The organism is Burkholderia sp. WP42, from assembly GCF_000745665.1.
Lineage (GTDB): Bacteria > Pseudomonadota > Gammaproteobacteria > Burkholderiales > Burkholderiaceae > Burkholderia > Burkholderia vietnamiensis.
This window is the reverse complement of sequence record NZ_KN050726.1, coordinates 1-57,227: the sequence shown is the minus strand read 5'-3', so window position 1 is coordinate 57,227 and position 57,227 is coordinate 1. Positions and strand designations below refer to the sequence as shown.

The window sequence follows — 57,227 nt, the reverse complement described above, 5'->3', positions numbered from 1 at the left end:
TGGATCGTGCGTCACTTCGACAAGCGTTCGACCGTCGAGCGGATCGTCGCGACGTTGAAGCAGGAGTTCGCGCGCGACGAGCTCGCACGCGAGCATCGGCAGTGGCTGCAGACGACGCTCGACGCGCTCGCCGGCCATTCGCCGACGATGCTGTGCGTGACGCGCGAAGCGCTGTTGCGCGGCCGGCAGATGACGCTGGCCGAGTCGTTCCGGATGGAGCTCGGCATCGTCGCGCGTGCGATCGAGGAGGGCGACTTCCGCGAAGGCGTGCGCGCGCACCTGATCGACAAGGACCGCAAGCCGCGCTGGGCGCCGGCGTCGCTGGTCGAACTGCGCGCCGAGCGCGTGCGGCATTTCCTGACGTCGCCGTGGAAACTGTTCGCGCATCCGCTCGTCGATCTCGGCGGGGTGTGAACAAGGTGGTGTGATTGGCGCGGCGTGCCGGGCGCGGTTGCGCTCGCGTGCGCGTGCGCCGTGTTCAACCGGCTTTTTCGGGGTTCCGGGCGTCCGATCATCGGCGGCACCGCCTGAACGAGCGCGTCGATGATGGTGCGATCGCGCATTCAGAATGGACGCGCGCGTCCGGTCGCGGCGTCCCCCCATGACGAATCCACGGCCGCCGCTCCGTTTCGTCATCCGTTCATATTCGTGCAACGTGGCTGCGGCAACAATCGCGGGCAGACATTCGACAACCTTGCGGCGCCGCGCGCGACCGCAAGCCTTTTCCGAGGACATGCCATGTTGAACACACTCGCCCGCACCGTGGCGGCGCTCGCCGTCGCATCCGCGTCGCTGCATGCCGTCGCGCAGACCAGCTACGACTACCTGTTGCTCGCCGCATCGTGGGAGCCCGGCTTCTGCGCGTCGCACGACACGCCGGAGTGTACGAACCTGGCCGGCACGTACGCGGCGACGAGCCTGTCGCTGCATGGCCTGTGGCCGAACAACTACGACGGCAACCAGCCGTTCTACTGCGGCGTGCCGCAGAGCGACGTCGACCTCGACAACGCGCACCAGTGGTGCAGCATGGATGCGTATCCGATCAGCACCACGACGCGCAACACGCTGTCGACGTACATGCCGGGCGTCGCGTCGTGCCTCGACAAGCACGAATGGTTCAAGCACGGCACCTGCTCGAATTCGGCATCGGCGGACGCCTACTGGAATCAGGCGACCGGCATGGTGAGCCGGCTCGGCAACACGTCGTTCAACGCGTTCCTGCAGGCGAACGCGGGCAAGACCGTGACGCGCAACCAGCTGCTGTCCGCGTTCGAAGGCGCGTTCGGCAGCAACACGCGCAGCGCGGTGTCGTTGAAGTGCACGAAGACCAACGGCGTCAGCTATTTCACCGAAGCATGGATCGCGGTGAAGACGAGCGCGACCACGCAGTTCCCGAGCGCGGCGTCGCTCGTGACCGACGGCAATACGCAGGGGACCTGTCCGACCTCGGGCGTGTATATCGCGAAGTGAGGCGCGACGTCGCGCGTGCCGCGCCGGCCGCCCACGGTGTGGTCGGCGCGGCCGGCGCGCTGCGCATTCACGTGAGCAGGCGCAGCGCCTGTTCGAGCGACAACACCGTCGTGCGCGTCTCGAACGCGGTCGCGAACAGATGCTCGTGCACGATCGGGTCCGGGTCGTAACAGCAGTCCTTCACCGTGTACAGACGGAAATCCGCATCGCTTGCGTGCGCAACCGACGACAGCACGACGCCGGTCGACGCGATCCCGACCAGGATCAGCGTGTCGATGCTTCGCGCGGCGAGCCGTGCCTGCAGATCGGTGCCGAAGAACACGCTCGCGCGATGTGCGGCGATCAGCGGCTCGCCGTCGAGCCGGCCGAGTTCGGGGCATGGGCCGTCGTCGACGAACCGGCCGAGCTGCTTGATCCCTTGGCCGTTCTTGTTGCGCGGGCTGACTTCGGGGTAGCCTTGACTGAAGTGGAGATTCGCGAAGCAGACGTGCACGCCGCCCGCGCGCGCCGCGTCGCAGAGCCGGCGTGTGTTCGCGAGCAGCGTGGGCGCCGCCGACGGAAACAGCCCGAGAATGTCGGTCTGGTAGTGCATGACGATCAGTGCGGTTTGCGCGGGCACGAGCGGCGGAAGCGGCGCGTGTGCGCGTGCATCCGGGCCTGTCGGGTCGTTCGTGGCGTGATCTGAAGCGTGTTCCGGTTGCATGGCTGATGCTCTCCCGTGGGTCACTTCGATGGTCACTTCGGTGGGTTCAAACAATCGGCTGGGGCGGATACGGCGGCAACGGTTCGGGCGCGCGCGTGTTTCAGGTCGGGCAATGTAAGCCGGTGGGGTGGTACACGTGCCGACCATGCGGGCGTGCGCCGCGTTGCCTTCTGCCAGCGGCTGCGGCCATTATCGGCTATTCGCGAGCGGCGTTCGTGTCGGCGCTCAGGTTCGTGGAGTGCGGCAAAATATGCGTTTTGTCGCGCAGGCGGCCGCGATGGGCGGCATACCGGAGCGCGCGCGTCCCCAGGCGTGCGCCCCGTGCGATGATGCGCGACGATCAACACGAGAGATGGCATGACGACTACCTTCGACGAGGCGACAACGGCGGCGATCGCCGCGTTTGCCGAACTGGATTTCTATACGGCTGTGCAGGCGATGCGCGCCGAGGCCGATTACGACCGCGAGCTGGATCAGTGGATCTCGCGCTATATCGACGACCACGGCGGCGGCGTCGACGATGCCGAATACGACGCGTTGCATGCGCGGGCGCAGGCGACGCCCGAATACGCGCAGTTCGTCGATGCGGTACGCCGGGAGATTTGCGAATACTTCGACGTGACCGACGAGCAGCTCGACTGGATCGTCGTATTGCGCAACGACGACAGCGACGAGCTTTGGGCCGAAGTCAACCGGCGGCGCAGCGCGCTGGGAACGGGGGAGGTGCGGGGAGATTTGTGAGCGCGGTTCGGTGGTTGGTTTTGAGGTCTGACGCCGGAGGTGTACGTTGCACGGGAATGCTTCGATCGCCGCAATGGTACGAAGGTCCCGCACGATCGCACCGCCGGCGGTTCCGGTTGCGCGACCAACCGCTTTCCGCAGCCCGTTTTCCGCGTCGGCATCCGTATGGTGGGCTGGATGCATCGCGATCGCGTTCGGCAAGGGCTTGCGGCCCTTGCCTGAGCCATGTCGAAGCGGCGGCGGCAGTCCTACGACGATCGGGCAAAGTCCAAGATGTCCTGATTGAGGCGATCCTTGTGCGTGTAGTACAGCGCATGATAGGCGCCCTCATAGACAATCAGTCTTGCACCGGGAATCAGCTCGGCAGACACCTTGCCCGAAAGGTCGATTGGCACAACGGGGTCGGCGCCGCCGTGGATGACCAGCGTGGGGATATCGAATTTTTTCAGGTCGGGACGCAAATCGGTTTCGGAAAACGATGCAATGCAGTCATGGGTTGCCTTGATGCTCGCCGTGATTGCCATATCGAATGTCCAGTCGAGCATCGCCTGCGTGACCACCGACGCGTCATGATCGGCTCCTGTAAAGGCGCGACCGAAATTGACCAGAAAATCGGCGCGATCATGGAGTACGCCGGCACGCAATCCGTCGAAAATGTCGCGGGGAACGCCCGCCGGGTTATCGGCCCCTGCCATGAGTAACGGGGTCGTCGCGCTGAGAAGAACGACCTTGGCGATACGCTTCGATCCGCGCGTACCGATGTATCGTGCAACTTCTCCGCCGCCCATCGAGTAGCCGACCAAAATGGCGTCGGTGAGGTCCAGCTGCTGAATCAACTCGTCCAGGTCGCTCGTGAGGCTGTCGTAGTCGTAGCCCGACCACGGCTGGCTCGACCGTCCAAAGCCCCGGCGATCATACGCTATGACGCGGAAGCCGTTGCTGGCGAGGAAGTGCGCCTGGTATTCCCACATGTCGGCGCTGACCAGCCACCCGCCAACCAGCACGATCGGCTGCCCGGTTCCCCAGTCGTTGTAATAGATTTCAGTACCGTCAGGCGTCGTAATCCGGCTCATTTTGCTCGCTCCTTCAGATGGGAATTGCCTTTCGCTTCATGGGCCGGCTTTCCGCGCATCGATATGAAGAGCGTCGCGCGACGCTTCCGGCTGCTGTGCAGCAATGATAGGTTGGGCAGCAGAGCAGCAATCTGAAATGTTCTGAACGACGCTAGCGCAAGCGCTGAAAAAACAGCACGGGGCCACCGGCCGGGCGCCCGATCCAGTTATAGCCTCGAAGCCGCAATCAAGACCCCGCCAGTGCCTGCCGCCCGGCCTGCAGATATGCGTTCATCTCAGCTTGCGGCACCATACCGCCGCCCGTTGCCCAGATCACATGCGTCGCGTCCCGCATGACGGAGTCGTCCAGCTGCATGCGGGCACGGTAACCTTGCCGCTCCGTCGACACGCGCGCGAAACCCGGTGCGCCGGCCAGCGCCGACGGCTCCAGCCGGATGTCGCTCGTCTGCGCCATCAGCGCGAGCATTGCATATAGCTCGCGATCCTCGACGGTGAAATAGCCATCGATCATCCGTTGCATCGCACGACCGACGAATCCGGAAGGGCGTCCGACCGCGAGGCCGTCGGCGGCCGTCACGTTGTCGATACCGAAATCCTGCACCGCAAGCTGCTCGTGCAAGCCGGTCAGCACGCCCATCAACATGCACGGCGAATGGGTCGGCTCCGCGAAAACACAGTGCACCGCATCGCCGAAGGCGAGCTTCAAGCCGAACGCGACACCGCCCGGGCCGCCGCCTACGCCGCAAGGCAGATACACGAAGAGCGGATGCGTCGCATCGACACGCACGTTCGACGCTTCGAGCTGACGCTTCAGGCGCTCACCTGCGACCGCATAGCCGAGGAACAGCGTCGTCGAATTTTCGTCGTCGACGAAGTGGCACATCGGATCGTTAGCCGCAAGACGCCGGCCGTTCTCGATCGCTTCGCCGTAATCGCCCGCATACTCCACGACCGTCACGCCATGCGCGCGCAGGCGGTCCTTCTTCCATTGGCGCGCATCGGTGGACATATGCACGGTCGCCGCAAAGCCGAGCGTCGCGCTCGCGATGCCGATCGACATGCCGAGATTGCCGGTCGACCCGACCGCGATGCGGTGCTCGCGAAACAGCGCGCGACATGCGTCGCCGGCGAGGACGCGGTAATCGTCGCCGTCGTTGAGCAAGCCGTGGCGCAGCGCAAGCTGCTCGGCGTAGAAGAGCACTTCATAGATGCCGCCACGCGCCTTGATCGAGCCGGAGATCGGCAGATGGCTGTCCTGCTTGAGCAGCAGGCGCCGCGGCGTTTCCACGCCGTAACGTTCGCTCAATGCCTGCGCGAACGCAGGCACGTCGGTGAGCGGCGATTCGATAATGCCGCCCGTGTCGCGCACATCGGCGAACAGGTCGGCCAGCAGCGGCGCGAAGCGTTGCAGGCGCGCGCTCGCATCGGCGATATGCGAGGCGTCCAGCGCAATGTCATCGAGCGCTTCGGTCAGCGGCGCGACGGCGGGGTTGAACCACTCGACCGGCTCGAGCGCCATCAATGGGCGCAGAAGCGGGTAGTCGCGAAGCCAGGATTCGAGTGGCTTGCCGTAGATGGAATCGGTCATGGGCAAAATCAGACTGCCGAAGCGCAAGCGTGGGAGGACGACGCTGCGTCCAGCACCGGCGGATGCGTGACGATGGAACGGAGATCGACATCCGATGCGCGCAATTTCACGACATCGGGAATCGGGCGGCGCATTTCGTCCGACGACTCGAAGAGCGTTTCGAATGCGCGTGCCGCGTCGAGCAGCGCAAGATCGCCGCGAAATGCACCGATCATCTGCAAGCCGAACGGCATGCCGCGATGATCGACGCCGCACGGCAGCGACACGGCCGGATTCGTCGTCAGCGTGACGACATAGGTCAGCGACAGCCAGCGATAGTAGTTTTCCAGTGCGATGCCGTTCACCGATTTCAGATACGGCTGCGTCCAACGGAACGGCGAAACAGGCGTCGTGGGCGACAGGATCACGTCGTAGCGATCGAACAGCGTCTGGAAGCGGCGGAACAGCCGCGTCTGGTCGGCATGCGCGCGCACGCAATCGGCAAGACCGAGGTTGATGCCCATTTCGTAGTTGGCGCGCGGATTCGGCCCGAGCAGATCGGGATTCGTCTCGTAGGCTTTTTGCAGACCCGCGACGAAGGCTTCCGCGCGCAGCACGTCGAAGCATTGATGCGCGCCCGAGAAATCGACGTCGATCGGCTCGCAGACGGCCACTTCGCCGCGCAGCAACGCGATCCTGCGGCGAAACACGGCGCGGATATCGTCATCGACCGCGCAGACACCGAAATCTTCCGTGTAGCCCACACGCAGCGTCGCGAGATCCGTGTGCGCGCGGCGTTCCATCGTCGCGTCGAGCGCGCACGGATAACCGAGCGGATCGCTGCCGGATTGCCCGACCGTCGCGGCGAGTTGGAGCCACGTGTCCTCGACGGTGCGACCCATCGGCCCCACCACGGCAATTGGCGTCCAGCCGAGCGGCTTGCGATCGCTGGGCACGAGCCCCGGCGAGGTGCGCAAACCGACCACGCCGCATTTGGCCGCTGGAATCCGTAGCGAGCCGCCCGTGTCCGAACCGGACGCGAGTGGCACCATATCGAGCGCAAGCGCCGCTGCCGAGCCGCCCGACGAACCGCCCGCATTCAGACGCGGATCGAATGGATTGCCCGTCGCGCCCCACACCGGATTGAAGCTGTTCGCACCCGCGCCCATTTCGGGCACGTTGGTCTTGCCGACCACGATCGCGCCTGCCGCGCGCAACCGGCGCACCAGCGTGTTGTCCTGTGCGGGAATGTTTGCGCGGTACAACGGCGAACCGTAGGTGGTCAGAAGGCCTTCGGTTTCTTCGAGATCCTTGATGCCGACAGGCAAGCCGTGCAGTACACCGACGGCATTGCCGCGTGCGAGCGCGGCGTCGGCGGCGCGCGCTTCGCGGCGTGCGCGTTCGAAACTCGTCGCCGTGATCGCGTTGACATACGGATTGAGCGTTTCGATGCGCGCGATGCAGGCATCGAGCAGTTCAACAGCGGAGATTTCCCGCGCCAGCAACAGCGCGCGCAACGCGACGGCGCTATGGCGGGTGAGTTCGTGGCGGTCGCTCATCGGGCGGTCCTTTAAACGGTCATGCAACAGAGCGCCAATGTAGACGACGAGAAAGGCAGCGACCAGTGATGAATATCGAAACGTGGATTCACTTTTGCTCAACGCGTGCGGCAGGTGCGAGCTCGCGGCTCAAGTGCTCGATAAACGCGTCCAGAAGCGGCGGCAACGCACGCCGCGCGAGCGTCTGGATTTCGATGGCGCGTTCGCTCGTCGTGAGTTCCGGCACGTGCAACGCGACCAACTCGCCCGATGCCAGACGCGGCCGCACAAACAGTTCTCCGCTGAACGTGACGGCGTCGCTGGCGATGGTGAAGCCGAGCAGCGTTTCGAGCGTTGCGCTGCTCAGCACGCTCTTGCATGCGACGCCTTCGCGGCTGCAATAGATATCGATCAGCTTGTGCAGCGTCGAATGCACGCCCGGCAACGCGAGCGGATAAGCGAGCAGTTGACGGAACGAAACCTGCGGCACCTGCGCGAGCGGATGCGACGCCGCGACGATCGCGAAAATCGGCGAAGGCATGGAGAACGCGGTGTGGATGTCTTTTTCCGGTCCGAAACTGAACGTCAGACCGACATCGCATTCGGCTTCGCGCACGCGCTGAGTGACGCCTGCGGCCGTGTCGACCACGACCTCGAACGACGCCGGGGCGACGGTTCGGCGGAACACCGCCATCGCGCGCGGCACGAACGTGGCCGCGAATCCTTCCGTGCAGGCGATGCGGATCGTGCGTTCGGCTTCACCGCGCAGTGCGTCGATTTCCAGAGAAACCTGCTCCGCGTCGAGCTGCGAACGGCGCGCATACGCGGCGAGCATTTCGCCTGCCTTGCTCGGCACCATGCCGCGCGATCGCCGCACGAACAGCGGCGTGCCGAGCTCGCTTTCGAGCCGCGCGATTTGCCTGCTCACGGCGGAAGGCACGACGTTCAAACGACTGGCGGCGTCGGCAACGGAGCCGGTGTTGACCACTTCGAGGAAGTAGCGGACGGCGGCTTCCTGAAGAATGCGGGCGCTCATGATGGATCGATGTGATGAAACGTGATGCTTCATCATAGCGCCTGTCGCCGCCGTCGAGCGATCAGGCTTCTTTCGTCGCGCCCACATGCGGAGTGGCTTCGGGCACCAGACGAATCGACAGATTCGTGACGAGCGCAAACGCCGTTGCCACAATCAGGAAGCCGAACACGGCGTCGTAGTTGCCCGTCGCCGACACCAGCAGGCCGATGATTGCAGGCGCAACGAACCCCGCCACCTGCCCGCCGAAGTTGACCATTCCCGCGCCTGTGCCGATGAGATTGGTCGGCAGGAATTTGGCCGGCAACGCGAACACGCCTGCGAACACGAACGATTTGAAGAAGTAGACGATCGACTGGTACGCGATCACGCCCGTCACCGTTTGCGCCGTGTACATCTGGTAGAGGAAGAACCCCGAGATCGCGCAGCACGCGGCCATCAGCCACTTCTCGCGACCATCGAACCAGCGCGTGAGAATCCAGCCGCCGAGTGCGGTCGAGATGCTCGCCGCGACGAACGGCAACGGTGTCAGCATGCCGACGGCCTTCAGATCGAGGTGGCGCTCGGTCAGCAGATACGCGGGCATCCATGCGTCGAGCCCCTTGTTGACGATGCCCATGCCGAACCACGTCAACAGGATCTTCCACATCAGCGGCATCTTGAGCAGCGCGCGCGTCGCGTCGCCGTCGATGCGCGCGGCGCGGCCATTTGAATCGCGCTTCTGATGCGTATCCTTCACGGCGAACAGATAAAACAGCGCGAACACGAGGCCGGCGCAGCCCGCAACGAAAAATGCATGGCGCCAGCCGAGCAGCAGAATCAGCGGTGCGATCGCGAGCGGCGCGATGAAACTGCCGACGTAGTTCGACGACATCAGCAGCGCGGACATCTTCGGACGATCCGCTCGCGCCACCGATTCGGTGACGCCCTTGACGGCCGCGCCGGGATAACCGCCTTCGCCCAGACCGAAGATGAAACGGATCGCGATCAACGAGGCGAGCGACCACGCGAGGCCGGTCATCAGCGTGAACAGCGACCAGAATGCCACCGAGACGACGATGACCTTCTTGCTGCCCCAGCGGTCGGCGATCCAGCCGCCGGGAATCTGCATGGCGGCATAGCTGATATAGAACGTGCTCATGACGACGCCGAGCGCGGCCGAGCCGACATGAAACTCCTTGCCGATGGCAACGAGCGAGAGCGCGATCGCCGAGCGGTCGATGTATGAAATGCAATAGCCTAGATAGAGCAGCGCGAATACCGCGAAGCTGGCGCGTCTGCTCTTGTTCGGATCGATCATGCCGGGCACCTGTCGATAGAGAAGAGACCGGGCTCGCGTCGGCCATGCCGAGCGCGCCCGCCTTGACTAGTCGAATCGATCGTAAGCAGCCGCAAATGTGCCGACAAGTGACATATTCCGATGTCTCCGTTCGCGAAAACTCATCCGAGAAGCGCGGCGACGGGGCGGAGTGAATTACTGCCCGCCGTGACCGGTCCCTAGATACGCGCGTGCTTCGCCGTGCTTGCGGTGCGACAGTCTGTATATTGGGCTGCGTTTCGTCACCTTTTCGCCAAGCTCGCGCATCGGCGCGATCCGGCGCCGTCTGTCATGGCACGATGCACGCTGCGCAACGAGGGACCGCTGGGGGCCGGAGCGATGCCCCCAACCCGTCGATTCCCCTTGCACCTGACGCTACGTCAGCTTTTAACGTTGACCCTCGACGATCGAGAAAGCAATGCGACTGAAAATCGGCGAACTCGCGAACAAGGCGGGATTGACTGTCCGTACGCTTCACCACTACGACGCGATCGGGCTGCTGTCGCCGTCGCAGCGTACCGAAGGCGGCGCGCGCCTGTATGGGCAGGATGACCTGATCCGGCTGCATCGCATCGAGGCGCTGAAACGTTTCGGGTATTCGCTGCCGGACATCAAGGCGAGCCTCGAGGGCGACCCGGCTCGCGTTCCGCTGGAACTGCTGCAACGACAGATCGCCGAGCTGAATGCGCAGGCGCTGCGCGCGCAGCGCCTTGGCCGTCGCTTGCAATACATCGTCGACATGGTTTGCGCCGGCAGCGAGATCGCCGCCGCCGATTGGATGAACGCTCTGGAGCTGATGAACATGTACCAAAAGCATCTCGATGACGAAGAACTCGATGCGTTGCTGGCATCCGGGCCCGAGACGGCGGCGCCGTCGGATCCGGCATGGGCCGCGCTGATAGAGGAGGTCCGCGTTGCCATGCAGAACGCGTTGCCCACCGCGAGCGATGCGGCGCAGGCTTTGGCGTGGCGCTGGATCCGGCTCGTGGTCCGGATGACGCGCAATGACCCGGACCTCGCGACCAAGCTGATGCTGATGCAGCTGCGCGAGCCGCGTGCGCGGCAAATCGTGGGCATTACCGTCGAGATGCTGGAATGGATCGACGAAGCCTTCATGCACGCGCGCTGCGCGCTGCTCGCGAAGTATCTCAGTCCGGCGCAGGCCGACGAGGTGCGCCGTCGTCAGTTCGCGAGCGCGAAGCATCGCGCATGGCCGGCGCTGGTGGTCGAGCTGAGGGCGAACATGGCAGCCGGTGTCGACCCCGGCGCCGCGCCGGTGCAGGCGATCGTCGGGCGCTGGCAGCAACTGTTCCGCGACAGCTTTTGCGGAGACGACGCGGTGCTGGAGGCACGTGTGCGCGATGCGTTGATGCGCGAGCCCGATCTGCAACTGGGCGTGGGCCTCGACGATTCGCTGCTCGCGTATCTGAACGCCGCGCATCTCGCCGGCCGCGACATGTCGCCAGTCGACGGCGGCCCGAAGCCGAGCGCGTTGATGGTCGCGACGCAGCGCGCCGCACATCAACTGCTCGATCGGCCGCTGGTGCTCGACGATCCCGTTGCGCTGCCGATCCTCGGCGCCGCCGAAGCACAGGCGCTGCGTGACAATCTCGACCGATTCCGCGAGCCGCCGTCGGTCGGCATGCGCAGCTCGGTCATCGTGCGCAGCCGGCTGGCCGAAGACGTGTGGCGCGAGGCCGTCGAACGCGGCATTCGTCAGTACGTGATTCTCGGGGCGGGGCTCGATACCAGCGCGTTTCGGCATCCCGATATGCCCGGGCGAATCTTCGAGGTCGATTTGCCGGCAACGCAGGCGTGGAAGCAGGCTCGCTTGCGTGAGGCAGGCATCGCGGTGCCGTCGTCGCTGCATTTCGTGCCGGTCGACTTCGAAAGCGTCGGGCTGGCGGAGGGATTGGCGCGGGCGGGTTTCGACGCCGATGCGCCGGCCGTTTTCAGCTGGCTCGGCGTGACGATGTATCTCGACGAGGAGGCGGTCATCGACACGTTGCGCTTCATCGCCGGTTGCGCGAAAGGCAGCGCCGTGCTGTTCGAGTACGTGACGCCGCTTTCGGGCTTGCCGACGATCATGCGTATCGCGATGGAGCAGTTTACGGCGGGGCTCGCCGAGCGCGGCGAGCCGTGGAAAACCTTTTTCGAGCCGGCCGTCATTGCCGAGAAGTTGAGTGCGTTGGGATTCGGCCAGATCAATGCGTGGACGCCGGAGGAATTGAACCAGCGCTATCTGGCGAACCGCGATGACGGATTGCTCATCGGGGTGACGCCTACGCGGTTGGTTCTTGCGACGGTTTGAGAACGGTTCGTGCGTGGGGAGTTCGATACCGATAAGCGTCAAGACGAAGCATGCATTTGAATGCGACGGCTATTGAGCCGGTTTAGCCCATTTTGGCCGTGCTAGAGTGAGTCCGCCCGTCATGGTCTTCTCAAAGGCTATAGCGCTTATATGACCTACGTTGCTCAACTTGTCGCCGTCGGCGGCGTAATGCTTCTGGCCTGCGTCAGCCCCGGTCCCGACCTCATCGCCGTCACGTCGCATGCACTTGCCAAACGACGGGCCGGTCTTTATGCCACTGCCGGCATTTCGACTTCACATGCGTTATGGGCGGCGCTCGCAATCTTCGGCCTTGGGCTCATCCTCGCAAAGCTCGCGTGGCTGTATGAAGTCATTCGGATCGCCGGCGCGGTTTATCTCCTCTATCTCGGCGGAAAGACGCTCGCCGGGTTGAGAAAACCGATGCAGCAAACCGAGGTAGATGCGCAGTCCGCCAAGAGCGACGGGCAGGCATATCGACGAGGTCTGTTGGTCGGACTTACCAACCCGAAAGCGGCGGCGTTTTTCGGCAGCCTTTTCATCACGGTCCTGCCGGCGCATGCCCCGCTGTGGGTGCACGGCGCGACCCTGGCCATCGTTACGGCAGTCTCGCTGACGTGGTTCGGCGCGATGGCGATTCTGTTTTCCACCGAGCGCGTGCAAGTGGGTTACGCGCGCATACGCAAGCCGATCGATGCCGTGATGGGGACTGTCTTGCTCGGTCTGGGTGCGAAGCTCGCGCTGGATCGATAGCCCGGTTATCGGGCATTGCGAATGCCGGCAACTGCATAATTCGTCGCCGACGAGCCTCTCGCAAATTGCGTGAGAGACCGTTTTTACGTGATTGCCAGCCTGATCGAAGACAAATGCTTCGGGTAGTGGTGACGGTATTGCGGGCGATGGTCGGGCTCGCCGCTCAAAAATCGACCGCCCCGAGTACATAGTCAGCCATTCGAGCGCGAGCGTGCCGGCACTCCGGCAATATGAACCGACCATGTCATCCGGGCGCCGATCAACCGGGTGAGTGCCGCGCGGCCTTCGACGACCGGATTCGGCGGCGGAAACGGACGTCTGTGCGTATCACAGGCGGTTGCCGGGCATGAAGCGACGCTCGCTCGATTGTGACATATGGCTGAAGCTCGACACGTTTCAGCCATTTACCCCATTTGGTATCGTCTATCGGCCGTCGCCGTCAGGCTGAATCACTCTGGCTAGCCACGTAAGGTCTGTTGCACCGAGCCCAAGCCCCGGTCGATGCCGGTGCTCGGGGAAAATGCTCACAACTTTCTAAAGATTTTTGATCTGCAGGCCGTTAATCACGTCGGGGCCATTTGAGTAGTAAAGGCACTCGTGGATCAATAACGCAAGGAGAAAAAATTGAGCATTCCGCAAGTCGATTACAGCGATGATATGGATATGAAGAAGACGGCAAAGCAGGTTGCCGGAGTGGCAGCGGGGGCGGCCGCAGTTGCTCTCCTGCCAGTCGAGGCACCTGTTGTAGCCGTAGCGGCAGTCACTGTCGGCGCCGGTATTGTTGCGGCTAAAGCAGTTGGCGCTCTGTGGAGTTGGATTGCCGACTAACAAAGAGCTTGCGTAATCCTTCGATGACGCACGCTCGGAAACGATCCGCTGCTTGACGAGGGGGTCGTTTCTTTTCTATTGGGGGGAGGGTTTCGGCGACGACCGCGCCACGGTGTGCAGCATCAACGGAAAGGCTCCGAACTATATAGCGGCAGGATCTGAACCTACGAGCTTTGGGCTACGCGCCCAACGAACTGCCAGACCACGCCATCCATCTATTCGGATCTTACTAATGTCGGTGGCTGCAGCGCAGCAAGTGAATCTTTCGTAATGGCCAAGCTGGGGAACGGCGCCGATGCTGACTGAGCGACTCAAACGGTTCAATCGCTGCCAATGGTCGAATCCACCATTAAGCGCACCGGTGCGCGCCGATATTCACCTGCCGCCGTCGCGCCCGCTGAGGCGAGCTTGTCCCCGCCACCTCAAAAAATCGACCGCCCCGAATACGTGGTCAGCCATTCGAGAGCCAGCGTCCCCGCCAACGAATTTCCATTCGCATCGAGCCCCGGCGCCCACACGCAAACGGCCATTTCCCCCGGCAGCACCGCGACGATCCCGCCGCCCACGCCGCTCTTCGCCGGCAGCCCGACCCGATAGACGAAATCCCCCGCCGCGTCATAGGTGCCGCAGGTCAGCATCAGCGCCGACAGCCGCTTGGCCGAGCTCGCATCGACGATCCGCTCGCCGGTGACGGGCGCGACGCCGCCGTTCGCGAGAAACAGCGCGGCCTGCGCGAGTTCGATGCAGTTCATCTCGATCGCGCACTGGCGACAGTACGCGTCGATCACCGTGTCCGGCGGCATCTGCATGTTGCCGAAGCTCGCCATGAAATGCGCCATCGCACGGTTGCGCTCCGCGTGCTGAAGCTCGGAAAGCGCGACGCGCGAATCGTAATCCACGTCGGTCGCGCCGATCAGCCGCCGCACGAATTCGACGAGCGCCGTCTCGGCCTTCACGAAACGGCGGCACAGCACGTCGGTGACGACCAGCGCGCCGGCGTTGATGAACGGATTGCGCGGCTTGCCGCGCTCGCTTTCGAGCTGCACCAGCGAGTTGAACGCGGTGCCCGACGGCTCGCGGCCCACCCGCTCCCACAGCGCGTCGCCGAGCAGCTGGAACGCCAGCGTGCACGCGAACAGCTTCGAGATGCTCTGGATCGAGAAGCGCTCCCGCGCGTCGCCGACCGTGTAAACGTTGCCGTCGAGCGTCACGACGGCCATCCCGAACTTGTCGGCCGGCACTTTCGCCAGCTCGGGAATGTAGTCGGCCACGCGGCCCTGGCCGATCCAGGGGGCGAGTTCGGTGTGGATGCGTTCGAGAATCGGCTGGTAGTTCATCACGTGGAGCAGGGCGGGCGCACGGCCCGAATTCCGGGGAGCCCGTATGGAACAGTTTTGCCGCCGATTCGTCAAGCGCGACCGCCATGGCGCCCTTATTTTCAAGATGCCTCAACGTGCGACCGGCGGGCGCAGTATCATGCGGTACGTTTCGGCCGCCGGCCGGTATCCGCGCAAGCCGGTGCCGGTACGGTCCTCCCGTATGTTCCGACCGTTGACCATGTCCTTTCGCATCCTGCTCGTCGAAGACGACACCTGCCTGTCCACGCTGATCGCCGGCTACCTGCGCAAGAACGACTATGAAGTCGACACGGTGCTGCACGGCGACGCCGCCGTGCCGGCGATCCTGTCGACGCGCCCCGATCTCGTCATCCTCGACGTGAACCTGCCGGGCAAGGACGGTTTCGAGATTTGCCGCGAAGCGCGCAAGCAGTACGACGGCGTGATCATCATGGTGACGGCGCGCGACGAGCCGTTCGACGAACTGCTCGGCCTCGAATTCGGCGCCGACGACTACGTGCACAAGCCGGTCGAGCCGCGCATCCTGCTCGCCCGCATCAAGGCGCAGCTGCGCCGTGTCCCGGCGCGCTCGATCGAAGGCGCGGCGGCGCAGCCGGAGCGCTACACGTTCGGGCAGTTCTCGATCGATCGCACCGACCGCTCGGTCGTGCTGCCGGGCGGCGGCTCGCCCGACCTGACGTCGGCCGAGTTCGACCTGCTGTGGGTGCTGGTGTGCCGGGCCGGGGAAGTCGTCAGCCGCGACGACCTGATGCTGCAGCTGCGCGGCGTCGAATTCGACGGCCTCGATCGCACGATCGACGGCCGCATCTCGAAGCTGCGCCGCAAGCTGCACGACGACGCGGGCAACCCGCAGCGGATCAAGACGATCCGCAGCAAGGGTTACCAGTTCAGCAAGCATGCGTGGGACTGATGCCGCGCCGCCGCCGCTGCGCCGCCGCCGCTGCGCCGTCGGCCGCCGCATCCGCGCAGCGCACGATAGCCGGAAGCCGCGATGATCCGACGCAACCCCTCGCATCCCGACGCAGCGCCGCTGTCGCCGCTGCGCTACGCCAAATGGCGCTGGCTGCATTTCCGCCGCGCATGGACGGACACGCGCGCCGACCGCATTCCGAGCTGGTCGCGGCTCTACGTGCGCACCTACCTGCATCTGCTCGGCCTCGTGCTGCTGACCGCGCTCGTGCCGGGGCTCGCGCTGTGCGTCGTGCTGTCGCCGCAGGTCGTATGGCATGCGTTCGACGCGTTGCCGGGCGACATCTGGATCGTGCTCGCGTTCATGCTCGCCGCGCCCGCGCTTGCCGCCTACCGCTGGATGCGGCCGGTCTGGTCGGATCTCGTGATGGTGCGCGAGCGCGCGATCGACTTCACCGGCGGACGCTTCAACACGCGCGCGCGCGAATCGCACAGCGTGATCATCGGCCCGCTCGCGCGCACGCTGAATGCGCTGGCGATGCGCATGGAGCGGCTGATCGCCGCGCAGCGCGACCTGACGAACGGCATCTCCCACGAGTTGCGCACGCCGCTCGCGCGCGTGCGCTTCGCGCTCGAGATGCTGCGCGAGCCGGGCTCCGCCGCCGAATACTACGGCGCGCTCGACAGCATCGCGCAGGACGTGACCGAACTCGAAGAGCTGATCGACATGAGCCTCACCTATGCACGGCTCGAATACAGCTCGCTGCAGTCGAACCTCGAGCTGACCGCGCCCGTCGCGTGGTTCGAGCATCAGATCAGCGACGCGCAGCTGCTGTATCCGGAGCGCGCGATCGAGTCGCGCATCGCGATCGCGTCCGATCTGCGCGTGAAGATGGACCGGCGGCTGATGTCGTATGCGATGCGCAACCTGCTGCGCAACGCGAGCAAGTACGCGAACGCGCGGATCGTCGTCGGCATCGCGCTCGAGCACGGCAACATCGCGATCTTCGTCGAGGACGACGGCCCCGGCGTGCCGGAGAACGAACGCGAACGGATCTTCGACGCGTTCGTGCGCCTCGACCGCCGCACCGGCGGCTACGGGCTCGGGCTCGCGATCACGCGCCAGGTGCTGCACGCGCACAACGGCCGGATCGCCGTCGTCGATCCGGTCGTGCTCGGCGGCGCGCGGTTCGAGATCAGCTGGCCGATCTGAGCGCCTTCGCCTTCAATACGTGCGGCCGAGCTGCAGGTAGATGTTGCGCCGCCCGCCCGGCGCGAGCGCGACGCCCATGTACAGCGGCCCGAACGCGGTCGTCAGGCTCGTGAAGAACGTATAGCTCTGCTTGAGCGTGCTGCCGCCCACTTTCACGCCGCTGGTCCACACGTTGCCGAGTTCGGCGCTCGCGCCCACCGACAGCGCCTTGATGGGCGACGCGTTGAACGTCATCAACTGATTCATGTACGTCACGTTGCCGTACGCGAGTTCGTTGCCGGTGAGCTGGTCGGCCGCATACGCGGCCAGATGCTGGAAGCCGCCGAGCGTGAAGTTGAACGCGTTGATCAGGTTGGTGCCGCCGATGCTCTTGCCGCCCTCGAGCGTGGCGCTGACGCTGTGCCGGCCGTACTGCTGCGCGATCATCGCCTTGCCGTAGAGCTCGGTGTAAGGCTTGTTCGACGTATCTGCGAGATCCTCCGCCGACTGGCTGTTGTGCGACCACAGCGAGCGTTCGATGCGCAACTCGGTGTAGTAGCCGCGGCGCGGGAACATCGGGTCGTCGAGCTGATCGATGACGAGGCGCGCGCGCGCCGTCAGCGCCTGCGACGTGAAGCTCGGCCACATCAGCGTCGAGCCGTTCTCCTCGAACGGGAGCGGCAGGTTGTAGTTCGGCGAGCCGTGCCCGGTCGCGTAGCCGATGCCCATCCGGAAGTCGCCGAGCCGCGCGATCGGCAGCCCGAAGTCGAGCCCGGCGCGCGCCGTCTGCATCAGATACTGGTTCAGCTTGACCTCGCCGGTGTTGTCGTACACGTTCACGTAGCGGCGCTGATATTCCGCGTACGGCGAGATGTAGAAGCCATAGGCGGCCGGCAACGGTTGGCGCAGCTCAACGCGCGCGGACTGCAGGTCGCTGCCGATCGTCGCATCCGCACGGAATTCGAGGCCCGATTCGGTGAGCCACGGCCGCCGGTAGCCGACGTGCAGGCGGAAGCCGCCTTCGTCGGTCGAGCTGCTCGACATCCCGACGCCGAACAGCAGGAAATTCGGCCCCCAGTATTTCTCGCGCGCATCGATCTCGAGCACGTTGTCGTCGCCGTGGCTCACGATCTGCTGCGTCACGCTTTCGAAATTGCCGTCGGTCGTGAGCCGCAGCAGGTCCTGGCTGACGGTCGCCGGATCGTAGATGTCGCCCGGCTTCACGTGCAGCGCATCGCTGACGACGCGTTTCGGCACGCCGCCGGTCGTCTTGATCTCGATGCGCGTGATGCGGATCGGCGGCGGCAGCGGCTGCGCATGCGCGGACCGGTACGCCGCGTACTGCTCGGGCGTGAGCGCGAGGTGCCTGAGGCGCGGCAGCGCGGCCGTCGCTGCAGCCGCGCCCGCGGCGATCGCCTGCTTCGCGTTCTGAAAGTCGGTGAACGCCAGCGAGCCGAGGTCAGGCGTGAGCAGCACGTCCTGCGCGGCGAGCTGCTTGCGCTGCGACGTCACGTTCTGGCGAATCAGGATGCCGACCATCTGCTGCATCACGTCGGCCGGCGACGCGAGCGCGTCGAGCGGGCGCAGCTGCGAGCCGATGTCGACGGCGATCACGACCTTCGCGCCCATCTGCCGCGCGGTGTCGACCGGCAGGTTGCTGACGAGCCCGCCGTCGACCAGCGCGCGCCCGTTGATCTCGGCCGGCGCGAACAGGCCGGGCATCGCCATGCTCGCGCGGATCGCGAGCGGCAGCGAGCCGCGGTCCAGCACGACCATCTGGCCCGTCTGCAGATCGGTCGCGACCGCGCGGTACGGGATCGGCAACCGGTCGAACGGCTGGTTGGTCGGCACGGCGGCGGTCCAGTCGGCGAGCAGCGCCTGCAGCCGGTTGCCCTGCACGAGGCCGACCGGCGCCTTCACGCCTTTCTTGCCGAACCCGAGCGTCAGGCTGTTGATGTACAGGCGCTCGTCCTCGCGGCTGCTTTGCGGCAGGTCGGCGCGGTCGGTCACGTCGAACGCGATGTCGGTCAGGTTCACTTCGGACAGGCGCTTGCGCATTTCATCGGCGGCCATCCCGCTCGCATACAGGCCGCCGACCACGGCGCCCATGCTGGTGGCCGCGATGCAGTCGATCGGGATACGGTTGTCTTCCAGCACCTTCAGCACGCCGAGGTGCGCGTAGCCGCGCGCGCCGCCGCCCGACAGCACGAGGCCGACCGGTGGGCGGCCGGCCGGACCGCCGTCGGCGGTGCAGCTCGGTGTGGGGGCGGGTGCCGCGGCGGCGGCCACGGCTGCAGGCGCTATCGTCGCGGATGCCACGGCCGCGGCCGAAGCGGCGCCGGCCGCGCCGGCGCCTGCCTGGGCGGCGCGCGTTGCGGGGTCGGCGGCCGGCACGGGCTGCGCGGCGGCGGCGCAGCACCAGAGCGCAACGAGCGTTGCGCCGAGCCGGCGCGCCGCGAGCCAGCGAAGGGAGGCAGGCGCTGTCATGTTGGAATACCTGGCGTGATCGGGCGTCGGAAGCCTGCCGGGGGCAGGCAAGACCGAGAGATTACCGTGTTTTACAAGCGCAGCGCGAGCGCTCGGCGCGTAGTCGTGCGGCGGCCGGCCCGGGTTTTCGGTCATTTCGTCGCAAAAAAATCATTAGAATTGCCTAAAGTATCGGAACGATTTGCCGCTAAGTCCGTGATGGGACCGCAAATGCGTGCCGCATCGATGCGGGCCGGCCGTTCAGGCCGGTTTGTTCATGAAAAGGGTTGATATGTCGACACCGCTGTTCGGAAAGTTGTTTGCGCAACCCGTTGCGATCGACCCTGGAACGGCGAGTACGCGGATTTATACGCACGAGCGCGGCGTGGTCCTGAACCAGCCGTCGGTCGTCTGCTTCCGCAAGGCCGGCATGTCCGATGCGCGTCCGACCCTCGAAGCGGTCGGCGAGCGGGCGAAGGCGCTGCTCGGGCGCGAACCGGGGCATCTGCAGGCCGTGCGGCCGATGCGGCACGGCGTGATCGCCGATGCGCACGCCGCCGAACAGATGATCCGCCGCTTCATCGACATGTCGCACACGCGTTCGCGCTTTCGCCGGCGCGTCGAGGTCACGCTATGCGTGCCGTCGGACGCCACGGCGGTCGAGCGTCGCGCGGTGCGCGAAGCCGCGTTCGCGGCCGGCGTATCGGACGTGGCGCTGATCGAGGAAGCGCTCGCGGCCGGGCTCGGCGCGGGCCTGCCGGTCACCGAGCCGGTCGGCTCGATGGTCGTCGACATCGGCGCCGGGACGACCGAAGTCGCGGTGATCGCGCTCGGCGGCATCGTGTATCGCGAGGCGATCCGCGTCGGCGGCAACCAGTTCGACGCCGCGATCATCAACTACGTGCGCAACGTGTACGGCGTGCTGCTGGGCGAACAGACGGCCGAGCGCGTCAAGCAGACGATCGGCTCGGCCACCAGCGCCGTGCCGCGCACGTCGACGCGCGCGATCGGACGCGGCATCGGCGATGGGCTGCCGCGCTCGATCGAGCTGTCCAATCACGACGTGGCCGACGCGCTCGCCGCGCCGCTCAAGCAGGTGATCGGCGCGGTGAAATCGGTGCTGGAAAACGCGCCGGCCGAACTGGTGACCGACATCGCGCATCGCGGCGTGGTGCTGACGGGCGGCGGCGCGCTGCTCGCGGATCTCGAACGCCTGCTGCGCGACGAGACGGGGCTGGTCGCCCGCGTCGCCGACGAGCCCGCGACCTGTGCCGTGCGCGGCGCGGGCGAGGCGATGGGGCGGCTCGCGATGTGCCCGGTGGACTGACGCCGGGCGGGCCACGCCAGCCACTCGCGCCCACGCAGCGCCTCTGCCACACACGCGCTGCGCACATCCATCGTTCTGGCCTATCCTGTGCGAAACACGCGACGCGCGCCGCGCGTTGCGTTTCGACACAGGAGCATCGATGCCGAATCACGCCGAAGCCACCACGACGCAGGCGCCGCAAGTCGCGCCGGTTTCTCCCGCCCGGGCGTCGGGTCCCGCGTTCATCGCGCCCGAAGCCGACCCGCAGGCGCTCGCACGCAACAATCAGTACGTCCTCAAGTCCGGTGACGCGTTCGTCGTCAGCGATGCGCTCGGCGACATCGGTGGCCGCGACGACGGTCTGTTCGTCGACGACATGCGCGTGCTGTCCGCATGGCGTCTGACCTTCGGCGGTCGCGCGCCGTCCTTGCTGTCGGGCGCGACGAGCGCCGACAACGCGTCGTTCACCGCGCATCTGACGAACCGTCCGCTGCCGCCGCTCGGCGGCCACGAGACGCCCGAAGGCGTGATCCACATCGAACGCACGCGCGTGCTCGCGGGCGACGTGCTGTACGAAGCGCTGACGCTCACCAACTACGGCGCGAGCGAGGCCGAGGTGCCGCTGTCGCTGTCGTTCGCGGCCGATTTCAAGGACATGTTCGAAGTGCGCGGCACGCAGCGCCCGAAGCGCGGCACGGTCGCCGCGCCGCGCGTCGCCGACGGCGCCGTGCGGCTGCGCTACGACGGCCTCGACGGCGTCGAGCGCAACGTCACCGTGCATTTCTCGCCGGCGCCCGACGCGCTGTCGGTCGACCGTGCCGACTACACGCTGACGATCGCCGCCCAGGCGTGCCTGTCGATCTATCTGACCGTCGACGCGACGCTCGGCCCCGCGCACGACGGCGAAGGCCCCGGCTGCGGGCGCGTCGCGCTGCGCACCGCGCTCGTCGGCGTGCACCGCGAGATGCGTTCGCGACGCGAATCGATGGCGCGCGTGAACACCGGCAACCCGTTGTTCGACGCGTGGCTCGACCGCTCGCTCGCGGATCTCGGCCTGCTCACGACGCAGCTCGACACCGGGCCGTACCCGTATGCGGGCATTCCGTGGTTCTCGACGCCGTTCGGCCGCGACGCGGTCATCACGTCGTTGCAGATGCTGTGGCTGCAGCCGTCGCTGGCGCGCGGCGTGCTGCGCTTTCTCGCGGAGCATCAGGCGCGCGAGACGTCGGCGTTTCGCGACGCGGAGCCGGGCAAGATCATGCACGAGTTCCGCCGCAGCGAGATGGCGGCCACCGGCGAGGTGCCGTTCGCGCTGTACTACGGCGGCGTCGACACGACTCCGCTGTTCATCGTGCTCGCGGGCGCCTACGTCGAACATACCGGCGACGATGCGCTGATCGACGAGCTGTGGCCCGCGCTCGAGCGCGCCGCGCAGTGGGTGATCGACAAGTGCGACCGCAATCCCTACGGCTTGCTCGATTACCAGCGCACGTCGGAGCGCGGGCTCGCGAACCAGGGCTGGAAGGACAGCCACGACTCGGTGTTCCACGCGGACGGCCGCTTCCCGGACGGGCCGATCGCGCTCGTCGAAGTGCAGGCGTATGCGTGCGCGGCGCTCGACGCGATGGCGACGTGTTCGCATCGGCGCGGTCATGCGGCCGATGCGGCGCGCTACGCGTTGCGCGCGAAGACGCTGCGCGAGCAGGTCGAAGCGCTGTTCTGGATGCCGGACGGCGACTTCTACGGGATCGCGCTCGACGGGCACGGCGAGCTGTGTCGCGTGCTGGCGTCGAACGCCGGCCATCTGCTCGCATTCGGCTTGCCCGATGCCGAACGCGGGGCGGCGGTGGCCGGCGTGCTCGGCTCGACGCTGTTCCAGACCGGCTGGGGCATCCGCACGCTCGCGGCCGGGCAGCCGCGCTTCAATCCGATGGCCTATCACAACGGCTCTGTGTGGCCGCACGACAATGCGCTGATCGCACGCGGGCTCGCGCGCTATGGCGACAAGACGGCCGCAGTGAGCCTGCTGCGTGCGTTGTTCGAAGCAGCGGTCAGCTTCGAGATGCGGCTGCCCGAGCTGTTCTGCGGCTTCCCGCGCCGGCGCGGCGAGCCGCCGACGGCCTATCCGGTCGCGTGTCTGCCGCAGGCGTGGGCGGCGGGCGCGCCGTTCATGATGCTGCAGGCGTGCCTCGGCGTGAGCGTCGACGCGTCGCGTCTCGAGGTGCGCGTCGAGCGCCCGGCGCTGCCGGAAGGGGTGGACTGGCTGCGCATCGACGAACTGCGCGTCGGCGACGAGACGGTCTCGCTGATGTTCCGCCGCGTCGACGGGCAGGTGGTCGCGGCGGCCGAGCGGTCCGGGCGCGTGAAGGTGGTCGCGGTGCTGTAGCGGCCGGGCGGCGCGTCGTTGAGCCAGGTCGTGCCACATACGCGCGCCGCGGCATAGAATCCCGACATGACCCTTTAACTATGGCGGAGGCATCCAAGATGACCACGGACAACCGGCCCGACGATCGGGACGAGCACAAGCTAGAAAATCTCGAAGCAGCAGTCGACCATCTGCACAAGTCGATCGAATCGCAGAGCATTGCGGCGGGCGCGGCGAAAGGCATTCTGTTCAGCCTGATCGAGACGCTCGGTGCGCTGATCGGCGACCCCGATCTGCCCGAACATGCGCGCTCGGGCTACGAGGCGCTGCGCGACAAGGCGAGCGAGCTGCGCAGCGGTCTCGACCGGCATTGACGCGGACGGTGCCGGCGCGTGCGTTGCTGCCCGCGCCGGCGCTGCCCGATCCAGCGCCGTGCATACAAATTCCCGTGCGCTCAATGAGTTAGCGGCGCGGTGCGCAGGATATCCACACGCTTGCCAACAAAATCTGTGGAGAACCGGCTCACGATCGGACACTTGTCGGACGGTCGTGAAACGGGCACCGCACAGGTGACGCACAGGTGCCAATCGATGTCGCATCGTTGACCTGCGGCGCGCGATCTACCAAATTCCCTTTTGCATCAGTGGCTTGCGCGGCACTTTGGCGGAATATCCACAGGTTTGCCAACAAAATCTGTGGATAAGTGTCACGCGATAGATTCCTCATAGTTCGGAATCGGCCGCGTTCGCCTCGATCCTGTGGCGGCCAATGCGCGATGCGCACGTGGCACCTGGAATTCGTGCCCGATCAACGGGTTACGCGCCGGGTACCCAGGATATCCACATCCTTGCCAACATTTTCTGTGGACAAACACGCGTGCCTCATTCGTGCGGCGGGGCGTCGGCCGCTTCCGCGACGATCCAGTCGCGAAACAACTGCATCGCGGGCGTCAGCGGCTTCGACTTCAGCGACGTGAGCCAATAGGCGCCGCCGCGCACGTCGATGTCGAGTGGCCGCGCCAGCATGCCGAGCTGCAACTCGCGCGCGAACATGCAAGCCGGCGCGAGCGCGATGCCCGCGCCCTGCATCGCGGCCTCGACCATCAGTCGCGATGAATCGAATACCGGCCCGTTGACCGTCCACGGCTCGACCTGCGCGGCGTCGAACCAGCCCAGCCATTCGTCGGTGCGGTACGAGCGCAGCAGCGTTTCGTTCGCGAGATCGGCCGGCCGCGACAGACGCCGCGCGATGTCCGGCGCGCACAGCGCGCTGAGCGGCGCGTCGAGCAGCCGCTCGTTGCGCGTCGCGGGCCAGTTGCCTTCGCCGAAGCGGATCGCGAAATCGAGGCCTTCGCCGGCGAGATCGACGACGTTGTTGTTGGTGCGCAGTCGCAGCTCGACGAACGGGTGCGTCTCGCCGAACCGCTTCAGGCGTGGCATTAGCCAGCCTATGGCAAAGGTGCCGACGGCACCGAGCGTCAGCACCTCGTGGAAGCGCCCGCCGTCGAACTGATTGAGCACGGTTTCGATCCGGCTGAACGCGTCGCTGAGCACCGGCAGCAGCGCGCGCCCTTCGTCGGTGAGGCCCAGGCCGCGCGGCAGGCGGGTGAACAGCGCACAGCCGAGCCGCTCCTCCAGCGAACGTACTTGCTGGCTCACGGCTGCCTGCGTGACGCTCAGCTCGAGGCCGGCGCGCGTGAAATTCAGGTGGCGCGCGGACGATTCGAAGGCGCGCAACGCGTTCAATGGGAGACGAGGACGGAGCTTTGTCATAAGAAATTCTTTTGTCAGCGCCCAATTATCATTGCTTGTCGGACAAACGTAAAGTCACGATAGTGCTGTCTCGCCGGCCGGCCGTTCTGCATCCATTCCACCACGAGAGACATGACATGACCTACTCATCGCAACGTCGAACCTTGTTGCTGGCCGCGGCATCGGCGCCGCTCGTCGTGACCGTCGGCGCGTGCGCGGCGCCGTCGGCCGCCGCACCCGACATCGCGTCCGCCGCGACGTTCGCCGCGCTCGAGCGGGCGGCGGGCGGCCGCCTCGGCGTATGCGCGATCGATACCGCGAGCGGCCGGCGCGCGCAGCATCGCGCTGACGAGCGCTTTCCGTTCTGCAGTACGTTCAAGGCGATGCTCGGCGCGGCGGTGCTCGCGCGGAGCGTCGAGCATCCCGGTTTGCTGCAGCAGCGCGTGACGTATGCGCAGGCCGATCTCGTCAACTCCTCGCCCGTGTCGGGCCGGCATGTCGACACCGGGATGACGGTGGCGCAGCTGTGCGAGGCGGCGATCCAGTACAGCGACAACACGGCCGCGAACCTGGCGATGAAGCTGATCGGCGGGCCGGCGGCCGTGACCGCGTATGCACGCTCGATCGGCGACGACACGTTCCGTCTCGACCGCTGGGAAACCGCGCTGAATACGGCGCTGCCGGGCGACCTGCGCGACACGACGACGCCCGCGGCGATGGCCGCGAGCATCCGCGCGCTCACGCTCGGCGACGCGTTGCCGCCCGCGCAGCGTGCGCAACTGGTGGCATGGATGCGCGGCAACAAGGTCGGCGACAAGCGGATTCGCGCGGGCGTGCCGGCCGGTTCGCAGGTCGCCGACAAGACCGGCACCGGCGACTACGGAACGACGAACGACGCGGGTGTCGTGTGGCTGCCGTCGCGCGCGCCGATCGTGCTGGCCGTGTACTACACGCAGGCACGCGCCGATGCGAAGGCGAAGGAGAACGTGATCGCCGCGGCGGCGCGGATCGCGGTCGCGACATTCGCGTGACGGGCGGGGGGCGGCGATCGAGGCAGGCGCTGCCGCAGTCGTGACCGCGGCAGCCAAACGTTGTGCGATCAACGACTTACGTCGCGCATGCTCAGGATATCCACATCCTTGCCAACAAAATATGTGGAAAAGCCGGCTGGCCGCCGCGCTTGCCGCAACGCGGCCGCAGCGGCGGCGGGCGCTGCCCGATTCGAAGCGATGGGAACAAAGTCTTTCGGATCAAGCGCTTGGTTGCGGTGTGCGCAGGCTATCCACATGCTTGCCAACACAATCTGTGGACAAGCGGGAGGCGGCGTTGCGCGCCGCGTGCCGCATTTGGAGCACCGCGCAGAAAGTCTTTCGGATCAAGCGCTTGGTGCCGGTATGCGCATGCTGTCCACATGCTTGCCAACATAATCTGTGGACAAGCGGGCGCGCCGGCTCATCCGATGCGTAGGCCGGTTCGCAAGCCCGTTATCAGCGTGAGCAGGCCCTAGCGTTGCCGATCGTCGGTGGCGGGCCAGCGCGCGAACGCGAAGACCCACAACATGATGAAGTTCAGCACCGGCACGAACATCGTCAGGATCCACCAGCCCGAGTGGCCCGTGCGCCGCACGATGCGCACGTACGGATAGACGACGATTGCGACGAGCACGAGCGCGACCAGCATTTGCCCTGCGTTGAAATGTTCCATGGCCTTCCTCGGAGTGATGTGTCGTTGTCGAATGCGGGCGGAGCGGCCGGCCCGTGGCGCCGACGCGTGACGTGCGCGCGGCGTCGTGTGATCGTGACGCGTCGCGTGCGCGGCCGTCAAGGGACGCACGGGGATCGCCGGTGTGGCGCGACGGCCGTGCCGAAACGTTGACATGGCTCGCGAATCGCCGGCCGATCAATGGCTTAGCGAACGCTTGCGCAGGATATCCACAAGCTTGCCAACACAATCTGTGGGTAAGTGCCGCGATGCGCACGTCGTGCAGCGCGGGTCTGGCCTCGTGGCATCGTGATGCGAACTGCGGCGAAGCCGTGCATAACGCGGCCCGGCTGACGCAGCATCCGCATCACACGTGCCAAAGTCCGTCGGATCAAGGGCTTAACGTCGCGGTGCGCAGGATATCCACAAGCTTGCCAACATTTTCTGTGGAGAAGTGCGGGTGGCGATCGTGTGGCGCGGTGTCCCGCTGCGCGGCGGTTCACGGCGTGCGAATGCCCGTCGGCGCGACTTTCCGGAACGACGGCAGCTGTTGTTTCGCGATGGCGGCTGATCGAAACGTCACGGTCGACCATTCGATCGCATCGTTGAAATACGTCGGACTGCTGGCGAGTGCGCGACGAAGCTGGGTCGGCATGAACTGCCGCTTCAATGAATTCGGTATCGCCGAGCCGCACGGTTCGCGATGTCGAGGCTACCAGCGGTGTCCGCGGCGACGTCGCGTTGCTGCGTATCACATGCGATAGCCATGCGCGACGGTGCGTTTGCTGCGCACACCGATCAAATCTTTTCGGATCAATGGCTTGCTGTCGTTGGCGGCCGGTTGTCCACAAGCTTGCCAACACAATCTGTGGACAAGCCGCGCGACCGGCCCGCGTCAGGACTCGTCTGGCCTCGTCATGCCGCGGCCGGGAAGCGCACCGTCACGGTCAGCCCGCGTCCGCCCTCGGTCGTGCCGAGCGCGACGGTCGCGCGATGCTGTTCGGCGATCCGCTTGACGATCGACAGCCCCAGCCCGCTGCCGGACGACGTGACGGCCTGCGCGCCCGCGCCGCGATAGAAGCGTTCCCACACGTCGTTGCGCTCCGCCTCGGGGATGCCGGGGCCGTTGTCGGCGACTTCGAGCACGGGCGTCGCGCCTTCGACGCGTGCCGACACGTCGACGCGCGCACCTTCGCCCGCATAGCGGATCGCGTTGTCGACCAGGTTGTTCAGCAGCACGCGCAGCGTGTCGGGATTGCCGGCGGCCATCACCGGCGACGACACGATCGCGCCGAGGTCGATGCGATGCGCATCGGCGACCCGCGCGCGCTCCGCGACGACCGAGCGGCACAGTGCCGCGAGATCGACGCGCGCGGCGGCCGCTGCGGCCGCCGGCGCATCGGGCTCGAGGCGCGCGAGCGTCAGCAACTGCTCGGCGAGATGGCCGAGACGCGTCGTGCCCGCATGGATCTGCGCGAGGATCTGCTCGCGTTCGTCGGCCGTCGACGCGCGCCGCAACAATTCCGACTGTATCGACAATCCCATGATCGGCGTGCGCAGCTCGTGCGCGGCGTCGGCGATGAAGTGCCGCTGCAGTGTGAAGGCGCGCTCGAGCCGCGCGAGCAGGTCGTTGATCGCTTCGGCGAGCGGGCGAACCTCGTTCGGCATCGACGCGACGTCGACCGGTTCGAGGTTGTTGGCATTCCTGCGCTTCAGCCCGGACGCGATCGTGCGCAGCGGTCGCAGCCCCGCGCCGATGCCGAACCACAGCCCGATCGCGAGCACCGGCAGCATCGAGAACACCGGCCACAGCAGATGCACGGCGATGCCCGCGATCGCTTCCCAGCGCGCGTGGCGCGCCTGTGCGAGCCGGATCGTGGTGCCGGCGCGTTCGGTCACGTAGGTGCGCCACGGCTGGCCGTCGACGTCGACGCTCGCGATGCCCGACCGCGTCGGCGGCGGCAGCGCCGATTCGCGATCGGTCGAATAGACGAGCGTGCCGTCGCGCCATACCTGCAGCAGTACGGCGTCGGGATCGTCGCGCTTGAAGCCGTGCTTGTCGCTGCCGCGATCGCGGAACGACAGCTCGCCGTTCGGGCCGACCACGATCTGCTTCGACATGCTGCGCATCTGATCGTCGAGCAGGTCGTCGAGTTCGCGCAGCGCGCCCCAGTAGGTGCCCGCGCTCGCGACCAGCCCGATCGCGCAGGCGGCGGGCAGCAGCCACATCAGCAGGCGCCGCCGCAGCGACGCGCTGCGCCAGCGCGCGATCGCCTGTTGCAGGCCGCTCATGCGCCGTCACCGATCCGGTAGCCGACGCCGCGCACCGTGCGGATCATGTCGTGACCGAGCTTCTTGCGCAGGTTGTGGATGTGAACCTGCACCGCGTTGCTCTCGATCTCTTCGCCCCAGCTGTACAGCCGTTCCTCGAATTGTTCGCGCGAAATCACCGCGCCGGGGTCGCGCATCAGTTCGTGCAGCAGCACGAACTCCTTCGGCGACAGCGTGACTTCGTCGTCGTTGAGCCACACCAGATGCTTGATCGGATCGAGCCGCAGCGGGCCGATCGCGAGCGTCGTCTGCGCGCGCCCGGCGTGACGCCGCGTGACCGCGCGAATGCGCGCGAGCAGCTCCTCGAGCACGAACGGCTTGACGAGGTAGTCGTCGGCGCCGCTGTCGAGGCCGGCGATGCGGTCCGGCACGCCGTCGCGCGCGGTGATGATGATCGCGGGCAGCGTTTCGTCGCGGCGGCGCAGCGCCGCGAGCACCGACAGACCGTCGCGGTTCGGCAGCCCGAGGTCGAGCAGCAGCAGCCCGTAGCCGGTCGAGCGCAGCGCGAGCGACGCGGCGTCGCCGTCCTTCACCCAGTCGACCGCGAAGCCTTCCTGTCTGAGGCCCTGTTCAAGCCCGCTGCCGATCAGCGGATCGTCCTCGACGAGCAGTACGCGCATGGATTGGTATCTCTTCAGCAGGGCGCGACGCGCCCGGGGTGTCCATGATAAGCGCCCGTATCTTAGGTCGTGCTTAAGTGCCGGCGCCCGGCGCCACGACCGCGTCGCGCGGTTCGCGCCTTCAGGTGCGCTTAATCTTACGCTTCGTAAGCTCTGGCCGTCGCGCTCGATCCGGGCGCGGCGCACCATCGAAGAAGAGGAAACGACATCATGAAGAAACGGTTCAGCATCCTGGCCGTCGCGCTCGCCACGCTGTCGGCGGGCGCGCACGCGCAATACACGGGGCCGTCGGCGGCCGCCGCCACGACCGTGAAGGACCTGCTCGCCACCGGCAAGGACGACCAGCCGGTGCAGTTGCACGGACGGATCGTCCGGCACGTCGGCGGCGACGACTACGAGTTCGCCGATGGGACCGGCACGATCCGCGTCGAAATCGACCGGAAGCTGTGGGCGGCGGGGCAGCCCGTCAGCGAGCAGAGCGACGTGAAGCTGACCGGCGAGTTCGAGCGCAAGTGGTCCGGCAGCGTGAAGGTCGACGTCGATCGCGTGGACGTGCTGCGCTGAACGGTGCGCGCGGGGCCGGTGATACCATGGGCGACCGGTTCCCGCTCTCACCAAGATGGCTGCCAATTTCGATGAACTCGCGTCCCGGATTCGGGCGCAATTTTCCGAACTGAGCCCGCAATTCCAGGCGGGTGCTGCATTTCTGCTCGATCATCCCGACGAGGTCGCCACGTCGTCGATGCGCAAGGTCGCGCAGCACGCGCAGGTTCAGCCGGCGTCGCTCGTGCGCCTCGCGCAGCAATTCGGTTTTCCCGGCTGGAACGAGCTGCGCGATCTGTGCGTCGCGCGCGTGCGCACGCGCCCCGAGCCGCTCACGCAGCGCGCGCGCTCGCTCGTGCGGCCCGACGCGAAGGCGTCGCTCGCGCACGACCTGCTCGCGGCCCAGCAGCACAATCTGTCGGCGACCGCCGCACAGAACGAGCACGCGCTCGCCGACGCCGCGAAGCTGATCCGCAAGGCAGCGCACGTGCACGTCGCGGGCTTCCGGTCGTGCTATCCGGTGGCGTTCGGCTTCGTGTACGGCTACCGGCTGTTCCGGCCGACCGTGTCGCTGCTCAACGGCGTCGCCGGTTCGCTCGAGATGGAGCTTCGCACCATCGCGAAACACAGCGTGACCGTGATCGTCAGCTTCGCGCCGTATTCGACCGAAGCGACGCGCGTGGCGCAGGCCGCGAAAGTGCAGGGCAGCAAGATCGTCGCGATCACCGACAGCGCGGTCGCGCCGATCGCGCTGCATGCCGATGCGCAACTGATCTTCACGCACGACAGCCCGTCGTTCTTTCCGTCGCTGGTGGCCGCGCATGCGATGGCCGAAGCGCTGGTCGCGCAGCTGCTCGCGCTGGAAGGCAGCGGTGCGGTCGCGGCGCTCGAGCGCACCGAAGCCGAGTTGCATGCGAAGGGCGCGTACGTCGTGTAGCCGCGCGCGCGGCTGCGGGACGCTTGCGCCGCCGACGGCCTGACACGGGTCCAACACGGATCTAACACGGCGGCAGACGGCCCGGCGCTCGCACGCGCATGGTCGCGATCAAACGGCGCGGCTCCCGTGCCGGTCTCGCCCGCATCGATATTTCAGCGCACGCCGAACCGTGCCCGCGCCGTGCGCGCGTATGCTGGCGTCTCCCGTTCCGAGGAGACGACGATGTCCGATTCCGTTCTGCAATTGCGCCACGCGCAAGCGTTTCGTGCGCTGCATACGCGCCCCGGCGCGTTCATCATCCCGAACCCGTGGGATGCCGGCTCCGCGCGGCTGCTCGCGATGGCCGGCTTCGATGCGCTCGCCACCACCAGCGCCGGTTTTGCCTATTCGCGCGGCCGGCCGGACAACGCGATCGGCCGTGACGAAATGCTCGCGCACATCGCGGAGATCGTCGCCGCAGGCGGTCTGCCGGTCAGCGCCGATCTCGAGAACGGCTTCGGCGATGCGCCCGACACGGTGGCCGACACGATCCGGCTGGCGGCCGCGGCCGGCGCGGTGGGCGGCTCGATCGAGGATGCGACCGGACGCGCCGACGCGCCGATCTATCCGCACGACCTCGCGGTCGAGCGCATCGCGGCGGCCGTTGCCGCGGCGCGCGAGCTGCCGTTTCCGTTCATGCTGACCGCGCGTTGCGAGAACTATCTGCACGGACGCCGCGATCTCGCCGACACGATCGCGCGGTTGACCGCCTATCGCGATGCGGGCGCCGACGTGATCTATGCGCCGGGCCTGACCGATCGCGACGACATCGCGGCCGTCACCCGCGCCGTCGGCGCGCCGGTCAATGTCGTGATGGGGCTGCGGGGCGGCGTGCTGAGCATGGACGAACTCGCCGCGCTCGGCGTGAAGCGCGTGAGCGTCGGCGGCGCGCTCGCGCGGACCGCGCTGGGCGCATTTCTGAGGGCGGCGACGGAAATGGCGCGCGACGGCACGTTTACCTTCGCGCAAGAGGCGGTGCCGGGCAGCGATCTCGATCGCTGGTTCGCCGCGCGGGACAATTCGCCGGTCCGTTTCGCAGAATGATCGTGGCTAAATCGGGGTAACGTTTTCCAGATGGATACCGGTTGACCGTTATCAAACGAAGCCGCAGTCGATTTAATCTTCGGTGACTGCGGCAATTACATCGTTTACTCTGCGAATTCCGGCCGATTGGCGGGAGTCGGCGCGCAAGCCGCGCCGGCATTGGCGCCAATCATGCGCCCGGCGTACCCGATTTACGTATTGTCCCGATTTTAAGACCGGTATTTTTTCGGTTTTCGGGAGTTGCCGGTTATTTTTCGGATTGTTAATCTGCGGCATATCCGAATGATCGGCCGGCGGGGCGCCGGAAATAATGAATATATAAAAATCGAGAGAGCGATGACAATCCGAGAAAATCACCGCAGCCGCTTTCGCGTCGGCGATGTCGTGACGCTGAAAACCGGCGGCCCGCGCATGACCGTGATTTACGCGGGCCCCGTCGTGTTCGACGACGCCGACTGGCTGATCTGCCAGTGGTTCGACGACGGCGGCCACTTCCGGCAGGAAATGTTTCACCACGAGACGGTCGCGCCCGAACCGCGCGCGATTTCGGCCGGCCGCGCGCGCGTGCGCATGCAAACGTTTCGCTTTCGTTCGGCGGCCTGACGCAGGAGCGGGGCGCCGGTTCGGTGCGGCCGCTGCGCCTATTGTGCTGGCGGGTTCACAGCGGCATTGTGTCATTGCGGTCGTCGCGGCGATCCCGCTCACCGCGGCCACTGCGGTCACGCGCCCACGCACCCACGCACCCACGCACCCACGCACCCACGCACCAACCGCGCCACCGCGCCACCGCGCCACCGCGCCACCGCGGCCCGCGCGCCCCCAAGCCCCCCACACACCCGCACATCGACATTTCACGTCGACCCGAAACATGCTGCCGGCCTGCGCGCCGATACTGCACGCATGAACCCGACCGATCCGATTGCCGCGGTTACGCACCGCGATCCCTATCCCTACTACGCGACGCTCGTCGACGGGCCGCCGCTCGCGTTCGACGCGACGCTCGGCCTGTGGGTCGCGAGCCGCGCGGCCAGCGTGGCGGCGGTGCTCGGCCATCCGACCTGCCGCGTCAGGCCGCTCGATGCGCCGGTGCCGCCCGCGTTGCGCGGCACCACCGCCGGCGCGCTGTTCGGCGACCTGATCCGCATGAACGACGGCGCGTTGCGCCACGACGTGCCGAAACAGGCGCTGCGCGCGGCATTCGCATCGATCGACGCGCACGCGTTGCGCGAGCGGACCGCGTCGTTCGCCGGCCGCCGCCTGCGCGCGCCGCTCGACGCCGAGGCATTGAACGCATGGTGCCTGACGGTGCCCGTCTGCGCGGTCGCCGATCTGCTCGGCTTCGATGAAGCACAGCTCGACGACATCGCTGCGCTCGTCGTCGCGTTCGTCGCCGCGCTGTCGCCGCTGTCGGACGACGCGACGCTGGCGCGTGCAAGCGATGCTGCGCGGCGCTTGCTCGAACGGATGACGGAGCGGGTCGCACGCACGCGCGCCCGGGACGGGTCGCTCGTCGCGGCAGTTCAGGATGCGGCGCGCGCCGCGGGCTGGCAGGCCGGCGGCGCGCTGGTCGCGAATCTGGTCGGATTGCTGTCGCAGACATGCGAGGCGAGCGCCGCGTGGCTCGGCAACGTGCTGATCGCATGGGAAGAGTCGGCGCGCGCGAGCGCGGACGGCGGGCGGGCGATTCCGGATGCCGCTGCGCTCGACGCATTCGTCGCGGAAGTGGGGCGCTTCGATTCGCCGGTGCAGAACACACGCCGCTTCGTCGCGTCGCATACGACGATCGAAGGCGTGAGCGTCGATGCCGGCGCGGCGATCCTCGTCGTGCTCGCCGCGGCGAACCGCGATCCGGCCGTGCATCGCGAGCCGCATCGCCTGCTGCCCGGCCGCGCGCCTGCGCCGACTTTCGGCTTCGGTACGGGGCCGCATGGCTGCCCGGGCGAGCGCATCGCGCGGGCGGTGACGACGGGGGCGTTCGACGCGTGGTTACATGCGAGCAGCGGCGAGCTGCCCAGCGGGCTCGTGTGGGACTACCGCGCGTCGACCAACATCAGGATGCCGAACTTCGGCATCGCGAGCCAGGCGTGAACAGGCGGTTCAGCGGCAGCCCTGCTTTTCGGCCCATTGCTCCTGGGCGGCGATACGGCGCTGCACGCGCTCGACGAGGCCGGTCGAGAAGGTCCGCATGCTGATGCCGCGGCGCTTCGCGAGGATCGTTTGCGCGACGTCGGCCCGCGGGTTCGGCTGGCACGCCCAGTAGAGCGTCATCAGCCAGCCGATGCCGGTCCATCCGAACAGTGCGTTGAACATCGCGATCGTCAGCTTGTCGTGCCGCCCGCGCCGGTCGGCGATGACGGCCGGCAGGAAATAGAGCGCGATCGCTGCGATCGAACCGGCTACCTGAATCAGGACTGCGTGTGGCATGTTGCTACTCCGTCCAGACTGCAATGAGACCGATTGTCGCGCTTTTTCCGTTCGTGTGCAGGCCTTCCTTCGGCAATTGATTGTTGCGTTTTTAACGACGATCAGTGCATGGCACCGGTTTCCATTTGCGCATAGTTGCTCAGCGCGAAACCCTCGTCGCGCCAGCCGGCGATCCCGCCGATCATCAGCTTCACCGGGCGGCCGAGCCGCGCGAGCCGGATCGCCGCGCGCGCGGCGCCGTTGCAGTGCGGGCCCGCGCAGTAGACGACGAACAGCGTGTCGGCCGGATGGTCGCCGAGCTTGCCCGCGACGATCTTGCGGTGCGGCAGGTTGCGCGCGCCCGGCACGTGGCCGGCCGCGAATTGTTCGGGACCGCGAACGTCGAGCAGCACGAAATCGGCTGCGCCGGACGTGAGCGCGTCGTGCACGTCCCAGCAATCGGTTTCGAACCGCAGCGACGCTTCGAAATGCGTGGCGGTGCTTGCGCTGTCGGCGGCCGGGACGTCGGTGACATATGACATGAAATGCGCTCCTGAGCAGGCGGCGCGGAATGCGCCGCAACGAGGCCAGTATCGCGTGCGCGCCGGTTTTCCGGCAGTGGCGCGATCGACAAGTTCCGGTAACATCGCGCCATGCACAATCATCTCGTCGTCGCGCTTGCCTACGATCGGCTCTGCACTTTTGAATTCGGCTGCGTGGTCGAATTGTTCGCACTCGAACGGCCGGAACTCGGCGTCGACTGGTATCGCTTCGCGGTCTGTGCGAGCGAGCCCGGGCCGGTGCGCGCCGCGGGCGGCATCACGGTCGCCGCGCCGTACCGGCTCGCGATGCTCGATCGTGCGGACACCATCGTGATTCCCGGCTGGCGCGACCCGGACGAACGGCCGCCCGAACCGCTGCTGAAGAAACTGCGCGCCGCGCATCGCCGCGGCGCGCGGCTCTGTTCGATCTGTTCGGGCGTGTTCGTGCTGGCGGCGGCCGGCGTGCTCGACGGGCTTACCGTGACGACCCACTGGCGTTACGCGGAGCGCCTGCAGGCGCGCTATCCGGCGCTGCGCGTGAACCCCGACGCGCTGTACGTCGATGCCGGGCAGATCGTCACGTCGGCCGGTTCGGCGGCCGGCCTCGATATGCTGCTGCATCTGGTGCGCCGCGATCACGGCGGCGCGATCGCGAACCGCGTCGCGCAGCGGCTCGTGCTGCCGCCGCATCGCGACGGCGGGCAGGCGCAGTTCGTGCCGCGCCCCGTCGCGCCTGGCGGCAGCGACCGGCTCGCGAAGCTGATCGACTGGATGCGCGCGCATGCGGCCGAGCCGCACACGCTCGCGTCGCTGGCCGCGCATGCCGCGATGAGCCCGCGCACGCTGCAGCGGCAGTTCGCCGACGCGACCGGGATGTCGCCGCTTGCGTGGCTGATCCGCGAGCGCGTGAACGTCGCGAAGGACATGCTCGAAGCGCAGCCGTCCCTGTCGCTGGCGCAGGTTGCCGCGCGTGCGGGCTTCGGCTCGGAGGAATCGTTGCGCCGGCATTTCCGGCGCGTCGCGGCGACGAGCCCGGCCGCTTACCGGCGCGGCATGGATCGCGGCGTGCGGCCGCCGCGCGCGTGACGCGTCGCGGCGCTCCTGGACGGCTGCACGCGGCCGTCGCCTTTTCCCGTTGCCCGTTTCCGCCACCGCGTCGCACGCGTAAGATGGCGGTCGCCGTGCGGCGGCCGTGGATGCGGCGCCGCCATTCCTTCACCATAACGACAAGGACAACGACATGGGTCTGCTGGGAAAGCTGTTCGGGAAGAAACCGCGCGACGAGGCCGCGTCGCTCACGCCGCCCGCATCGTCTACGCAACGCACTCAACCGTCGGACGCCGACGCGGACGAACAGCGCGGCCCCGACATCGCCCCCGAACTGGCCGCGGCGCTGGCGGCATATCAGGCCGGCCGGCACGAAGCGGCGATCGCGGCTGCCGCGCCGCATGCGCACCGGCTGGCCGACGCGGCGCGTCTGTGCGCGCTGTCGTATTCGGCGCTGCAGCGCTACGCGGAGGCATTCCCTTACTGGCTCGAATTGTTCGGCCATGAGCCGAGTGCGCACAACGCGGTGCAGCTCGCGACGACGTCGGTGATGTGCGACGAAGTGGAGCGCGGCGAGGCGTGGATGCAGAAGGCGGCCGAGATCAATCATGAGACGCACGAACAGTCCGACGTCGCCGCGCGCACGAACTTCATTTCGGCATTGATGCAAAGCGGTCATGCGCGCGAGGCGCTGCCGCATCTCGGGTGGCTGCGCGACGTGTACGGCCATGTGCGCATCACCGATTCGACGTTCCTCTACATGCGCGGGATTCCGTTCTTCGGCGCGTTCCTCGAGAACAGCCTCGAGATCCTGAAGGCCACGCAGCCGGCCGACGCGATCGTGCAGTGGTATGGAGAACTCAGCGGCAAGCTCGACGACGAAGGCGAAGCGCAGCTTGCCGCGTGGGTCGCCAAGTTGCCCGCGTAGCGGGCCGGCACCCCCGGCCCCGGCCGGGGCCGTTAGCGACCGGCCGTGACGCCGGTCGCTGCTCACCGCCTTCGCTCAGCGCGCGGCGCTATCGCGGCCCGCCTGCCTGATGCACGCGATGCGGTACACGCCGTCGTCGACTTCGACGCCGTGCGTATCGTGCGTGAAGCCCGGGAAGCGCCGGTCGAACTGTTCGAGCGCCTTCAGGTAACCGAGCAGCGGACCGTCGGCCGGCCCTGCGTTCTCGCCCGGCATCAGCAGCGGAATGCCGGGCGGATAGGGCACGACGCCGGTCGCGACGGTGCGGCCGGCCATCTCCGACAGCTCGAGCATCTCGATGTCGTTGTGAACCAGATGCTCGTACGCCTCGGCCGGGCTGTAGTCCGGCTGCGGCAGCGTCGAGAAGCCGCGCGACATCATCTCGGTCGTCTTCAGGTCGCTCATCGCGGCGAACATCAGATCGCACAGCTCGCGCAGCCCCAGCTTGCCGTAACGCTCCGGATAGCGCGCGACGAGCTCCGGCAGCGCTTGCTCGAGCGGCGCGTTCGCATCGTAGTCGCGCTTGAAGTCGAGCAGCGTGTTGACGAGCGTGCCCCACTTGCCCTTCGTCACGCCGAGCGAGAACAGGAACAGGATCGTGAAGTCGGTCGTCTTCTCGACGACGATCCCTTGCCGGTCAAGATAGGCCGTCACCACCGACGCGGGAATGCCGACCGGCATCAGCCCGCCGTGCGGCGCGACGCCCGGCGTGACGATCGACACCTTGATCGGGTCGAGCATGCAGTAGTCGTCCTCGATCGCGCCGAAGCCGTGCCACGTGTCGCCCGGATGCAGCACCCAGCACGACGGATCGGTCGCGAGCAGCGTCTCGTCCGCTTCGTGGAACGGCACGCGTCGCCCGGTCTTGCGGTCGACGACCGTGTCCGGCTGCCAGCCGTCGAAGAACCAGTCGTCGTTCTCGTCGTATTCCGCATGCAGGCGCGCCAGCATCCGGCGAAACGACACGGCCTCGCGGATCGCGTCGGTCGTCAGCGCTTCGCCGCCGGGGCCGTCCATCATCGCCGCGCTCACGTCGTTCGACGCGATGATCGCGTAGTTCGGCGACGTCGACGCGTGCATCATGTACGCCTCGTTGAAGCGCGCGTGCTCGATCGGATTGCGGCCGTCGCGGATATGGATGAACGACGCCTGCGACAGCGCGGCGAGCAGCTTGTGCGTCGATTGCGTCGCGAACACCGTCGGCTTGCTCGCGTCGTGCCGCGCCGGATCGCCGTGCATCGCATAACGATCGCGGTAGATCGGGTTGAAGCGCGCATAGCCGTACCAGGCTTCGTCGAAATGCAGGCGGTCGACGCTCTGGCCGAGCAGCTCCTCGACGCGCGCGACGTTGTAGCACAGCCCGTCGTAGGTCGAGTTCGTGATCAGCGCGTGCACGGGCGTCGGGCTGATGCCGTCGCGGCCGCGCACCAGCGGGTTCGCGTCGATCGCGAGCCGCACGGCCGCGGCCGTGAGCCGCTCGGGCATGATCGGGCCGATGATGCCGTAGTGGTTGCGCGACGGGATCAGGTAGGTCGGAATCGCGCCGGACATCGTCATCGCGTGCTCGGCCGATTTGTGGCAGTTGCGGTCGCACAGCGCGACCTGATTGCGCGTGACGCTCGCCATCAGGATCACGCGGTTCGACATCGACGAGCCGTTCGTCACGTGATACGTGCGATGCGCGCCGAACACGCGCGCCGCATAGCGCTCGCTGTCGCCGATCGGGCCGGAGTGGTCGAGCAGCGAGCCGAGTTCGCCGACCGAGATCGACAGGTCCGAGCGAAACAGCGCTTCGCCGAAGAATTCGAAGTAGGCGCGCCCGACCGGCGACTTCAGGAACGCGGTGCCGCCCGTATGGCCCGGCGTGTGCCACGAGTATTCGTACACGCGCGAGAACTGCGCGAGCGCGCGGAACATCGGCGGCAGCACCGTTTCGCGGTAGCGTTCGATCGCGGCGACGATCCGCCCGCCGATGAACGCGGTGGTGTCCTCCAGCATCCAGATGAAGTCGTCGGCCTTGCGCATCGCGTCGACCGGAATCGCGGCCGCGCTCGCGCGGCTCGCGAGCAGGAACACCGGCACCGTCGCGTTGCGCGCGCGCATCGCGTCGAGCACGGCCTGCGCGGGCGCGTGGGCCGGATCGTTGCCGAGCTCCCAGTTGAGCAGCAGGCACTGGATCGCCGGATCGGCGACGACCACCGCGCACGCGTCGTCGGCGGAGGTCGCGATCACGACGTCGACGAGCCGCGTGCGCAATTCTTCGGCGAGCGCGGTGGCGGCGCGGCCGGTCGCGGTTCGCTCGTCGATGTCGTGCTGCACGAGCAGCGCCTTCATCCCGAGGCGGCGCAATGCCGGTTGGGTCAAGGAAGCGGTCATCTGTTATTCCCCCGTGTGCTGGGTTGCCGCGACGCCCGCGGCCGGCGAGCGTGCGTGAAGGATATCGGCCTCGTGCTGGCCGACGGAGATCCAGAACGTCGCGGCGAGCGCGACGATGGTGACGCCGAGCGCGAAGTAGCGCACCCAGCGCGGCGAACGGCCGCCCGGATGGACGTGGGTTTCCTCGATTTCGCGCTGGCGGTTGATCGACAGTTCGTAGAACACGATCGTCGCGATCACGAAGATCAGCGACCAGCGCGTCTGCTGGCCGTCGGAGCCGACCATCGCCCACAGCGAGTAGACCGCGCCGATCAGGCCGACGATCGTGTAGAACGTGAACTGGTGCGGCGGCATCTTGCCGTAGCCGAGCACCTTGATCGCGATGCACGAGTAGATGTACGGCAGCAGCGTCATGATCACCGCGATCGACGCGATCTTGCCGAACTGCTGGCTTGCGCTCGGCGACATCGTCGCGAGCACCTGCACGGTCATGATCACGGCGACGATCGCGAGCCCGGCCGACGGCACGTTCTTCGAGTTCACGCGTGCGAACACGCTGGCGAACAGGCCGTCGTCGGCCGCGGCCTTCGCGGTCTGTCCGACCAGCAGCGTCCAGCCCGCGAGCGAGCCGAGGCAGCCGAGCGCCGCGCACAGCGCGACCGCGTTCGCGGCGGTGTCGCCGAGCGCGAGGCGCGCGGCGTCGGCGAACGGCGCGCTCGAGGCGAGCAGCGCCTTGTTCGGAATCATCCCCATGATGACGGTCGAGCTGAGCACGTAGCAGACGGCCGCGAGCACCACGCCGCCGACGGTCGCGATCGGCACGTTGCGCGACGGATTCTCGACCACGCCGGCCGACACCGACGCGCTCTCGACGCCGATGAACGCCCACAGCGTGAAGTTCAGCGTCGCGCCGATCGCGCCGATGCTGCTCGTGCCCGACACGTTCCAGCCCGCGAGATAGACGTCCTTGCTGAACCAGAACCAGCCGAACAGGGCCATCCCGAGGATCGGCACCAGCGCGACGACGGTCGTGACCGACTGCACGCGGCCGACCACGTTCGGCCCGAGGATGTTCGCGTAGGTGAACAGCCAGATCACGAAGATCTGCGCGAGCGCGAACACCAGCGGGTCCTTCATCACCGGGAAGAAGTGCGTGAGGTAGCCGAGTCCCGCGACCGCGAGGCCGACGTTGCCGAGCACGTTCGCGAGCCAGTAGATCAGGTTGGTCTGATAGCCCATGTACGGGCCGAACGATTTTCTGGCGTACGCGTAGGGGCCGCCGGCGGCCGGGTCGATCGCCGCGAGCTTCGCGAACACCAGCGCGAGCGAGACGGCGCCGACGACGGTGATCAACCAGCCGAAGATCGCGATGCCGCCGGTGGCGGCGAGGTTCGCGGGCAGCATGAAGACGCCGGAACCCATCATGTTGCCCGCCACCATCAGCGTGGCGGGAACGACGCCGATCTTCGGCGCGTCGGACGCTGCCGACGCAGCGGTGGAACGGGAGGAGGACGAGCTGGCATCGGACATGCGAGGCTCCTTGAACGGACGTGATGCGGTTGAGGTGGCGCGGCCGGCGCCGGTGGACGATTCCGAAATGGATCGCCGTTTTATTAACGTCGCCATGTTATCGCTTTGGCCCGTTCTGGTAATGGTAAACGCCGGAATTTAATGACTTTAATATTGATTCATGTCATTGAAAGTAGGCGGGCGGCGACGCGCCGTTTCGGTATGTCGGGCGCTCGGCCTTTACTGATAAGGGCTTCGCCGATTTTCTCGGTCATTCGCTGGATGCGCGGAACAACCGGCGCCCGGTAAATATCCTTGACGAAATGGCTAAATCAATTCGCGGCCTAAATAATCCGGCGGCTCGTAATCGTTTTGGTTGATGGGGCGCGTTCTGCCGAACGGTATCGCTCGCCGGCCGTGGCGGAAAGGGCACTGAAAGCCAGCGCGCCGTGAATGCACCCGGGCGGCGGGCCGTCGGCGTATCATCCGAATCTTCGTCAGCCCGATCCCGGCACCCACCATGACCTCCGTCGACACTACCCCCGTCCTCGACCATGACAAGCTCGTCGCCTTCGTCGAGCGCAAGTGGAACGATGAAATTCTCCACGCCCTGACCGACTACATCGCGATCCCCGCGAAGAGCCCCGCGTTCGACCCGGACTGGGCGAAACGCGGCTATCTGGAGCGCGTCGTGACCGATGCCGCGCAGTGGGCCGAACGCCAGCCGGTGAAAGGGCTGAAGCTCGAGATCGTTCGGCTGCCGGGCCGCACGCCCGTGATCTTCTTCGAAACGCCGGCGACGCGCGCGGGCAGCACCGACACGATCCTGCTGTACGGCCACCTCGACAAGCAGCCCGAATTCGACGGCTGGCGCGCCGACCTCGGCCCGTGGACGCCGAAGTTCGAGAACGGCAAGCTGTACGGCCGCGGCGGCGCGGACGACGGCTATGCGATCTACGCGAGCCTCGCGGCGCTCGGCGCGCTCGACGAGCAGGGCGTCGAACGGCCGCGCTGCGTCGGCCTGATCGAGACGTGCGAGGAGTCGGGCAGCTACGATCTGCTGCCGTACGTCGACGCGCTGCGCGACCGGCTCGGCCAGGTATCGCTCGTCGTGTGCCTCGATTCCGGCGCAGGCAACTACGACCAGATGTGGCTCACGACGTCGTTGCGCGGGCTGGTGTCCGGCGATCTGCAGGTCGAGGTGCTCGACGAAGGCGTTCATTCGGGCGTGTTCGGCGGTATCGCGCCGTCGAGCTTCCGCGTGATGCGGCAGCTGTTCGAGCGCCTCGAGGACGCCGGCAGCGGCAACCTGCTGCCGCGCGTGTTCCATTGCGAGATTCCCGACAGCCGCGTGCGCGAAGCCGATGCGGCCGCGGCCATCCTCGGCGATGCGGTATGGAAGGGCCTGCCGTGGGCCTGCGGCGCGGACGGCAAGCCGGTGCTGCCGACCACGACCGACCCGCGCGAGGCGCTGCTGAATTCGACGTGGCGGCCGTCGCTGTCGGTGACCGGCGCGTCCGGGTTGCCGGCGCTCGCCGATGCGGGCAACGTGCTGCGGCCGCGCACCGCGTTCAAGCTGTCGCTGCGCCTGCCGCCGCTCGTCGACGCCGCGCAGGCCGTGCAGCAGTTGAAGGAACTGCTCGAACTCGATCCGCCGTACAACGCGCGCGTCACGTTCAAGCCGGATGCGGGCGCCGCGACCGGCTGGAGCGCGCCCGATCTCGCGCCGTGGCTCGCGTCGTCGCTCGATGCCGCGTCGCACCGCCACTTCGGCGCAGCGTGCGGGTACATGGGCCTCGGCGGCACGATCCCGCTGATGAACGTGTTGCAGGCCGGCTTCCCGTCGGCGCAGTTCATGGTGTGCGGCGTGCTGGGGCCGAAGTCGAACGCGCACGGCCCGAACGAGTTCCTGCACGTGCCGTATGCGAAGAAGCTGACCGCGGCGGTCGCGGACGTGATCGCTTCCGCTCGCTGAGCGCGATGGCCGGCCGATCGGGCCGGCGTCGGTCTGAACCCCTGGAGTCCTGCCGATGACTGTGCCGCCGATACCCGATACCGATGCGTTGTGCATGCGCGCCGAGCCGCTGCACGACTTCGTCGCCGCGCTGTGGGAACGGGCCGGCAGCAGCGCGCGCGAGGCGCGGCTGGTTGCCGAGCACCTGGTCGGCGCGAACCTCGCCGGTCACGATTCGCACGGCATCGGGATGATCCCGAACTACGTCGCATCCTGCCGCGAAGGGCAGTTGCAGTTGAACCGGCATGCGGCGATCGTGCGCGACGGCGGCGCGGTGCTGACGATCGACGGCGGCCGCGGCTTCGGGCAGGTGATCGCGTTCGAGGCAATGGTCGAGGGCATCGAGCGCGCGCGGCGCATGGGCATCTGCGCGATCGGATTGCGCGACGTGCATCATCTCGGCCGCATCGGCCACTGGGCCGAGCAATGCGCGCGATCGGGGCTCGCTTCGTTCCATTTCGTCAACGTGCCGGGCGATCTGCTGGTCGCGCCGCTTCACGGCGCCGATCCCCGGTTCGGCACCAATCCGTTCTGCGCCGCGTATCCGCGCGCCGGGCGCGCGCCGCTGCTGCTCGATTTCGCGACCAGCGCCGTCGCGTACGGCAAGACGCGCGTCGCGTACCACCAGCGCAAGCGCGTGCCGGCGGGCGCGCTGATCGACCATCGCGGGCGGCCGACCGACGATCCGGCCGTCATGCACGAGCAACCGTTCGGCGCGCTGCTGCCGTTCGGGCTGCACAAGGGTTATGCGCTCGCCGCGATGTGCGAGGTGTTCGGCGGCGCACTCGTCGGCGGGCATACGACCTACGACGGCACGTTGCAGAAGACCAGCGCGATCGTCAACGGCATGCTGTCGGTGTTGATCGATCCGAACGCGTTCGATGCGGCCGATGCGCAGCGCGAGGCCGATGCGTTCGTCGCGTGGGCGAAGGCGTCGCCGCGTTCCGGCGACGCGCCGGTGCAGATGCCCGGCGAGCCGGAGGAGGCGAGCCGTGCCGAGCGGCTCGCGCACGGCATCCCGGTCGATCGGCCGACGTGGCGTCAGATCGGCGACAGCGCGGCGGCGCTCGGCTTCGACGCCGCCGAATTCGACGCATGGACGCAACGCTGCGTCGGCGCCGCGTGATGCACCGGCAAGAAGGAGCGTGCCGATGAGCTGGCAGGCAGACAAGGCGCACGGCGACGAGATCGCGTATCGGCTCGCGATGCTCGGCAACGTCGTGGTGACGCGATTCTTCGGCGGCGCGGCGATGCGGCTCGACGGCGTGATGTTCGGCTTCCTCGCGCGCGGGTCGCTGTTCTTGCGCGTCGACGACTTGAATCGTCCGGCGTTCGTCGCGGCGGGGATGGGGCCGTTTTCGTATACGGGGCGCACGCGTACCGTCGCGCTCGAAGGCTATTACGAAACGCCCGCCGACGTGCTCGAGGATGCGGGCGCGCTGTTCGACTGGTGTCGCGGCGCGTATCGGGCGGCGTTGCTTGCGGGGGCGCCCAAGCGCAAAGCGAAGGCGAGGCGGAAGCCGGTGGACGAGGGTGAGGCGGAGTCGCGGTCGATGCGTGGGCGCAGTGTCAAGCCGTCCGCGAAACCTGACGCGAAGCGGGCGACGGAATCGGCTTCGAAGCGTGCGTCGAAAGCGGAAACGAAATCCGGAGCGAAACCGGCGTCGAAGCGTAAGCAGGCGTAGCGTCGGTCGGCGTGACGGCAACTGCGGATTGTTCAGTGTTCGGGGCTTGTCGATACTGGACCCGCGGCGGTCGATGTTCGCTGCGCTCGGCGCTCGGCACGCGACGCTCAGGACTCTTACTCGATGCTCAGTGCCCTGCGCCGTCCGCACGCATACGCCCTGACGATTCGCGCGCCGCACGTTGCTCGCATCCGCTAGACGAAACTTCAAGCATGCCGCGCGCTGTTTCTCCGCGCTTCACAACGGCGGTCGCGGCGTTTATGATCGGCGCGAGCCGCACGCGACATCTGAGCGGCCCGCACCGCGACACCCGCCCCGCGAACGGCGCATCGAACGCCGCGCTGAATGCATTCCCCACTCATCGTTGCAGATGGAGACAACCGATGCTCGTGCTGATTCTCGGTTTGGCGATCTTCCTCGGCGTACATTCGATCCGCATCGTGGCCAGCCGCTGGCGCGCCGCGACGATCGCGCGCGTCGGTGAGCGCGGCTGGAAGGCCGGCTATTCGGTTGCGTCGCTGATCGGCTTGGTGTTGGTCGTGCGCGGCTGCGGGATCGCCCGCGACAGCGCGACGCTGCTGTGGGTCTCGCCGGTCGGCGTGCGCCATCTGACGGGCATGTTGACTGCGATCGCGTTCGTGCTGATCGCCGCGTCGTACGTGCCGCGCAACCGGATCAAGACGCTCGCCGGACATCCGATGGTCGCCGGCGTGATGGTGTGGGCCGTCGCGCATCTGCTCGTCAACGGCACGTTGCGGGCGGCCGTGTTGTTCGGCGCATTCTTCGTGTGGTCGCTCATCCTGTTCATCGCGTCGCGCACGCGCGATCGGCGCGACCGCGTCCGTTATCCGGCGGGCCGTCTGTCGGGCGATGTGTCGGCGATCGCGGCCGGCGTCGTCGCATGGGCGGTGTTTGCGCTGTTCCTGCACGGCCCGTTGATCGGCGTGCGGCCGTTCGGTTGAACGTTGCGCGTGCGCAGGCTCGGCGACTGCGTCACGCCGATCGGCCGCGGCCCGGCGCGCGAGCGGCAGGCATCGCCCGGCCTACCGGCCGACGCATTACACATCGGCGGCAGCATTGACCGACGGCGGGCACGATCGCGCGGCGGCTGGCGAGTTCGCCCGCGCATCGACGCGGGCGCATAGCGACGACGCTCGCGGCGCGCGCGTCAGATCGGCCTGACGAACAGCCCGACCGTCAGTGCCGCGCCGATACAGACGATCGCGATCCGCAGCACGCGCTCGTTCACGCGGTGCAGCGCCCATGCGCCGAGCAGGCCGCCGACGATCGCGCCGCTGCCGAGCGCAAGCGCCGCGCCCCAGTGCAGTTGCGGCGAGGTGACGAACAGCAGGACCGCCGACGCGTTCATCACGCCCGCGAGCGCGTTCTTGGTCGACATCGCGTGACGCGGCGACAGGCCGGCCATCGTGAGCGCGGCCATCATCAGGAAGCCGATGCCGCCGCCGAAATAGCCGCCGTAGATCGCGATCAGGAACTGCGAGATCCCGGCCGCCATCGGGCCGAGATGCTGCGCGGCCTCGGTCGGCTTGCGGAAGAAGCTGCCCCATGCGAACACGACGGTTGCGAACAGCACGAGCCACGGCACCAGCTGCGAGAAGATCGACGACGGCGTTTTGAGCAGCAGCAGCCCGCCGAGTGCGCCGCCGATCACGCTGATCACGAACAGCGCGCGAAACGACAGCGTGCCTGCACCGCGGACCATCTTGCGGCTTGCCCAGCCGGTCGTGACCTGGCCGGGAAACAGCGCGACCGTCGACGTGATGTTGGCCGCGAGCGGCGACATCCCCGATACGATCAGCGCCGGTAGCGTGACGAACGAACCGCCGCCCGCGAGGGCATTCTGGAGACCGGCCCACAGGCCGGCGAGGATGATGAGGACGAGCATCGGTGCGCAGGAAGGGTAGCGTGGCAGGGCGCGCCGGCGGCGAGCGCGAGCGCGAAGGTGGCCCGATGGTAATGCAGGATCGCGTCCGCGCAAAGGCGGTGCGTGCGCTCCGTTTCAGACGCGCACGGGCGGCCGCCATGCGGCGGCGCATCGGCCGGCTGCGTCAACCGATCGTGTCAACCCGTCGCGTCAACCAACGGCGTCAACCAGCCGCGTCACCCAACGGCGTCACCCAACGGCGTCACCCAACGGCGTCAACCAGCCGGCGCGGGCAGCGCCGACGCCCGGTCATTCGTTCGATTGCGGCGCGGCATCTTCCTGCGTATCGCCGTCGGCGTCCGGATAGACGACCGCACCGTCGTCGCGGACCGTCGCGCCGGCCGTGATGCGCGCCGGCTCGACACGATTCAGGCCCATGATGTGCAGCACCGTCTCGCCGCGCGCGAGCAGGTAGTCGGACACGATACGCCGGTGACAGCGCCACCAGACGGCCTCCGAACACATGAGCGCGCAGCGCTGCTGCTCCCCGAGCGCGATCAGCCGCGTGAGGCCGGCGCGGAATTCCGGCGACAGCGCGTAGTCGGCATACCGATGGAAGCTGCGGTTCGTCCAGAAGCCGTTGAGTGCGTCGGGCACGTCGCGCGACTTGCCGCGCAGCCCGCCGAGCTCGGCGATGTGCTCGTAGCCGATGTCGGCGGCGGCCAGCGCGTCGGGCAGCGTTGCCCTCGTTGAACTGCGGGTTGGTGCGCGAGCGCGTCATCTTGCGGATATCGACGAGCAGCGTGATGTCGACGGCCCGCAGCATCGCGACGAGTTCGCCGAGCGTGCGGTTCGAATGGCCGATCGTGTAGAACGGGAGCGTCACGTGCGCTCCTTGCCGGCGACGCGTTCGAGCACGCGGCCGCGATGCGCGGCGATGTGGTCGGTGCGATCGCTTTTGATTTCGTATTGGGGGTCGTCGGGCGACGCGCGATGACGATGGCCTTTGTAGTCGAAATCCTGCGTGTGCACCGCAATGATCGTGCCGGTCACGTAACCGGCTTCGGAATTCCAGCGGACATGGTCGCCCGGTTCGAACGGCGTCGTCATGCGTGAGCCTCCTCGTGGTGATGCTGTTGCGATACGGCCGCAAGCGGCGGGTGGAGCGAGTCACGCCAGTATGCACATTGCCGCGCTTTCGCGCGTGCGAGGTGCATCGTGTGGGGCCTCGGTCAGGCTCGTCCATGCAATCTGCATGCCCCGTGTCGACGTCGGAAGTGACATTTTGCTTCGCAAGCATCGACGACCTTGCTTCCGCCGATGGCTCGACGGGGAGCAGGCGAAGCAGATGAAAGTCGATCCCGATCGGATCGTCCGGTATATGGCGCCGTCTCCGAACGACCGCCTCGAATCGGCGCGCGGTTCGGCAATGGACCGCCGACAGGACATCGTGCATCAGCAAAACTCTGGCAGTTTTTGCAGATGCGTTGTCATCTTCCACAAATTCATGCTGGCTGGATGTCGATAAAGTACGCATCACGGAGACGCTTCAAAGCACCGACGTGCCGGTTTCCCGTGCTTCGAGCCGGGAGTGAACAAGCGTTGTGCGATGTCGATGGCCGCGATGCGTCATGAACCCATGATGCAGCGCTTCGAGCGCTGTTCAGCACCATCGACGGATCGCCGAGAGATCGACCGTAAGGTCGGGTCAGATTGGGGAGTCAATCATCATGAAACTTGTCATTTCGAAAGTCGCAAAGGCAATCGTGTCCGCGTGCGCCATTCAGAGGGCCGACGTCATGGTCTGCAATTCGGCGGGACAGCAGATCCCGTACGTCATGTTGTTCACCATGTATGGCTTCGTCTGAGAGCGGCGCCACGGCTTCACAAGGAAGGAGATTCTCATGCGCACGGCAATTGCAGCGATACTCTGGTTCGTCACGTGCATCCCGTTGGTCGCGAGCGCCGGTGTAGTCGATGCGGGCTGCGCCGCGGCCGTGGTCACGAGCGGAAAGACACGCGCCGAAGTGCGGGCCGAACTCGTTCAGGCAGAACGCGACGGCTGGATTCCGATTCACTCGCCCAGGCAGCGGACCTATCCGCCCGATATGGCGCAGGCTCGCCGGAATCGGGATGTCCGCGATGCAGGCGCGGTGGCGACGCCATCCTTACAGGCTTCGAACCAGCAGCCTTGAGCAATGACCCTGGCGTCCGCATGCCGGCGCTGCAATATCGCTGCATCGTCATGTAGGCTCCAGGGCGAGCCACGCTCAGAACTTATGTCGTATAGCGAGCCGATAAACCATCTGGTGGTTATTCGACGAATCTCCGGAGCCGCCGATGTTGGCGACGGCTGGCGCGCCCGTCGACGATGTGCCCGAAGCGCGCTGCCAGCCGCCGGAGAAGTAGACGTCGGTACGCTTCGACAGCAGATAGTCCAGCGTGAACGCCACCTGATTGTAGTGCTGGTTGCCGACGGCATTGCCTTGTGCCGTCGTGACGCTCCGCGCGTTCATGTAGTCGTACGCGACGCCGACGAAAAAGACCGGCGTGACACGGTAGTTCAACCCGATGTCGTAGTTGTTGAAGACGGCGGTGCCGTTCATGAACCCCGCGCCGAGATTGGCGTATTGAACGTTCGAATACGATGCGCTGATCGTCGCGTTTCCGATCGTGTAGGCCGCCGCGATGACGGCGTCCTGATAGGCCTGCGCGACCTGATAGGCCGAGTTCAGAGAGGAGGCCAGCAGATTGAAGCCGCTTGCATAGTTGGTGAACCATCCGTTGCCTGGCGTCGAGGTCGGGTGTTTGAAGTAATCGAACGCCGCGCCGATCTGAAGCGGACCGTGTGTGTAACCGACTCCAAGCGAATAGCCCGACGTCGACGTGAAGTCGCCGGGTACGCCGCCAAGGCTATATTCGACGCCAAAGGAGAAGCCGCGGAAGTCCGGGCTCATGTAGCGCACCGAGTTGTTGAATCGCACGCTGTTGCTGGTGTTGTCGAAATCTCCCGGATGCGCGCTCGGCAGGTCGCCAACCGCCGCGGATCCGGCAAGAAACTCGGGGAAATACCACACCATGTCGTATTGGCGGCCGGCGGTGAGAGAGCCGTAAGTGTCGCTGCTCAGTCCGACGAAAGCCTGCCGGCCGAACGCCGTGCCGCCCTGGGCAAACTGTCCGTTGTTCACGTTGATGCCGGACTCGAGCGTAAAAATCGCCTTGAGACCGCCACCCAGATCTTCCTTGCCGGTCAGCCCCCAGCGGCTGCCGTCGATGCCGTCCAGCGAGTCCATGTAGACGGCCTTGCCGCCGCCTACGTTGGTCTGGTAATGAATGCCGTTGTCGATCTCGCCATAGAGTGTGACGCTGCTCTGGCTATGCGCGACGGAACTGGCCAGCCCCACGAGCGAGCCGACAATGATTTCGATTTTTTTGGTTTTCATGAGATCTCCGCAATCAAAAGGCCATACAAAAGAACGGTTCACTTGACGTTCATCGATTCAGTGAGCGGTACCGGTCAGGCCGAAAAGGATTTCTTCAGGCCGTTCTTCGTCAGGCCATAGCAAGCGCCCATCAGCGCCACGCAAGCCGCTGCAATGAGGATTGGCGCGGCTGCCACGCGAAACATCGCGTCGACGCTCCAGTTGTTCGCGTACAGGACGCCCGCGAGGTAAGTGCCGCCCGCGGCGCCGAGCCGACCGAATCCGTAGGCCCACGCGACGCCCGGGGCGCGCAATTCCGGGCTATAGAACAGCGTGCACAACGCGATCGCGCAGGTTTGTCCGCCGCTGATGCAAAAGCCGCAAAAGAAGATCGTCGTGAGTAAAGCGAGATGCGATGAGCCGATCGCGATGGAGATTGCGTACATCGACACGGCGCCGCCGACGTAGACCGCGGACAGAATTCTGTAAGGGCTCGTGCGATCCATGATGGGTCCCATCAGCAGACTGGCCACCATGCCGCCGATGATCACGGTGATGGTCGCCCAGACCACGAGCGCGGGTGGGAACGAGATGGACGCGAGAACGGTCGGCAGCCAGCTCTGCAGAAAATAGAACGCGGCCAGGTTGATGGCGAATACGGCCCACAGCAGGAATGTCCCCACGCGGAATGGTGCGGAGAACAATCCGAGCACACTTGCGTCTGCCGGCTTCTCTTCGTGAGTGACCAGTTCGCCGTCCGCTTGCAGCGTGAAATCGGGAAAGAGGCGCTTGGTTGCACGAAGCAATTCACCGGGCTGCGCGTTTGCCGACAGGTAGGCCACGGATTCCGGCAGCAGCGGGACGAGCAACACCGTCAAGCCGAGTGCCGCGAGCCCGCCCAGCCACAGTGGGCCTTCCCAGCCGAACCGCGGGATCAACGCGCTGCTGCAGATGCCCGCGAAGATGAACCCCAGCGCATATCCCATGTAGACGAGAATGACGAAAGTCGCGCGGGTTCTCTTCGGGCTGAATTCCGAAACGAGGCCCACCGCGCAAGGCGTGGCCGCTCCGAGGCCGATGCCGGTGAGGAACCTCAAGGCGATCAGTTGCGGCACGCTGGTGGCAAAGACGGTCAGGACGGTGAACAGGCCGAAAGCAGCGGTTGCCACGAAAGCGATCTTCTTCGTGCCGAAGCGTCGGGTCGCGAACGGAATGCCGAAATTGCCGATCAGCAACCCGAAGAACACCGCTGAAAAAATCGCACCGAATACGGCCTTGGGCAGTTGCCATTCTTTCGCGAGAACGGGCACGATGAAGCTGATGACCTGAGTGTCGAAACCGTCGAAAAGCATCAGCAGCGCGCAGAAGGCGACGATGAAATACTGCCTCCTGCCGATTCTGCGACTGTCGATGATGTCGTAGACGTTGATTTTCCGTATTTCCACATCGTTCTCCTCGCGTTAAAAGAAAAGGTTTTACTTCGGGTATTGCACTTTCTTGCCGGGTTAAAGGTGGTGGCGCGAATGGGCGAGCATTCGGTGCCGTTAAAATGGGATTGAAGAATCGACGTTTAATACGACGAATACTTGATTAATTTCAGAAGCTGATTGCTGATGCAAATGCGGCGGCCCGGCGGATTCGATCGACGGCTGTGCCGTGCCGCGCCGTCCCGCACGGGGCAAGTGCCATGCACAATGGTGCGGCGCCGTCGTCCGTTCGGTATTGGTGTGAAAAAACTGTCTCGCTCGATTTATTATTCCGTCGCCCCGTATTTCATTGCGTTTGAAGAAATCCGGGCCACCGGGATGGTGAAGTCATCTTGATTGCACGGAGAAATATTGCCGCAGTCCAGGCAGTATTTATTATTCTTGTGTTGCCGCGGCGGTGCTCCGTTCGGCAGATTGTGCGGTGAGAGCGGTCGATCGAAGCGTAATTCGCGGTCGGTGGCTCGCTGAACTTCGCGGTGCCGTCCACGCCGATCTGCTCGGCGCCATCGTGGCGTTCGTCCGGCTCGTGGAGCGTGCACGTGACGTGCCACAGCCCATGTACGAAGCACAATCGGGTCCGAACCGGACTGCATGGGCATCGACACCGTCGAACCGCTCACGCGCGAGCCCGGACGTCGGGCGTCCGCGAAGGGGCGGTCTCGCGCAATGAAGTCGTGGCGCCATTCCAGCGTGGCACGTGATGCGGCTGTGCCTGCTTATGCTTCGCATCGTTCGCCACAATTTCAACATGTCGCTAGAATGCCCGATATGAACCGTTACGTTAGCCTTCCTGATTTTGCGGATCCGGACGCGATCGATCGGCCGGCGGTGGCGATGTGCATGCACGTCGACGAGCATGCTGCCGAAATTCCGGTTCACAAGCATCAGAAGGGGCAACTGGTGCTGGCGTTGCACGGCGCCGTGACCTGCCGGGTCGCGGGCGCGTTCTGGATCGTCCCGCCGCAATGCGGCGTCTGGATTCCCGGCGAGATGCCGCACAGTAACCATGCGACACCCAATGCCCGGCTTTGCTATCTGTTCGCCGAGCCCGGTGTCGTCGACCTGCCGACGGAGTGCTGCACGCTCTCCATTTCGCCGATGCTGCGCGAAATGATCCTGCATCTGGCCGGTGCGCCGCTCGACTACGAGCAGGGCGGCCATACCGACCGGCTTGCGCGCGTGCTGTTGCATGAGCTGACGTTGATGCCGGTCGAGCGCCTCTATCTGCCGGTTACGGATCATCCGCGCATCCGGCAGATGGCGGACGCGTTGAACGCCAATCCCGGCGATCGCAGCACCGTCGCGCAATGGGCGAAGCGTCTCGCCATGAGCGAGCGTTCGCTGGCAAGACTCGTCGTCAGTGAAACGGGACTGACCTTCGGCCGCTGGCGGCAGCAGTTGCAATTGCTCGTTGCGGTGCGCGAACTTGCCGGCGGCGCTTCCGTGCAACGCGTGTCGGACGAACTCGGCTACGAGTCGGTAACCGCCTTCATCACCATGTTCAAGAAAGCGCTCGGGCATTCGCCAGGCCGCTATTTCGCCGCGCTGGCTCGCACGCAATCGGAGGCCGGGCTCGCGCCGGCGGCTGCGACCGAGATGGACGACCGAGCGGATGGCGCAGCGGACGTTGTGGGCGGTGCATGAAGCCGCGCCTTCGTCCGTTTTCCCGCCCGTGACGCCGGGTTCTCCACGCGAGACCGCGCGCATCGAATAGAAATGCTGTAGATCGCGCATTCCGCAGAAGACACTGCAGCCGACACCGCTTTGGTGGGCTTCAATACGACCACACATTCTGCGGCATCCCCCGTAATCTTTGCGCACTCGCCACTGAACTCGCATTGCTTTTACGGAGTTGCAAGATGACCGACTTATCGACGGGGACACCCTCGATCCTTTCCCTGGGCCAGACGAAAATCGACGACGACCCACTCGAAACCGCCGAATGGCTCGACGCGCTCGATGGCGTGGTTCGGCATGCAGGCGCCGAACGGGCTCAGTACCTGTTCGATCGGCTCGCGGCCCACGCTTCGTCCAACGGCATCGCAACGGCGCGCCTCACTGTCACGCCCTACGCGAATACGATCGCCGTCGATCAGCAGCCGCCGTATCCGGGAGACTTCGATATCGAAGAAAAGCTCGCCGCCGCGCTGCGCTGGAATGCGCTGGCCATGGTCGTGCGGGCCAATCGCGCCTACGGTGAACTCGGCGGGCATATTGCCAGCTATGCGTCGGCGGCCGACCTGTTCGAAGTGGGCTTCAATCATTTCTTTCGCGGCGCGAACGATGCCAACGGTGGCGATCTCGTCTATTTTCAACCCCATTCCGCGCCGGGCGTTTACGCGCGGGCTTACCTCGAAGGCTTTCTCGACGAAGCGCATCTCGAGCATTACCGACAGGAAATCACCGGTGCGGGCCTGTGTTCCTACCCGCACCCGTGGCTGATGCCGGACTTCTGGCAGTTCCCGACCGGCTCGATGGGTATTGGGCCGATCAACTCGATCTACCAGGCGCGCTTCATGCGCTACCTGCAGAACCGCGGACTGCAACGCACGGAAGGCCGCAAGGTGTGGGGCTATTTCGGCGATGGCGAAATGGACGAACCCGAGGCGATCGGCGCACTGTCGCTGGCCGCGCGCGAGCGGCTCGACAATCTCGTGTTCGTGATCAACTGCAATTTGCAGCGGCTCGACGGACCGGTGCGCAGCAATGGCCGCATCATCGACGAACTCGAGGCGCAGTTCACGGGGGCGGGGTGGAACGTCATCAAGGTGTTGTGGGGTTCGGACTGGGACCCCCTGTTCGCACGCGATCGCAGTGGGGCGCTGTTGCGCGCGTTCGCGCACACCGTGGACGGCCAGTTCCAGACTTTTTCCGCCAACGACGGCGCCTACAATCGTGACCGCTTTTTCGGCCAGAACGCCGAACTGGCCGCGCTCGCTGCGCATCTGAGCAACGACGATATCGACCGCCTGCGGCGCGGCGGCCACGATGTGCGCAAATTGCACGCTGCCTACGACAAGGCGTCGAAACACCGCGGGCAACCTACGGTGATTCTCGCGAAGACGATGAAGGGCTTCGGCATGGGCTCGATCGGCCAGGGGCGCATGACCACACATCAGCAAAAGAAGCTCGACATCGAACAGTTGAAGGCGTTTCGCGACCGCTTTCGCCTGCCGCTCTCCGACGACGATGTCGAACAACTCAAGTTCTACAAGCCGGACGAAAACAGTGCCGTCATGCAGTATCTGCACGCGCGCCGTGCGGCGCTGGGCGGCTACCTTCCGCGCAGGCGCACAGCTGCGTCGCACGCGCCCGCCGTGCCCGCGATGTCGTCGTGGGGACGATTCGCGCTCGATACCAACGACAAGGAAATGTCGACCACGATGGCGTTCGTGCGCATGCTCGGCAACCTGTTGAAGGACGCCGAGCTGGGGCCGCGTGTGGTGCCCGTCGTCGCCGACGAGGCGCGCACCTTCGGCATGGCGAATCTGTTCCGGCAAATCGGCATCTATTCTCCGCTCGGTCAACTGTACGAGCCGGAAGACATGGGTTCGATGCTCTATTACCGTGAGGATACGGGCGGCCAGATTCTGGAAGAGGGCATCTCCGAGGCGGGCGCGGTGTCGTCGTGGATTGCGGCGGCGACGTCATACAGCGTGCACGATCTGACGATGCTGCCGTTCTATATCTACTACTCGATGTTCGGTTTCCAGCGTATCGGCGACCTGATCTGGGCGGCCGCCGACCAGCGCGCGCGCGGTTTCCTGATCGGCGCGACGGCCGGCAAGACGACGCTCGGCGGTGAAGGTCTGCAGCATCAGGACGGCACGAGCCACCTTGCGGCCTCGACGATACCGAACTGCCGTGCGTACGATCCGGCCTTCGCGTACGAAGTGGCGATGATCGTCGACGAAGGCATGCAGGAGATGATCGCGCGTCAGCGCGACGTCTTTTACTACATGACGGTCACCAACGAAAACTACGCACAGCGTTCGTTGACTGAAGCGGATCTCGATCGCGTCCGTAGCGGCGTGCTCAAGGGGATGTACGTGCTGGAGCCCGCGCAGGTCGAGATCGCGCAGGTGCAGTTGCTCGGCTCGGGCGCGATTCTCGGTGAGGTCCAGGCCGCGGCACGGATGTTGAAAGACGACTGGCATATCGACGCGGCCGTCTGGAGCGTGACGAGCTTCACCGAATTGCATCGCGACGGCGTGTCCGCGGAGCGTGCGCAGCGGCTATTGGCGCGCGGCGAGCCTGCGGCGCCCTACGTGACGGCGGCCCTGGGCGCCGCGCGTGGACCGGTGATCGCCGCGACCGACTATGTGCGCGCCGTGCCCGAGCTGATCCGCGCGTATGTACCGTCCCGCTACGTCGTGCTCGGCACCGACGGCTTCGGGCGCAGCGATACACGTGCGGCGTTGCGTGCGTTCTTCGAAGTGGACCGTGCGTCGATCGTGATCGCCGCGCTGAAAGCACTCGTCGACGAGGGCAGGCAGGACCCTGACGTCGTGCGTCAGGCGATCGACCGATACGGGCGAAGCGGAACCGGGCTGACCGAACCCTGGCTGGTCTAGCACCCGTTGACCGGTGAGCGTCGTGCGAGCGGCGCGCGAAGCGGCTGCTCGAAGGCCTTGCGCGTCCATCGGTCCATCGCGGGAAATCCGATCGAACCAAGTGCGTCCGACCTGATGAAGAGGGGGCGTTGACTGTTGAAATGCTTGCTGTTGGAGACGAATGTGCGGGTGACACGAATAGAAGTGCCGGATATCGGCGATTACAAGAACATCCCCGTGATCGAAGTTCTGGTGGGAGTCGGACAACGCGTCGAACGGGAGCAGTCGCTCGTCGTGCTCGAGTCGGACAAGGCGACGATGGATGTGCCGAGTCCCGCCGCTGGCGTGATCAGGGAGATGAAGGTCGCGGTCGGCGAAACGGTGTCGCAAGGCACGTTGATCGCGCTGCTCGACAGCGACGGCGAGCGGCAGGACGACGCGGCGCCTGTGCCTGCGGCCGCCTCGGCTGCGCGCGATCTCGCGTGTCCGTCGGCGAATGTCGCGACAGGGCTGGTGCCGGCGCTTGCGCCGGCGCCCGAACTGGAATCCGCATCCGCGCCATTGCATCGCGCGCCGGCGCGCGAAGGCGAGCCGTCTCGCGCGAGCCACGCGTCGCCGTCGGTGCGCAAGTTCGCGCGCGAGCTCGGCGTCGACGTCGCGCGCGTGCCGGGCAGCGGCCCGAAGGGGCGCATCACCAAGGACGACATCACGGGCTTCGTGAAGGGCGTGATGTCGGGCCAGCGCGCGGCGCCGGGCGCGGCAGCCGCGCCGGCAGGCGGCGGCGAGCTCAATCTGCTGCTGTGGCCGAAGGTCGACTTCGCGAAGTTCGGCCCGTTCGAGGCGAAGCCGCTGTCGCGCATCAAGAAGATCTCGGGCGCGAACCTGCATCGCAACTGGGTGATGATCCCGCACGTCACGAACAACGACGAAGCGGACATCACCGAGCTCGAAGCGCTGCGCGTGCAGCTGAACAAGGAGCACGAGAAGGCGGGCGTGAAGTTCACGATGCTCGCGTTCGTGATCAAGGCGGTGGTGGCCGCGCTGAAGAAATTCCCGACCTTCAACGCGAGCCTCGACGGCGACAATCTGGTGTTCAAGCAGTACTACCACATCGGGTTCGCGACCGACACGCCGAACGGTCTCGTCGTGCCGGTGATCCGCGATGCGGACAAGAAGGGCCTCGTCGACATCGCGAAGGAAATGGCCGAGCTGTCGAAGGCCGCGCGCGACGGCAAGCTCAAGCCCGACCAGATGCAGGGCGGCTGCTTCTCGATCTCGTCGCTCGGCGGGATCGGCGGCACGCACTTCACGCCGATCATCAACGCGCCGGAAGTGGCGATCCTCGGGTTGTCGCGCGGGCAGATGAAGCCGGTGTGGGACGGCAAGCAGTTCGTGCCGCGGTTGACGTTGCCGCTTTCCCTG

49 protein-coding genes and 1 pseudogene (1 of these 50 running past the window's edge) are annotated in these 57,227 nt (G+C 66.3%); 29 read left to right on the top strand and 21 right to left on the bottom strand.

What is annotated here, in order from left to right:
• A protein-coding gene (locus tag EX20_RS28200) for an enoyl-CoA hydratase/isomerase family protein (protein WP_011880686.1) crosses the window boundary here: on the top strand, nt 1-414 show its end. It extends 726 nt beyond the left edge of the window; only the last 414 of its 1,140 coding nucleotides appear in the window; its start codon lies off the left edge, out of view; it ends in the stop codon at nt 412-414.
• Nucleotides 415-738: 324 nt separating this feature from the next.
• Complete coding sequence (locus EX20_RS28195) at nt 739-1,470, top strand: ribonuclease T2 (protein ID WP_011880685.1); 732 nt, start codon at nt 739-741, stop codon at nt 1,468-1,470.
• A 67-nt stretch (nt 1,471-1,537) separates the two neighbouring features.
• Here the strand turns inward: EX20_RS28195 and EX20_RS28190 are convergent, their stop codons facing one another.
• On the bottom strand, nt 1,538-2,173 hold the full coding sequence (locus tag EX20_RS28190; RefSeq protein WP_034195456.1) for a cysteine hydrolase family protein: 636 nt from the start codon (nt 2,171-2,173) through the stop codon (nt 1,538-1,540).
• A gap of 357 nt (nt 2,174-2,530) precedes the next feature.
• On the opposite strand from EX20_RS28190, the gene EX20_RS28185 reads away from it, so the two are divergent.
• Complete coding sequence (locus EX20_RS28185) at nt 2,531-2,914, top strand: hypothetical protein (RefSeq protein WP_014723903.1); 384 nt, start codon at nt 2,531-2,533, stop codon at nt 2,912-2,914.
• 248 nt (nt 2,915-3,162) lie between these two features.
• Here the strand turns inward: EX20_RS28185 and EX20_RS28180 are convergent, their stop codons facing one another.
• From EX20_RS28180 to EX20_RS28160, 5 genes are all read right to left on the bottom strand, one after another.
• Nucleotides 3,163-3,987 (bottom strand): alpha/beta fold hydrolase, encoded by an 825-nt coding sequence (locus EX20_RS28180; RefSeq protein WP_034195455.1) that lies wholly within the window; start codon nt 3,985-3,987, stop codon nt 3,163-3,165.
• A 226-nt stretch (nt 3,988-4,213) separates the two neighbouring features.
• Complete coding sequence (locus tag EX20_RS28175) at nt 4,214-5,575, bottom strand: D-serine ammonia-lyase (RefSeq protein ID WP_034195454.1); 1,362 nt, start codon at nt 5,573-5,575, stop codon at nt 4,214-4,216.
• Between the two features lie 8 nt (nt 5,576-5,583).
• Complete coding sequence (locus EX20_RS28170; RefSeq protein ID WP_014723900.1) at nt 5,584-7,113, bottom strand: amidase; 1,530 nt, start codon at nt 7,111-7,113, stop codon at nt 5,584-5,586.
• Nucleotides 7,114-7,201: 88 nt separating this feature from the next.
• Nucleotides 7,202-8,164 carry a LysR family transcriptional regulator gene (locus EX20_RS28165; protein ID WP_034195453.1) on the bottom strand — a complete coding sequence of 321 codons (963 nt, stop codon included), beginning with the start codon at nt 8,162-8,164 and terminating at the stop codon, nt 7,202-7,204.
• 25 nt (nt 8,165-8,189) lie between these two features.
• Complete coding sequence (locus EX20_RS28160; protein ID WP_034195452.1) at nt 8,190-9,425, bottom strand: MFS transporter; 1,236 nt, start codon at nt 9,423-9,425, stop codon at nt 8,190-8,192.
• A 436-nt stretch (nt 9,426-9,861) separates the two neighbouring features.
• Here EX20_RS28160 and EX20_RS28155 point away from each other — a divergent pair, with 436 nt between their 5' ends.
• The 3 genes from EX20_RS28155 (at nt 9,862) to EX20_RS32340 (ending at nt 13,353) form a co-directional block, all read left to right on the top strand.
• Nucleotides 9,862-11,754: an SAM-dependent methyltransferase gene (locus EX20_RS28155; RefSeq protein WP_034195451.1), complete on the top strand. Its 1,893-nt coding sequence runs from the start codon at nt 9,862-9,864 to the stop codon at nt 11,752-11,754.
• Nucleotides 11,755-11,904: 150 nt separating this feature from the next.
• On the top strand, nt 11,905-12,525 hold the full coding sequence (locus EX20_RS28150; RefSeq protein WP_034195450.1) for a LysE family translocator: 621 nt from the start codon (nt 11,905-11,907) through the stop codon (nt 12,523-12,525).
• A 624-nt stretch (nt 12,526-13,149) separates the two neighbouring features.
• Nucleotides 13,150-13,353 (top strand): hypothetical protein, encoded by a 204-nt coding sequence (locus EX20_RS32340; protein WP_126220594.1) that lies wholly within the window; start codon nt 13,150-13,152, stop codon nt 13,351-13,353.
• Between the two features lie 422 nt (nt 13,354-13,775).
• On the opposite strand, the gene EX20_RS28145 is transcribed toward EX20_RS32340, so the two are convergent.
• A complete protein-coding gene (locus EX20_RS28145) occupies nt 13,776-14,690 on the bottom strand; it encodes a glutaminase (protein WP_011880674.1) in 915 nt (304 codons plus the stop codon).
• A gap of 220 nt (nt 14,691-14,910) precedes the next feature.
• Between EX20_RS28145 and EX20_RS28140 the strand changes: the two genes are divergently transcribed.
• On the top strand, nt 14,911-15,621 hold the full coding sequence (locus EX20_RS28140; RefSeq protein ID WP_034195449.1) for a response regulator: 711 nt from the start codon (nt 14,911-14,913) through the stop codon (nt 15,619-15,621).
• Between the two features lie 81 nt (nt 15,622-15,702).
• Nucleotides 15,703-16,833 carry an ATP-binding protein gene (locus EX20_RS28135; protein WP_034195448.1) on the top strand — a complete coding sequence of 377 codons (1,131 nt, stop codon included), beginning with the start codon at nt 15,703-15,705 and terminating at the stop codon, nt 16,831-16,833.
• A gap of 12 nt (nt 16,834-16,845) precedes the next feature.
• On the opposite strand, the gene EX20_RS28130 is transcribed toward EX20_RS28135, so the two are convergent.
• Complete coding sequence (locus EX20_RS28130; RefSeq protein WP_034195447.1) at nt 16,846-19,299, bottom strand: patatin-like phospholipase family protein; 2,454 nt, start codon at nt 19,297-19,299, stop codon at nt 16,846-16,848.
• A 271-nt stretch (nt 19,300-19,570) separates the two neighbouring features.
• Here EX20_RS28130 and EX20_RS28125 point away from each other — a divergent pair, with 271 nt between their 5' ends.
• The 3 genes from EX20_RS28125 (at nt 19,571) to EX20_RS28115 (ending at nt 23,323) form a co-directional block, all read left to right on the top strand.
• Nucleotides 19,571-20,605, top strand: coding sequence for a rod shape-determining protein (locus EX20_RS28125; protein ID WP_034195446.1), 1,035 nt, complete (start codon nt 19,571-19,573; stop codon nt 20,603-20,605).
• A gap of 139 nt (nt 20,606-20,744) precedes the next feature.
• Nucleotides 20,745-22,970 carry an amylo-alpha-1,6-glucosidase gene (locus EX20_RS28120; protein ID WP_014723893.1) on the top strand — a complete coding sequence of 742 codons (2,226 nt, stop codon included), beginning with the start codon at nt 20,745-20,747 and terminating at the stop codon, nt 22,968-22,970.
• Between the two features lie 98 nt (nt 22,971-23,068).
• On the top strand, nt 23,069-23,323 hold the full coding sequence (locus EX20_RS28115) for a hypothetical protein (RefSeq protein WP_011880668.1): 255 nt from the start codon (nt 23,069-23,071) through the stop codon (nt 23,321-23,323).
• Between the two features lie 507 nt (nt 23,324-23,830).
• Here the strand turns inward: EX20_RS28115 and penR are convergent.
• Nucleotides 23,831-24,721 (bottom strand): beta-lactamase transcriptional regulator PenR, encoded by an 891-nt coding sequence (gene penR / locus EX20_RS28110; RefSeq protein WP_034195445.1) that lies wholly within the window; start codon nt 24,719-24,721, stop codon nt 23,831-23,833.
• A gap of 116 nt (nt 24,722-24,837) precedes the next feature.
• On the opposite strand from penR, the gene blaPEN-bcc reads away from it, so the two are divergent.
• Nucleotides 24,838-25,731 carry a PEN family class A beta-lactamase, Bcc-type gene (blaPEN-bcc, locus tag EX20_RS28105; protein WP_034195444.1) on the top strand — a complete coding sequence of 298 codons (894 nt, stop codon included), beginning with the start codon at nt 24,838-24,840 and terminating at the stop codon, nt 25,729-25,731.
• Nucleotides 25,732-26,203: 472 nt separating this feature from the next.
• Here the strand turns inward: blaPEN-bcc and EX20_RS28100 are convergent, their stop codons facing one another.
• The 3 genes from EX20_RS28100 to EX20_RS28090 form a co-directional block, all read right to left on the bottom strand.
• Nucleotides 26,204-26,404 carry a DUF805 domain-containing protein gene (locus EX20_RS28100; protein WP_011882712.1) on the bottom strand — a complete coding sequence of 67 codons (201 nt, stop codon included), beginning with the start codon at nt 26,402-26,404 and terminating at the stop codon, nt 26,204-26,206.
• Nucleotides 26,405-27,316: 912 nt separating this feature from the next.
• A complete protein-coding gene (locus EX20_RS28095) occupies nt 27,317-28,693 on the bottom strand; it encodes an ATP-binding protein (protein WP_034195443.1) in 1,377 nt (458 codons plus the stop codon).
• The gene (locus EX20_RS28090) at nt 28,690-29,352 is read right to left on the bottom strand and encodes a response regulator (RefSeq protein ID WP_011882710.1); all 663 of its coding nucleotides are present in this window, start codon (nt 29,350-29,352) and stop codon (nt 28,690-28,692) included. Before EX20_RS28090 ends, EX20_RS28095 begins: the two co-directional genes overlap by 4 nt.
• 210 nt (nt 29,353-29,562) lie before the next feature.
• On the opposite strand from EX20_RS28090, the gene EX20_RS28085 reads away from it, so the two are divergent.
• From EX20_RS28085 to EX20_RS28065, 5 genes are all read left to right on the top strand, one after another.
• Nucleotides 29,563-29,916, top strand: coding sequence for a YgiW/YdeI family stress tolerance OB fold protein (locus EX20_RS28085; RefSeq protein WP_034195442.1), 354 nt, complete (start codon nt 29,563-29,565; stop codon nt 29,914-29,916).
• Nucleotides 29,917-29,971: 55 nt separating this feature from the next.
• Nucleotides 29,972-30,832, top strand: a complete 861-nt coding sequence (locus EX20_RS28080) for a MurR/RpiR family transcriptional regulator (protein ID WP_034195441.1) — start codon at nt 29,972-29,974, stop codon at nt 30,830-30,832.
• 222 nt (nt 30,833-31,054) lie between these two features.
• Nucleotides 31,055-31,915, top strand: a complete 861-nt coding sequence (locus tag EX20_RS28075; protein WP_011882707.1) for an isocitrate lyase/PEP mutase family protein — start codon at nt 31,055-31,057, stop codon at nt 31,913-31,915.
• 336 nt (nt 31,916-32,251) lie between these two features.
• On the top strand, nt 32,252-32,518 hold the full coding sequence (locus EX20_RS28070) for a YodC family protein (RefSeq protein WP_034195440.1): 267 nt from the start codon (nt 32,252-32,254) through the stop codon (nt 32,516-32,518).
• Nucleotides 32,519-32,815: 297 nt separating this feature from the next.
• Nucleotides 32,816-34,003: a cytochrome P450 gene (locus EX20_RS28065; protein WP_034195439.1), complete on the top strand. Its 1,188-nt coding sequence runs from the start codon at nt 32,816-32,818 to the stop codon at nt 34,001-34,003.
• Between the two features lie 9 nt (nt 34,004-34,012).
• On the opposite strand, the gene EX20_RS28060 is transcribed toward EX20_RS28065, so the two are convergent.
• Both EX20_RS28060 and EX20_RS28055 read right to left on the bottom strand, forming a co-directional pair.
• Nucleotides 34,013-34,339 carry a superinfection immunity protein gene (locus EX20_RS28060; RefSeq protein ID WP_011882704.1) on the bottom strand — a complete coding sequence of 109 codons (327 nt, stop codon included), beginning with the start codon at nt 34,337-34,339 and terminating at the stop codon, nt 34,013-34,015.
• Nucleotides 34,340-34,440: 101 nt separating this feature from the next.
• A complete protein-coding gene (locus EX20_RS28055; RefSeq protein WP_034195438.1) occupies nt 34,441-34,860 on the bottom strand; it encodes a rhodanese-like domain-containing protein in 420 nt (139 codons plus the stop codon).
• A gap of 111 nt (nt 34,861-34,971) precedes the next feature.
• On the opposite strand from EX20_RS28055, the gene ftrA reads away from it, so the two are divergent.
• The gene (gene ftrA / locus EX20_RS28050; RefSeq protein WP_011882702.1) at nt 34,972-35,946 is read left to right on the top strand and encodes a transcriptional regulator FtrA; all 975 of its coding nucleotides are present in this window, start codon (nt 34,972-34,974) and stop codon (nt 35,944-35,946) included.
• 154 nt (nt 35,947-36,100) lie between these two features.
• A complete protein-coding gene (locus EX20_RS28045) occupies nt 36,101-36,835 on the top strand; it encodes a hypothetical protein (protein WP_034195437.1) in 735 nt (244 codons plus the stop codon).
• A 75-nt stretch (nt 36,836-36,910) separates the two neighbouring features.
• Here the strand turns inward: EX20_RS28045 and EX20_RS28040 are convergent, their stop codons facing one another.
• Nucleotides 36,911-39,250 carry an Orn/Lys/Arg family decarboxylase gene (locus EX20_RS28040; protein WP_034195436.1) on the bottom strand — a complete coding sequence of 780 codons (2,340 nt, stop codon included), beginning with the start codon at nt 39,248-39,250 and terminating at the stop codon, nt 36,911-36,913.
• Nucleotides 39,251-39,253: 3 nt separating this feature from the next.
• Complete coding sequence (adiC, locus tag EX20_RS28035; RefSeq protein ID WP_034195435.1) at nt 39,254-40,780, bottom strand: arginine/agmatine antiporter; 1,527 nt, start codon at nt 40,778-40,780, stop codon at nt 39,254-39,256.
• On the opposite strand from adiC, the gene EX20_RS32675 reads away from it, so the two are divergent.
• The 5 genes from EX20_RS32675 to EX20_RS28015 all read left to right on the top strand — a co-directional run bounded on the left by EX20_RS32675 (nt 40,674) and on the right by EX20_RS28015 (nt 45,420).
• The gene (locus EX20_RS32675; protein WP_162471376.1) at nt 40,674-40,922 is read left to right on the top strand and encodes a hypothetical protein; all 249 of its coding nucleotides are present in this window, start codon (nt 40,674-40,676) and stop codon (nt 40,920-40,922) included. The two genes, adiC and EX20_RS32675, sit on opposite strands and share 107 nt — an antisense overlap.
• Before the next feature lie 357 nt (nt 40,923-41,279).
• On the top strand, nt 41,280-42,734 hold the full coding sequence (locus EX20_RS28030) for a M20 family metallopeptidase (RefSeq protein ID WP_034195434.1): 1,455 nt from the start codon (nt 41,280-41,282) through the stop codon (nt 42,732-42,734).
• Between the two features lie 55 nt (nt 42,735-42,789).
• A complete protein-coding gene (locus EX20_RS28025; RefSeq protein ID WP_011882697.1) occupies nt 42,790-43,899 on the top strand; it encodes a malate/lactate/ureidoglycolate dehydrogenase in 1,110 nt (369 codons plus the stop codon).
• Nucleotides 43,900-43,924: 25 nt separating this feature from the next.
• Entirely contained in the window at nt 43,925-44,458 is a 534-nt protein-coding gene (locus EX20_RS28020; protein WP_034195433.1) for a TfoX/Sxy family protein, read from the top strand.
• A gap of 383 nt (nt 44,459-44,841) precedes the next feature.
• Nucleotides 44,842-45,420 carry an NnrU family protein gene (locus tag EX20_RS28015; RefSeq protein WP_034195432.1) on the top strand — a complete coding sequence of 193 codons (579 nt, stop codon included), beginning with the start codon at nt 44,842-44,844 and terminating at the stop codon, nt 45,418-45,420.
• Between the two features lie 206 nt (nt 45,421-45,626).
• On the opposite strand, the gene EX20_RS28010 is transcribed toward EX20_RS28015, so the two are convergent.
• The 3 genes and pseudogenes from EX20_RS28010 to EX20_RS28000 form a co-directional block, all read right to left on the bottom strand.
• Nucleotides 45,627-46,364: a sulfite exporter TauE/SafE family protein gene (locus EX20_RS28010; RefSeq protein WP_011548548.1), complete on the bottom strand. Its 738-nt coding sequence runs from the start codon at nt 46,362-46,364 to the stop codon at nt 45,627-45,629.
• A gap of 288 nt (nt 46,365-46,652) precedes the next feature.
• Nucleotides 46,653-47,229: pseudogene (locus tag EX20_RS28005) on the bottom strand (DUF488 family protein).
• Nucleotides 47,226-47,453: a hypervirulence associated TUDOR domain-containing protein gene (locus EX20_RS28000; RefSeq protein WP_011548546.1), complete on the bottom strand. Its 228-nt coding sequence runs from the start codon at nt 47,451-47,453 to the stop codon at nt 47,226-47,228. The pseudogene EX20_RS28005 and the gene EX20_RS28000 overlap by 4 nt, the downstream one beginning before the upstream one ends.
• 238 nt (nt 47,454-47,691) lie before the next feature.
• Here EX20_RS28000 and EX20_RS33080 point away from each other — a divergent pair, with 238 nt between their 5' ends.
• Together EX20_RS33080 and EX20_RS27995 are read left to right on the top strand one after the other, a co-directional pair.
• Nucleotides 47,692-47,871: a hypothetical protein gene (locus EX20_RS33080; protein WP_131929101.1), complete on the top strand. Its 180-nt coding sequence runs from the start codon at nt 47,692-47,694 to the stop codon at nt 47,869-47,871.
• 376 nt (nt 47,872-48,247) lie between these two features.
• Nucleotides 48,248-48,538, top strand: coding sequence for a DUF4148 domain-containing protein (locus EX20_RS27995; protein ID WP_231572305.1), 291 nt, complete (start codon nt 48,248-48,250; stop codon nt 48,536-48,538).
• A 75-nt stretch (nt 48,539-48,613) separates the two neighbouring features.
• Here the strand turns inward: EX20_RS27995 and EX20_RS27990 are convergent, their stop codons facing one another.
• Nucleotides 48,614-49,786: a porin gene (locus EX20_RS27990; RefSeq protein ID WP_034195431.1), complete on the bottom strand. Its 1,173-nt coding sequence runs from the start codon at nt 49,784-49,786 to the stop codon at nt 48,614-48,616.
• A 74-nt stretch (nt 49,787-49,860) separates the two neighbouring features.
• Nucleotides 49,861-51,210, bottom strand: coding sequence for an MFS transporter (locus EX20_RS27985; RefSeq protein ID WP_034195430.1), 1,350 nt, complete (start codon nt 51,208-51,210; stop codon nt 49,861-49,863).
• A gap of 708 nt (nt 51,211-51,918) precedes the next feature.
• On the opposite strand from EX20_RS27985, the gene EX20_RS27980 reads away from it, so the two are divergent.
• The 3 genes from EX20_RS27980 to EX20_RS27970 all read left to right on the top strand — a co-directional run.
• Entirely contained in the window at nt 51,919-52,896 is a 978-nt protein-coding gene (locus tag EX20_RS27980; RefSeq protein WP_081057489.1) for an AraC family transcriptional regulator, read from the top strand.
• Nucleotides 52,897-53,111: 215 nt separating this feature from the next.
• Nucleotides 53,112-55,826 (top strand): alpha-ketoglutarate dehydrogenase, encoded by a 2,715-nt coding sequence (mdeB, locus tag EX20_RS27975; RefSeq protein ID WP_034195428.1) that lies wholly within the window; start codon nt 53,112-53,114, stop codon nt 55,824-55,826.
• Between the two features lie 162 nt (nt 55,827-55,988).
• Nucleotides 55,989-57,227, top strand: a 1,239-nt coding sequence (locus tag EX20_RS27970) for a dihydrolipoyllysine-residue acetyltransferase (RefSeq protein WP_081943147.1), incomplete at its 3' end; no start/stop codon positions are given.

Excerpts from the sequence above, each read along its gene's own strand:
- EX20_RS28195 (WP_011880685.1), top strand. The coding sequence starts at position 739 with ATGTTGAACACACTCGCCCGCACCGTGGCGGCGCTCGCCGTCGCATCC.
- EX20_RS28190 (WP_034195456.1), bottom strand. The coding sequence starts at position 2,173 with ATGCAACCGGAACACGCTTCAGATCACGCCACGAACGACCCGACAGGC.
- EX20_RS28185 (WP_014723903.1), top strand. The coding sequence starts at position 2,531 with ATGACGACTACCTTCGACGAGGCGACAACGGCGGCGATCGCCGCGTTT.
- EX20_RS28180 (WP_034195455.1), bottom strand. The coding sequence starts at position 3,987 with ATGAGCCGGATTACGACGCCTGACGGTACTGAAATCTATTACAACGAC.
- EX20_RS28175 (WP_034195454.1), bottom strand. The coding sequence starts at position 5,575 with ATGACCGATTCCATCTACGGCAAGCCACTCGAATCCTGGCTTCGCGAC.
- EX20_RS28170 (WP_014723900.1), bottom strand. The coding sequence starts at position 7,113 with ATGAGCGACCGCCACGAACTCACCCGCCATAGCGCCGTCGCGTTGCGC.
- EX20_RS28165 (WP_034195453.1), bottom strand. The coding sequence starts at position 8,164 with ATGATGAAGCATCACGTTTCATCACATCGATCCATCATGAGCGCCCGC.
- EX20_RS28160 (WP_034195452.1), bottom strand. The coding sequence starts at position 9,425 with ATGATCGATCCGAACAAGAGCAGACGCGCCAGCTTCGCGGTATTCGCG.
- EX20_RS28155 (WP_034195451.1), top strand. The coding sequence starts at position 9,862 with ATGCGACTGAAAATCGGCGAACTCGCGAACAAGGCGGGATTGACTGTC.
- EX20_RS28150 (WP_034195450.1), top strand. The coding sequence starts at position 11,905 with ATGACCTACGTTGCTCAACTTGTCGCCGTCGGCGGCGTAATGCTTCTG.
- EX20_RS28145 (WP_011880674.1), bottom strand. The coding sequence starts at position 14,690 with ATGAACTACCAGCCGATTCTCGAACGCATCCACACCGAACTCGCCCCC.
- EX20_RS28140 (WP_034195449.1), top strand. The coding sequence starts at position 14,911 with ATGTCCTTTCGCATCCTGCTCGTCGAAGACGACACCTGCCTGTCCACG.
- EX20_RS28135 (WP_034195448.1), top strand. The coding sequence starts at position 15,703 with ATGATCCGACGCAACCCCTCGCATCCCGACGCAGCGCCGCTGTCGCCG.
- EX20_RS28130 (WP_034195447.1), bottom strand. The coding sequence starts at position 19,299 with ATGACAGCGCCTGCCTCCCTTCGCTGGCTCGCGGCGCGCCGGCTCGGC.
- EX20_RS28125 (WP_034195446.1), top strand. The coding sequence starts at position 19,571 with ATGTCGACACCGCTGTTCGGAAAGTTGTTTGCGCAACCCGTTGCGATC.
- EX20_RS28120 (WP_014723893.1), top strand. The coding sequence starts at position 20,745 with ATGCCGAATCACGCCGAAGCCACCACGACGCAGGCGCCGCAAGTCGCG.
- EX20_RS28115 (WP_011880668.1), top strand. The coding sequence starts at position 23,069 with ATGACCACGGACAACCGGCCCGACGATCGGGACGAGCACAAGCTAGAA.
- penR (WP_034195445.1), bottom strand. The coding sequence starts at position 24,721 with ATGACAAAGCTCCGTCCTCGTCTCCCATTGAACGCGTTGCGCGCCTTC.
- blaPEN-bcc (WP_034195444.1), top strand. The coding sequence starts at position 24,838 with ATGACCTACTCATCGCAACGTCGAACCTTGTTGCTGGCCGCGGCATCG.
- EX20_RS28100 (WP_011882712.1), bottom strand. The coding sequence starts at position 26,404 with ATGGAACATTTCAACGCAGGGCAAATGCTGGTCGCGCTCGTGCTCGTC.
- EX20_RS28095 (WP_034195443.1), bottom strand. The coding sequence starts at position 28,693 with ATGAGCGGCCTGCAACAGGCGATCGCGCGCTGGCGCAGCGCGTCGCTG.
- EX20_RS28090 (WP_011882710.1), bottom strand. The coding sequence starts at position 29,352 with ATGCGCGTACTGCTCGTCGAGGACGATCCGCTGATCGGCAGCGGGCTT.
- EX20_RS28085 (WP_034195442.1), top strand. The coding sequence starts at position 29,563 with ATGAAGAAACGGTTCAGCATCCTGGCCGTCGCGCTCGCCACGCTGTCG.
- EX20_RS28080 (WP_034195441.1), top strand. The coding sequence starts at position 29,972 with ATGGCTGCCAATTTCGATGAACTCGCGTCCCGGATTCGGGCGCAATTT.
- EX20_RS28075 (WP_011882707.1), top strand. The coding sequence starts at position 31,055 with ATGTCCGATTCCGTTCTGCAATTGCGCCACGCGCAAGCGTTTCGTGCG.
- EX20_RS28070 (WP_034195440.1), top strand. The coding sequence starts at position 32,252 with ATGACAATCCGAGAAAATCACCGCAGCCGCTTTCGCGTCGGCGATGTC.
- EX20_RS28065 (WP_034195439.1), top strand. The coding sequence starts at position 32,816 with ATGAACCCGACCGATCCGATTGCCGCGGTTACGCACCGCGATCCCTAT.
- EX20_RS28060 (WP_011882704.1), bottom strand. The coding sequence starts at position 34,339 with ATGCCACACGCAGTCCTGATTCAGGTAGCCGGTTCGATCGCAGCGATC.
- EX20_RS28055 (WP_034195438.1), bottom strand. The coding sequence starts at position 34,860 with ATGTCATATGTCACCGACGTCCCGGCCGCCGACAGCGCAAGCACCGCC.
- ftrA (WP_011882702.1), top strand. The coding sequence starts at position 34,972 with ATGCACAATCATCTCGTCGTCGCGCTTGCCTACGATCGGCTCTGCACT.
- EX20_RS28045 (WP_034195437.1), top strand. The coding sequence starts at position 36,101 with ATGGGTCTGCTGGGAAAGCTGTTCGGGAAGAAACCGCGCGACGAGGCC.
- EX20_RS28040 (WP_034195436.1), bottom strand. The coding sequence starts at position 39,250 with ATGACCGCTTCCTTGACCCAACCGGCATTGCGCCGCCTCGGGATGAAG.
- EX20_RS32675 (WP_162471376.1), top strand. The coding sequence starts at position 40,674 with ATGTTGCCCGCCACCATCAGCGTGGCGGGAACGACGCCGATCTTCGGC.
- adiC (WP_034195435.1), bottom strand. The coding sequence starts at position 40,780 with ATGTCCGATGCCAGCTCGTCCTCCTCCCGTTCCACCGCTGCGTCGGCA.
- EX20_RS28030 (WP_034195434.1), top strand. The coding sequence starts at position 41,280 with ATGACCTCCGTCGACACTACCCCCGTCCTCGACCATGACAAGCTCGTC.
- EX20_RS28025 (WP_011882697.1), top strand. The coding sequence starts at position 42,790 with ATGACTGTGCCGCCGATACCCGATACCGATGCGTTGTGCATGCGCGCC.
- EX20_RS28020 (WP_034195433.1), top strand. The coding sequence starts at position 43,925 with ATGAGCTGGCAGGCAGACAAGGCGCACGGCGACGAGATCGCGTATCGG.
- EX20_RS28015 (WP_034195432.1), top strand. The coding sequence starts at position 44,842 with ATGCTCGTGCTGATTCTCGGTTTGGCGATCTTCCTCGGCGTACATTCG.
- EX20_RS28010 (WP_011548548.1), bottom strand. The coding sequence starts at position 46,364 with ATGCTCGTCCTCATCATCCTCGCCGGCCTGTGGGCCGGTCTCCAGAAT.
- EX20_RS28000 (WP_011548546.1), bottom strand. The coding sequence starts at position 47,453 with ATGACGACGCCGTTCGAACCGGGCGACCATGTCCGCTGGAATTCCGAA.
- EX20_RS33080 (WP_131929101.1), top strand. The coding sequence starts at position 47,692 with ATGAAAGTCGATCCCGATCGGATCGTCCGGTATATGGCGCCGTCTCCG.
- EX20_RS27995 (WP_231572305.1), top strand. The coding sequence starts at position 48,248 with ATGCGCACGGCAATTGCAGCGATACTCTGGTTCGTCACGTGCATCCCG.
- EX20_RS27990 (WP_034195431.1), bottom strand. The coding sequence starts at position 49,786 with ATGAAAACCAAAAAAATCGAAATCATTGTCGGCTCGCTCGTGGGGCTG.
- EX20_RS27980 (WP_081057489.1), top strand. The coding sequence starts at position 51,919 with ATGAAGTCGTGGCGCCATTCCAGCGTGGCACGTGATGCGGCTGTGCCT.
- mdeB (WP_034195428.1), top strand. The coding sequence starts at position 53,112 with ATGACCGACTTATCGACGGGGACACCCTCGATCCTTTCCCTGGGCCAG.